Below are 55,649 nucleotides of genomic sequence, written 5' to 3' on the forward strand. Positions count from 1 at the left end.
CATTCACCAAATTCCCCAAAGGCCTCACGTAACGCTTTGGTGGTGATACCGGCTTGGCCAATGATGATCCGCTTACGACATGTGCGCGTCCAATAGCAGGGCTCACAGGCATCGCCTCGACCCGCTGGCATGGGATTACCACACAATGGACAGGCAATTTCCCCTTGCTCATTACAGGCTTTGCACAATGCGTCACCGCTGGATGTCATGACCAATAAGCGATGTCGACGACACGCAGAACAGGTACCGTGATCAGCCGTCGCACAGCGTGGACATAAGCGATGAGCATGCCCCATACGCGTCACTCGGGTAAGACGTTGAGAGGATTCCCCACACACCTCGCAGGGCTCAGGCTCTTTGAAATAGGGAGCGCAAGCGATACAGACAGGGCCGTAGGGAGTGACCTTGCCGATGTTGTAGTCTGATCTAGCTTTTCCACATCGCGCACACGGTTTGTCAACGTCACACTGGCGACAGACGGCGTCTGGGTCATTCGTTGGCAGACGGGCTAACTCACCACATCGTGGGCACATCTGCCGCTTAAACACACGAGCATAGCAAGTTGAGCAGTAACCATGCCCCTTATGGCGTCGCCACAATTTGGAGACTTCTCGACCACACTCATCGCAGTCGACCGTTTTGTGTTGCTTCAAGAGGTTGGCTCCGCTTTCATTCTCCGTTTTAAGCGCGCCCATGAGGCTCTCACTGCGCGTTCCGACATGGGGCGATGAGCCGGTAGAGCACGGCAGCGATGCGGCCCATGGGGGTGATGAGATAACCGTGATAGCAGCGGCAACAACACAACGGGGGGTGACTTTCGGGGATCGTGAAGCGCGCTCGTTTTGACATTGCACGTGACCAGAGCACTGAACGTTTCTTCAACGCCTATACTGAGCAAACGCTCCACCGCCGCTAATAAAGCACAACGCTCGTTGACAGGCAGCAGCTCAAACGCCAACCCAGACACAGGCATTTGGCTATCCGTCATCGAAATGCCCAATGTTAGAAGCGCATCTGCGAGGGGTGACGCAGGCCGCCGACTTGCACGCCGAACAACGCCAACAAAGAAGGTCACCATAGAAAACCAATCGGCGGGTGCGATAGGGGCCTCCCTAAACGTCACGTTGCTTCTTGTTAAAGCACGATCAGCCATCACTTGGAAACTGAACGCTTCTGGTAAAGGCGACGTGCATACCGCCTTTCTAAAATCGTTATAACACCGGCTGCACTGAGCTAAATGTTGATCTTCTGCTGACAGGCGATGAGGCTCTATAGGGGCCTTGCATACCGGGCACTCATCTATCAGTTGCACCCCATGAAAGCGGCACCCAGTGTGCCAAGCGAATCGCCAGTGTCGGCGCAAGTAGGGGGCTGAGTCCTCTGCCAAACACAATGCACAAATCTGTTGTCCTCCATGGCGAGTTCGATTTCGGCTGCCGAGTGCCAACAACCAGGGCCAAGTCCGCGTTTCCAGTAATGAGTAACCGGCCACTTTCTCACAATCGTCCCGCATCCCAGCTTTCTGAAACTCAGCGGACGATATCCCCGATGCATTGACTAATGGGCGCATTCTTACGAGGGGAATTTCCCTATCAATATCCCTTGTCCATATACGCCATGTTGGCCAGATAGCCCCAGTGAGCGACAAGGGATCACACCCCTGTCTCAACGCCGCCCGTACCAGCCATGAAGAAAGCGACTCTTCAGGCAACAGAGGCACACTCAGCGCCCAGGGCATTACAGCATCACTTCCCTAATGCCACGGGTAGGTCGCACCCATGATTTACTCTGAATAATTTTCTCATCGATGCGCTCAGCCCCGGACAAAATAGCGGCATTGGCACACTCAATCAGCAGCCGGTGCAGGTCGCCAAAATTGCCGCCAGAGATCGCGTGGAGCTGGGTCGCCAATTGGGGCTCATGCAGTTGGGAAGGATGTTTGAGCGGTAATATCTTCTCAAAGCCAGCGAGCAGCTTCTGAAACTCCTGATTGAGCTCCCACTTTGGTAACGCGACCACATCAAAGCGACTCGCATGCTGTGGGTCTGAATGCAGCACACGCACAGCGTCTTGCGTCCCCACACCAACGATGGGAATCATTAGCTCATTGCATAAAAGCTTAATGGCATTCATCGTTTCGCGCTGCTTAACAGCACCACCGGTTAACAGAGAGTGAAACTCATCGATGATCAACAAGCGGGTATGGCAAGCACGCAGTTGATGAATCACCTGGTAGCGCAGCTTGGGAACAGGATCTGTAGGCCGGTAGGGAGCCCAGAAACTCTCTAGCACTGCGATATACAGACTTTTCTCATCGGCACTCGGGGGAGCCTGAGTGACAACAACAGGCTTCACGGGCTCTACGTCTTCATTCACGTAGCCTTCACCGTACTGCTTACGAAACCGTTGAACGATGGTTGTCTTTCCGTTGTTGGAGTCACCCACGAGCAAGAGGTTAGGCATACGAGGACGACTGGGCTTCTCCATCAACCCACGCATGACCTCAATGACACGATTGGCCAATGGATAGCCCAACCAGCGCGGTTGATCCATAAACTCCATTCGCTCTTTAGCGGACAGCCCCAAGACGTGACGAAGATCAGGATGAAGGTGTGTGCTCATGCTATGTCCCAGTTCACATCGATATCACCCGTTAAAAGACCGTCCCCTTGAGCGGGTGTCTCTTTAGGGGCAGCAGTTGAGGGCGCATGTAAAAGGGGATCTGCAGGCGTCACCTTCTTCTCATGCTCTTTACGTCGTTGTGCCTGACGGCGACTTCGCTTAGTACGTGCTTGCGACTCCTCCACATGGGTTCGCAGCTCACTAATAGCGCGTAGAATTTCAGTCTCATTGACCGAGTTTCTTCCTTCCTGCCGAAGGCGCGCTTTAGCTTGGGCATACTCCCAAACACTCATCGAGGGGAGGGCAAGATTGGCAAAGGGCACGCGAAAATAGTGCCCGAGCTCCGGGTCTTTGAACCAAATGACACTAATGTCGCGAGGGTCGCGCCGGAAAACAAAGGTGCGTTTCTTGTCTGGCATGTCTGGATCTTTGGCATTGATCCAAGGTCTTAGCGCTTCATCGTAATAGTTTATGCCATCGATGGTCACACCAAAGGTCTGGATCGTACGCTGAAAGCTGGGCAAAAAATCGAGCAATACAGAGAGCCTGTCAGCAGGCCTCGGCGCTAATCCCACTCCCTGCACATCCGCATTGCCAAACACACCAATTTCCCACTTCTTCATCGGCGACATACCAATCCCAGAATGAAGGCGCTGGTGGTAAACCTTGCAGATCAACGTCACCAGCCACTCTTCAAACTCGCTTTTCGTCATGGCCGCGTGTTTCTCTGGATCGTACCCCTCTTTCTCTTTAATGGAGGAGAAAGTCGTCCCAGGCAGGTTATGAATTTCTTTGAGAAGAGACCCCAGCACCCGCTCAATGTGGCCACCGTAACGAGGCTGCTTAACAGGCCGAAACTCAAGGTTGATCCCATAGGCTAGGCATGAGCGCCTAAACGTCTCAGAGCGAAAATCTGGGCCGTTATCGACATGAATCGTGGCGGGTGTGCCCCATACCGGCCACTCAGCCTCCACATTATGCAGTAGCAACCACTCATCTTTAGGAAGCATGGAGTGCGCCACACACATGCCGACAGATGTTTCAGAGGGCGGGTCAAACGATAAGTAATACCCCGTGACCATGCGAGTACACACGTCCATGGCCAGCGTAATCCATGGACGGCCAATCGGTTTGCGATATACGTCATCGACCAAAATAATATCGGCAGGCGTGTGGTCAATCTGCATGACGGCTAACGGATAGTCCGCATTGGGAAATTTTCCGGCCGCCGGCTGAAACTTATTAATCGCTTTTTCTCTAAAGCCATGCCCACGCAATCGGTCGCGCTCTGGGATGTCGCGCAGACGAGAACGAACGGTACCAGGGCTCGGCGGGTCGATGCGCCGCTCATGGCAGCGCCGCATGACTTCCTGTACCGCTTTTTGTGCGGACGGACGCTGCAGCGTCAAATACACCTCTTTGATGACTTCCTGAATCACCGCCTCGGCATGCGCGGGGATACGCGACTTTCCTTTCTTCCACCCTGGCTTTTGAGGAATTAATGCAAGCACCGAGCCCGTCGCTTTATACCGCTTCAACCAACGGTAGATCGTAGCCGTATCAACCCCCGTTTGTTTAGCACGCTCCTCCGCTGCATCCCGCCCCACCGTATGGCGATCCACCAAGGGCTTAATGATGGAAAAGCGATGCTCGGCCTCCCGCCAATCGGCATCCCCAATCTCGGACATATCCTGCTCAGGGGATACGGACCCGCTATTGAGAGGCGCTAGTTCTTTGATGCGAAGCGGGCAACTACGCCCGGACTCAACGGCAATGCCAATGACCGTCTCAAAATCGAGCACCTGGGAAATTCGGTAAACGGTGCCATCTTTCTGAACCTGCTCACCCACCATAATCTGCAAGTGTTGGCGTGTTTGGGCGACGCCGTTATTGGGTTCAGTTGCGCTGCCACGATGATTATTCATGATCGGGTACCCATACCTCCGATAGAGGACTGAAGGATTGGGCCATATCGCAATCTAACTGCCGAGTCGCCAGTAGATGCCATAAATGCGCAATCCCCTCTGCCCGGTAAATATCGCCCATAAAGTGCCGAGAAAGCAGGTAATCCAAGGTCGCCACCCCCATTTCCCTCACCGTGTTGAGGACTGCCTGGCTTTCGACAGAGGGAAACACCATCCGCTTGTAGCGCGCTAGGAAGGTAATGTTGTCCAAGGTCTTATCACGAATGCGGCTTTCATCATGAATGCGAAACGCCCAGCCCTCATTGTTGGCATGCCGTATCGCCGCCTTCCATTTAGGCGACCATTCACGCCAATGTGCTTGCCACTTTTCCCGTGGTTTGACCTCCACCAGGAGAGGTTTTGGGTAATCCCTGTAATGACGGTTACCGAGACGGTAATAAACCAAATAGTCAGGTGTGTAGGTGTAGCGCCTACCGGTCACGGGATGATGAAACGGGATCTCGCACGGCTGGGAAATCACACCAAGGACGCTCACATCAAAGTCAGCCTTGATGAGGAAATCACGTTCGAGCGTCGACTCGAACGCAATAGACTCCTCCCCGCGAAAGGCATAGTAGCCAGACACACTTCGTCGGGTAGGGCCGATTTTACGAACGGATGTAGGCAGTGGCATGGGTAGTCGCACCAAATGTTGAATAAAACAAGGCCTGTCGCATCAATTGCTATTAATTCTGTCGCACTCAATCCTGTACAGACTACCATAATAGCCCGATATTACGCCCTGAGGGTCGCATCAATTGCTGAAAATGACAGCGGCTCAAAACCTAAGCCCGGTGAAATTTCGCTTGCGCATCATGGCGTGCTGTTTTTAGACGAGCTGCCCGAGTTTTCGCGCCATGTATTAGAGGTTTTGCGCCAGCCGCTAGAAACGGGAAGTATTCATTTAGCCCGCGCAAGCCATGAGCGCCGCTACCCCGCGCGCTTTCAGCTGGTAGCCGCCATGAATCCCTGCCCCTGCGGGCATTTAGGCGACCCAAGAAACCGCTGCCAATGCACGGCCAGCCAAATTCAGCGCTATCAAGCGCGGCTTTCCGGGCCGTTACTAGACCGCATTGACCTTCAAGTTGAAGTACCGGCACTGCCGCCGGAGCAGCTCACCGCCCAGACCCAGGGAGAGCCCTCATCAGCGGTTCGCGAACGCGTAATGGCGGCACGCGAACGCCAAATGCAACGCGGCGCGCTAAACAGCCAACTGAGCGGCAAAGCGCTGGAAGCCGCCTGCGCGCTCAGCGATGAAGAGCGCGCCTGGCTTGCGGGGGTGCTCGAAAAACTCAGGCTCTCCGCCCGTGCCTACCACCGCGTGCTGCGCGTCGCGTTAACGCTTGCCGACCTTCAAGGCGTCGAAAAGCCCACTCAGCCGCACCTTATTGAGGCTATTGGCTACCGGCAGCTGGATCGAATGCTAAGGGGGGCGTAGCCGCAGGCATGGCTTGCTGCTGGCTATCGTTTAGCCGATCTAAAAAACCATCCAATGCTTCAAACAATTCTTCACGGATGGCATCGGCCTCATTCACCAGGTGATGGCGAGCGTCTGGGTGGCGATGAATCTCGTTGTTGGGAAACTTCTCCGCCAAAATGGCTAAATTCCATTCCCAATCGACCGTTAAGTCTTGCTCGCCCTGAAGAATAAGGGTGGGCAGCGCCAGCGGCTCTAGCGCCAGCAAGCGAGGCATCCAACGACGCATCGCGCTGACCCAGGCAACGCTTAAGCGCTCTGGCTGCAGCGGGTCGCCATCGCGCAGAAACGCGGTGAACTGCTCATCCGTAGAGTTGGGACGGTATTTACGCGGCAGCTCCTTTAAAAACGGACTCGCGATTAAATGCACCCAGCTCGCTTGGCTCCAGCCCCAAGGCCGCACCAGCGGCGCCAGCAGTACCAAGCCTGCCCAGCCTGCCGCGTCTCGGCGAGTGAGCGCATCGGTCGCCAGAATCGCCCCGCCCGTGCTTTGCCCCACACCTAGCCAGGGCGCAGGCGCCATGCCTTGGGTTTTTAAAATTGTCTCCACGTAGGTCAAGCAGTGTTGATAATCCTCAAAATCATCTATTTCCGCCCGCGCGCCGCTGGAAAGTCCGTGGCCCGGTAGATCCCACAGCACCACCCGCCAGCCTTTAGCGAGCAGGCGTTTAAGCAAATGGCGATACAGCCCCATATGATCGAAATAGCCGTGAACCACAAACGCGGTGCCTATCGGCTGGGGAGGACTCCATACTTGGCACCACAGCGTAAAGCGGCCCGTATCGATAAAGCCTGCGTACACTTCGATGGCATCGGGTAGCAGCGCCGCTAGGCCGTAATGGTGAAAGTAGTCCTGCATCGCATCTGCCAGCATTTCCCCTGGCAGCAGGCGGCTAAGGGCTGTCTCGCCCGCAGCATGGCGAAACAAGCCTTCCAGGTGTTGGAAATCATGCATGGTTGTTTCTCCATAACGCCATTTTCCGTTGGCCTTAACGCAACTGATGAGCTGCGCGCCTAACGCCTAGTGCTCAGCACCTAGCACCTAGTCATTTGGTCGAGCATTTTACCACTTTAGGGTCTACGCTGTTTACATGCCCAACCAGATATGGAATTATTTTCCATAAATATATTTTACTCTGCTTGTGGCAAACACATTACCCACAAGCACTCTGACAGGAGAAACCCTATGAGCGAGCGTATCACGCGCCACGGTTTACAGGTGGCAGCCGATCTAGATCGTTTTATCAATGAACAGGCGCTACCGGGAACAGGCGTTGATGAAAAGGCCTTTTGGGCCGGTGTCGATGCTCTGTTTCACGATTTGACACCCAAAAACCGTCAATTGCTGGAAGAGCGCGACACGCTGCAGGAAAAACTGGATGTTTGGCATCGGGAAAACCCTGGCCGCGTTAACAATATGCCAGCGTATCGCCGCTTTTTGAAAGAGATCGGCTATTTAGCTAACACTCCAGCCAACGTGGCAGCCACCACGGCTAACGTTGATCGTGAAGTGGCCGTGCAAGCCGGCCCGCAGCTGGTCGTGCCGGTGAGCAATGCGCGCTATGCGCTGAACGCCGCTAACGCGCGCTGGGGCAGCCTTTATGACGCGCTATACGGCACCGACGCTATTTCAGAAGACGATGGCGCTGAAAAAGGCTCTAGCTTCAATCCAAAACGCGGTGCCAAAGTCATTGCCTACGCCCGCGGCGTGCTGGACCGCGCAGCGCCGCTCGCCACTGGCTCGCACCGTGATGCGATCAAATACGTCATTCGTGACGAACACTTGGTTGTCACTCTGGAAGGCGGTCGTGACACCGGCCTGAAAGACTCAGGCAAACTGATTGGTTTTACCGGTGACGCCGCTAAGCCTGACTCCATACTGCTCGCTAATAATGGCCTGCATCTGGAAATCCAGATTGATCCAACCGACTCAATCGGTAAAACCGACCCGGCTGGCGTGAAAGATGTGGTGGTTGAAGCGGCTCTCACCGCCATTATGGACTGCGAAGACTCCATCGCCGCGGTCGATTCAGAAGATAAGGTCGGTGTTTACAGCAACTGGCTGGGCCTGATGAAGGGCGATCTCGAAGAGAATATCGATAAAAGCGGCAAGACCTTTACGCGCAAGCTCAACGCTGACCGCACCTGGCAAACCACCGATGGCGGCAGCGTTACATTGCCTGGCCGTTCGCTGATGTTCGTGCGCAATGTGGGTCATCTGATGACCACTCCAGCGATTTTAGACGAGAGCGGCAACGAGCTACCGGAAGGTATTCTGGATGCCGTAGTCACATCGCTGCTTGCCCTGCACGACCTGAAAAAAGACGACAGCCAGCCGCGTAACTCGCGCACCGGCTCTGTGTATATCGTCAAGCCGAAAATGCACGGCCCGGCGGAAGTGGCCTTCGCTAACGAGCTGTTCGGTCGCGTTGAGGACATTTTGGGTATGGACCGCGATACCCTAAAAATGGGCATCATGGACGAAGAGCGCCGCACCACCGTTAACCTCAAGGCGTGTATTGCTGAAGCGGCTTCTCGCGTAGCGTTTATCAATACCGGCTTCTTGGATCGTACCGGTGATGAAATGCATACCGCGATGGAAGCAGGCCCCATGGTCCGCAAAGGCGACATGAAAAGCGCCAAATGGATCACCGCCTATGAGAAGAGCAACGTGCAAGTCGGCCTTGCCTGCGGCCTGCGTGGCCGCGCGCAAATTGGTAAAGGCATGTGGGCCATGCCTGACCTGATGCACAACATGCTAGAGCAGAAGATCGGCCACCCGAAAGCCGGTGCCAACACCGCCTGGGTTCCCTCGCCAACCGCGGCTGCGCTACACGCGCTGCACTATCATCAGGTCAACGTCACCGACGTCCAGCGCGAGCTGGAAGAGCTGGGCGAGCCCGATTACCTGGATGATCTGCTCACGGTGCCGGTGGCCGAAAACGCCAACTGGTCCGATGAAGAGAAGCAGCAGGAGCTGGACAACAACTGCCAGGGTATTCTGGGTTACGTGGTGCGTTGGGTAGAGCACGGAGTGGGCTGCTCGAAAGTGCCGGATATTCACAACGTGGGCCTGATGGAAGACCGCGCCACGCTGCGTATTTCCAGCCAGCACATTGCCAACTGGCTACACCACGACATTGTTGATGCGGCGCGTGTGGAAGAAACGCTCAAACGTATGGCGAAAGTCGTCGACGAGCAGAACGCAGACGACCCAACCTACACCGCCATGAGCGCTGATTTTGAGGGCTCCACCGCCTTTAAAGCCGCTTCAGACCTGGTCTTCAAAGGTCGCGAGCAGCCTTCTGGCTACACCGAACCGCTACTTCACGCGTGGCGCCAGGTGCATAAAGCCAAGTAAGCGAGCCTAAAAGCTCCTTACCATAGCCTCGAGGCTCGCACCTCGGGGCTTTTTTATTTATGCTTTTTAACGTTTACGTTAACAACAAAAAATACCGAGGAAGCACTAATGACCGTGATGAACGCCGAGCAGATTGAGCGCTTTCTGGATGAAGTCTTTCCCCAGCGAATGGGCAGAATTGAGAGCGTTGGCGAGATGCGTGCCACCATGCGCCTAACGATTGGCCACGAGCACCTGCGACCCGGCCCGCGCGTTTCCGGCCCCACCATGATGGGCTTTGCGGACGTCGCACTGTATGTCGCTATCCTGGCGCAGATTGGCCCGGAACCCATGGCCGTGACCAGCGATTTCAACTGCCACTTCCTGCGCGCGGCCTCGGGTGATCACGACATTATCGCTCATGCCAAATTGATTAAACTCGGCCGCCGCTTAGGCGTGGGTGAGGTGCAAATATACTCAGCCAGCGATGACATACGCCCTGTCGCGCATGTCACCGCCAGCTATGCGCTGCCCGCCGCCTGATTGCGCTAGCGTACCTCAGGGAGCCGGTCGATCATTCGGTCAAGCGTCATCGGATACTCACGTAGCCGAACGCCGGTCGCATTATAGATCGCGTTGGCAACGGCGGCCGCCACGCCGCAAATACCCAGTTCACCAACCCCCTTTGCTTTGAGAGGCGTTGAGGCCGCATCCGCCGTGTCCAGAAAAATAATCTCCTGCTGAGGAATGTCGGCATGCACCGCCACCTCGTAACTGGCGAGATCGTGATTGACGAAGAAGCCGCGCTCAAGGTCAGCGGTAAGCCCCTCCATCAAGGCAGCACCGACGCCCATTGTCATACCGCCAAGCACTTGGCTACGCGCCGTTATCGGGTTGAGAATACGCCCCGCATCGCACGCCGCCAGCATGCGCCGAACACGGGTTTCGCCGGTATGCGCATGCACGGCCACTTCAACAAAGTGCGCTGCAAAGGTGCCCATTTGCATGCTGTCTTTAAAATCACCAAAGTGCATCGTATCTTCGGCGACCAGCTCTTCGCCGTCGAGAATATCGGCAAGTGCGAGATCGGTTGCCCCGGCCACCACGCGGTGGTTTTCAAAGCGCGGCGTGTCGATATTTAACCGCTTGGCAATCAGCGCTTGAAGCGCTAAACAAGCGGCATATACGCCGGCGGTGGCGCTAGCGGCACCGAACTGGCCGCCCGAACCGGAGGAGACAGGATAGGCGCTGTTGCCCAGCCTGACCTCGACGTCGGCTAGCTCAAGCCCCATTGTTTCGGCGGCGGTCTGGGCAATAATGGTGTAAGAGCCGGTACCGATATCGGTCATATCCGTCTCAACGATCAACCGCCCGCCCTGCAGGCGAACGCGCGCGCCGGAGTTCAGCGTAAGCGATCCGCGATAAGCGCCGGCCATGCCATGGCCGATCAACCACTGCCCTTCTCGCATTGCCCCCGGCGTGCGGTTACGCGCCTCCCAGCCGAAGGCGTCGGCGCCTTGGCGTAAGCATTCAACAAAGTGGCGTTCGCTAAACGGCTTGGAGGCATCCTCGGGGTCCACCTGCGTATCATTGAGAATCCTAAACTCAACGGGATCCATACCCAGCTTTTCCGCCATTTCATCCATGGCTATTTCTAACGCGGCAAGCCCCGACGCCTCGCCTGGCGCACGCATATCCGCTGACTCGGGAAGATTCATGTCGATGGCCTGGTGGGACACGCGACGATTCTCTGCGGCATAAAGTGTACGGGTCTGATTGACCGGATTTTCACCGCTGCCGCCGGGCAGCGTATGCGACACCGCCGAATGATCGAAGGCGGTTATCTTGCCCTCAGCATTGGCGGCAATGCGCAGGCGCTGAATAGTACCGGAACGGTGGGTCGTATTGTTAAACACCATGGGGCGCGGCAAAGCCAGCTTAACCGGATGCCCGCAAGCACGTGAGCCAAGCGCTGCCAGCACCGCATCGGCACGCAGCCAAAGCTTGCCGCCAAAGCCGCCGCCAACGTAGGGGCTTTCTAAACGGATAGTGTCTGGCTCGATATTAAACGTGGTGGCCAGGGCCTTATGCGTCCAGGCAATCATTTGATTCGAGGTCCACACCGTCATCTGCTGGCCATCTGACCAGTCGACGATTGAAGCGTGCGGCTCCATCATGGCGTGGCTTTGGGAAGCGGTGCGATAAATCTCATCAATGGTGACAGAGGCGGCCTCAAACGCGGCGTCCACGTCGCCCACATCGGCTAGCGGCTCGCCGGTGCCCTGCAGGCGCTCCCAAGCTGCCTCAAGGTCGAAGACCCCCGACGCCTCCTCATAACTCACGTCGATTAGCGCCGCTGCGCTGCGCGCCTGCTCAAGGGTGTCGGCCACCACCACCGCAATCGCCTGATGGTAATGCTCGATAACGTCGCCCCCAAACAGCCGTGCGTCGTTACTCTTTGCCCGGCCCAACGGCTCAATCTCTAGCGTTGTCACCACGCTGACGACGCCCGGCGCGCCACGCGCAGCCGACGCATCCATGTGGGTAACTCGCCCATTGGCAATGGTGGCGCACAATGGGTAGCCGACCTTTTGATTCGCCACCACGTCATGACGCTCGTAGGCGTAAGGTGCACGGCCCGTGACTTTTAGGATGCCGTCAATCCGCGCATGAGGCTTGCCGATAATACGGGCGTGATCAAACAGGTTGTCTTCGGTGGGTTGATTGAAATCCATGGGGTCACTCCTGAGCCAGCAGCGCGGCAAGCGTTCGCTCTGCCAGGGTAAGCTTGAAGGCGTTCTCTTGCGTGGGGCGGGCGCCGCTGAGCAAGCGGTCCATTAGCGCAGTTGCCCCCTTCGGCAACGCCGCATCAGCTTCCTCGCGCCGCCACGGCTTGGGGGCAACGCCGCCCAGCGCCACACGCCCGCTGCCGTCAGAGGTCTTAATCAGCGCAACGGATACCAGTGCAAAAGCGTAAGAGGCGCGGTCGCGCACTTTATAATAGGCGTGACGCCCTTCGACAGGCGCAGGCAGAACCACGGCGGTAATCATTTCGCCTGGTTCCAGCGCATTTTCCACCTCGGGTGTGTCGCCAGGCAGGCGGTAAAACTCATCAAGCGTGAGGCGCCGACTTTCGCCGCTGGGCATGATGGTCTCTATGTCAGCGTCCAATACCCTGAGCGCAACGGCCATGTCCGAAGGGTGGGTGGCGATGCACCGATCAGACGTGCCGATAATTCCCAGTTGGCGCGACGTCGCGCCATCACCCAGTGCCGCACAGCCCGCGCCAGGCGCACGCTTATTGCAAGGCATCGCCGTGTCATAAAAGTAGGGGCAGCGGGTGCGCTGTAAAAGGTTGCCGCCCGTAGTGGCTTTATTACGCAGCTGGCCCGAGGCCCCCGACACCAGCGCCCGGCTTAATACGCCATAATCTCGGCGAATGCGTGGGTCGGCCGCAAGCCCGCTATTGCGTACCATTGCCCCCACGCGCAAACCGCCGCCGCTGGTGGGCGTAATATCACTGAGCCCGGTTCCCGTCACATCGATCAAGTGCTGCGGGATTTCAATCTCGTGCTTCATCAAATCAAGTAGATTGGTGCCTCCGGCGATGAATTTAGCGCCGGGCACCTCGGCAGCCCGCGCAGCCGCTTGGGCCGGGTCGCTCACTCGTTCATAAGAGAAGGCTCTCATGCGCGCTCCTTAGCTACCTGAGTAATCGCTTTTAAAATATTGGAGTAAGCACCGCAGCGGCACAGATTGCCCGACATGCGCTCACGAATTTCGGCATCGGTGATGTCGATCGGTGCGGTTAAATCGTCGGTTACATGGCTGGGAAAGCCTGCCTGCATTTCTTCCAGCACTGCGCTGGCCGAACAGATTTGTCCCGGGGTGCAGTAACCGCACTGAAACGCATCATGATCGATAAACGCTTGCTGCATGGGGTCGAGCTGGTCGGCTGCTGCTCGCCCCTCGATGGTCAAAATATCATCACCGTCGTGCATAACGGCCAGCGTCAGGCAGGCGTTAATCCGCTCGCCATTAACCGACACCGTGCAGGCGCCGCACTGCCCATGGTCGCAGCCCTTTTTTGTGCCCGTCAGCTTTAAACGCTCACGCAATGCATCTAGCAATGTCGTGCGGTTATCCAGCTCAACGTCGTGTCTTGCTCCATTGACCACGAAAGAGACGCTTGAGCTCTCAGCGCCACTGCGTAAGGTGTCGTCACGCCTTTGAACGCTACTAGGTGGGTTCATAAATGATGCCTTCCTTGCTCACTGCGGTCGTTTAATGAATGACATAACCGCTTTAGCATAGCCATAATTGTTGTAAGCAACCTGTCTCCTGAGCCTAAATTGCTTAAAAAAACATGTCGTGAGATGACGGCCCACGCCAACACGGGCAATGGAAGCCGTTTGCTAACAAGGGGATGCGTTTGAAATGCAACATTTAGATCGACAGGTGATCGAGCAAGCCATCGCGTGGGCACAGCAAAGTGAAACGCTTTGGCTGTGCACCGTACTGGCAACGTTTGGCTCATCGCCACGCGCCCCCGGGTCATGGATGGTGGTCAGCCAAACGGGACAGTTTATCGGCTCACTATCAGGGGGCTGCGTAGAAGAGGACTTTATACAGCGCCTGGGCGCGGGTGAGTTTGATCAGCCGATCACCGTCATGCGCTATGGCGACCCTAACGACGCGCAAGGCGCTCACCTCTCGCTGCCCTGCGGGGGCATTCTAGACGTGTTGATCGAACGTCTACCCGCCGAACCCGAGACACTTGAACACCTAACGACCTTGCTGGCCGCCCTGCAAGGCCACCGCCGCGTGCTACGTAACGTGCATTTATCCAGCGGGGAGCGTTACTTTACCGATGAGCCCGGCCTAGGCCCGCGGGTAATACACGATGCTGAATCAGGCATTGTTCAGATGCGCCTCGCCCCCGCCAGAAGGCTCATTATTGCCGGCATTTCACCGATTTCAGCCCCGTGCGCCGCCTTCGCTGTCACCCTGGGGTTTGAGGTCATTGTCTGTGACCCCGATGAGGCAGCCTGCGAGGACTTTTCAGTACCCGGCGTAGCGGTTAAAGCGTTACTGCCTTCCGTTTATATCGCTGCCGGTGCTTGCCATAGCGCCACCGCAGTTGTAGCGCTCACCCACGACCCGCGCATTGATGATTTGGCCATGATAGAAGCGGTGCGCACGCCGGCTTTTTATATTGGTGTGATGGGCTCAAGACGCACGTCGGCTGCCCGCGCCGAGCGGCTGCTGCGCTCCGGCGGGCTAAGCGAAAAAGAAGTCAACCGACTGCATATGCCGATTGGCTTAGCCCTAGGCAGCAAAACTCCGGCGGAAATCGCTCTCGCCGTCATGGCAGACATTGTGCGAGTGCAGCACGGGCGCGCCATTAATGAGCTCTAACCACGTTGTCGCCTTAGTGATGGCCGCCGGCTACTCCCGGCGCTTTGGCCAGCACGACAAGCGCAGCGCAATGCTAGCCAGTGGGCAGTCGCTGCTAGCAACGTCTGTCACCCATGCTGAGCATGCGTTTGCGCTGCTACGCGTGGCAATTCGTGCAAACGACACGCCAAGCTTACTCGGCCTGGCCGACACCATGGCGCTAATTCAGCTCCATACAGCGCACTTGGGGCTGGGATCAAGCCTCGCCGAAGCGGTGACAGCGCTGAGTCATGACCCGCGTCTGGATCACGTTCAGGCGGTCGCAATTTTATTGGGCGACATGCCCTGCATTGAACGCAAGACGCTGCTGGCGCTTCAGCGGTTAGCCACCCGCGACACCATCCTGCGACCCTGCTATGAAGGGCGGCCAGGCCATCCGGTGATTTTTGGACGAGAATTCTGGCCAGCGCTTGAAACGTTAAGTGGCAATAGTGGCGCCCAGCCGGTTATTCGTCGCCATTTATCCCAGTATCGAGAATATGACGTGCAGGACGACGGCACGCTTATCGATATCGACGCGCCAGCAGACATCGCGCGTGTCGATAGCAGGCGCACAGAACAAGCCCCATAAAAAAGCGCTACGGGCGGCTTACGAGGCTTTCACGACCGTAATTGCCAGCATTACCCAGCCTAACATCAGCAGCAGGCCACCTATCGGCGTGACAATGCCGACGCTAAGCCCCGCCAGCGCCATTACGTAGAGTGACCCCGAAAAGCCAACAACACCCAGCGCCCAGCAGGCTAACACCCAGCGCTGCACACTTAACGGCTGTACCCGCTTCCATATCAGCACTATCATCATGGCAAGCGTGTGCCATGCTTGATAACGTACGCCGGTTTCAACAGCGCTGACCATTGCTTCGGTCGTCCGTGCCTGCATGCCATGCGCTGCATAGGCACCCAGCATCACCATTAATACGCCCGAGAGCGCCACGACACACCACCACACTTTATCTGTTCGCTGCACGTTGCTCTATTGCCTCCCGTTTGATTGCGCCCTACGCGCTGATTGCACTCATGGCGTACCTTGAACGGCTCGAAACCGCTACAATAGGCAACGCATTGCCACGACGAATGAGACACTCCTATTCATGTCTACACAAGCTATGCCCATACAAATAGAGCTAAACGGTGAGCCACATACGCTGGCGGCTGGCCTTACCGCCGCCGACCTAGTTGAACAGCTAGGCCTTAGCGGTCGTCGTATCGCCGTTGAAATTAACCAAGAGATTGTCCCCCGCAGCCAGCACGCCAATACCTGCCTGGCCGATGGTGACCACGTGGAAGTCGTGCATGCCATTGGCGGCGGCTAAAGGAAATACTATGACGCAACCTACCTCTGCACCGCTAGCCGATGCCCCGCTAACCATTGCCGGGCGCGATTTTCACTCGCGCCTGCTGGTTGGCACCGGCAAGTACAAAAATTTTACAGAAACCGGCGCCGCCATTGCCCAGAGCGGCGCTGAAATCGTCACGTTTGCCGTCCGCCGTACTAACTTAGGCCAGGATGCCGGTGCGCCCAATCTGTTGGACGTTATCTCGCCCCAGCGCTACACCCTGCTACCTAACACCGCTGGCTGCTATACCGCTAAAGACGCGGTGCGCACTTGCCGCTTAGCCCGCGAGCTGCTTGATGGCCATAACCTGGTCAAGCTGGAAGTACTCGGTGACGAAACCACGCTTTATCCCAACGTGGTAGAAACGCTAAAAGCAGCCGAAACACTGCTTGCCGACGGTTTTGATGTGATGGTGTACACCAGCGACGACCCTATTGTGGCTCTCGAATTAGAAGCGATGGGTTGCTGCGCCATCATGCCGCTGGGCTCGCTGATTGGCTCTGGCCACGGCATTCAGAACCCGCACAACGTACGCCTCATTGTTGAGCGCAGCAGCGTGCCGGTGCTGGTGGATGCAGGTATTGGCACTGCGTCAGACGCGGCCATGGCCATGGAGCTAGGCTGCGACGGCGTGTTGCTGAATACGGCCATTGCTCACGCCCGCGAGCCGCTACGCATGGCCAACGCCATGAAGCTGGCCGTTGAGGCCGGACGCGATGCATTTTTATCCGGCCGCATGCCACGTCGGCAATCCGCCGACCCTTCCTCACCTTTCGCAGGCCGTATTAACGGTTAATTGATTCGAGACCCCATGACTGAATCTAGCTCTGAAAACAGCTCTGAACACAGCCCTGAAAATAGCGATTCTCAAGACAGCTCCCTTGAGAACAACACCGGCCCAGAAAGCCAAGATGCTCCGTTGCACCGCCGCGGCATTAAAAGCTATGTGATTCGCGCGGGCCGAATGACCCCGGCACAGAACCGCGGATTAGACGATGTATGGCCGCGCTTTGGCTTGACCATCGCGCAAGGCCGTCAAGACCTAGACGCACTCTTTGGACGCCAGGCGCCACGCGTAGTGGAAATCGGCTTTGGCATGGGTAACTCGCTTATCGAACAGGCCCAGACTCACCCAGAGACGGACTTTATTGGCATAGAAGTCCATGCCCCCGGCGTTGGCAAACTGCTCGATGAAGTCGACAAACGCGGGCTTACTAACCTGCGCGTTTATCGGGAAGACGCTCTAGCAGTGCTTGAGCAGTGCCTTCCCGAAGGTTCGCTGACCACGCTGCAGCTGTTCTTCCCCGACCCATGGCCGAAGAAAAAACACCATAAGCGACGCATCGTGCAACCAGCGTTCGTCGAGCTAATTCGTACGCGCCTGATGCCCGGCGGCACCTTTCACTTAGCAACTGACTGGGAAGCCTACGCCGAGTGGATGGCCGAGGTGATGGAAGTAGCCCCCGGCTATGCCAACACGGCCACCCAGGAAACGGCCCCCTATGTACCCCGCCCCACGTTTCGTCCGCTGACTAAGTTTGAAGCACGCGGCGAAAAGCTCGGCCACGGCGTATGGGATTTGATTTACCAGCGTCAAGATTAAGCTATTTTTAGTGCTGCCTATTCAAACGCAGTGCGCGCGCCGTCAGCATCTTGGGGGGCGCATTTAGCGTTCAACACCTGATGCATCGCCCCTTCACCACTTTCAAAGGCGTCGATATTGGCTAGGGTGGTCTCAGCAATATTCGTTAAGGCCTCTGTGGTGAAGAAGGCCTGATGGCCGGTGATCAGCACATTGTGAAAGGTTGTCAGACGCATAAACTGATCATCGCTAATCACTTGTTCGGATAAGTCTTCAAAGAATAGCTGCTCCTCCTCTTCATAGACATCCAAGCCAAGGCGGCCGATTTTGCCGCTTTTCAGGCCGGCGATGACGGCCTGGGTATCAACCACGCGACCGCGACCCGTGTTTAGAATCATGACCCCAGCTTTCATTTGCGCGATGGCATCGCTATTAATCAAATGATGAGTGTCAGGCGTTAGAGGGCAGTGCAGGGAAATAATATCGGCTTTAGAGAACAGTGTTGGTAGCGGCACGTACTTTATAAATGGTTTTGCATCCGAGTTGGGAAAAGGGTCATAAGCCAACATCTGGCAGCCAAAGCCATGCATGATATCGGCAAAAATCAGCCCGATTTGTCCCGTGCCAACAACGCCGACCGTTTTGCCATTGAGATCAAAACCCAGCAGGCCATCCAGAGAAAAATTTCCCTCACGCACGCGGTTATAGGCGCGATAGGTCATTCGATTCAGGCTGAGCAGAAGCGCCACAGCATGCTCAGCGACCGCATGCGGCGAATAGGCGGGAACGCGTACAATCGTCATGCCTAATCTAGCAGCTGCCGCTAGATCCACATGATTAAAACCAGCTGAGCGCAACGCTACCAGCCTTGAACCGCTTTTATAGAGCATTTCTAATACCGCGGCATCAAGGCAATCGTTGACGAAGGCGCATACTCCGTCAAAACCCTTAGCCATAAACGCCGTGTCAGCCGTGAGGCGCGTATCGAAAAAGCTCAATGTATGCTTGCCAGCCGTATTGGCGCGGGTCAGAAATATCCGGTCATAGGGTTTAGAACTAAAAACGGCAATGCGCATGACCCAGTGCTCCCACAAAAAATCTATTCACAAATGCATTAAGAAATAAGCGGTGATAACGACAGCATAGGCGACGAGCACAAAACGAGTAACGCTAATTTGCGCAGAGCATTAGCAAGGAGAGGTTATTAGCGAGAGGTAGAAAAAAGAAAGCCACTCCAAAGGAGTGGCAAAAGACCGTGACTAGCAATGAGAGGGAGAAACCATGACAGTCAACTGACGCTGATCTTTGCGAAGTATCTGTCTTGGTCGTGGCGTCTCATCAAACGCCACAAACACACTGTAATCATTCTCATTCAAGCCGTCAATACAAATACGAATATTTTTTATTTAGTTTCTTAATTAGCTTACCAGCTTCAGCCATAGCGGCAGTGTGAGCATTGCTAATAATGTTTGCCCCGTGATGATGGCCGCCATCAGCTCGGCATCGCCTCCCAGCTGACGCGCTAGAATATATGCGGACGTGGCGGTCGGCAGCGCTGCAAACAGTAGCGCCACGTCCCGGCTGACAGGGTCTAGCTGTAATATCCAGGTTAATATCAGCACGAATGCCGGCATTAATAACAGCTTAACGCTGTTAGTGGCCAGCACGCCACGGTCAATACGTAGCAGCGCCGCTGGGCGTAGTGCAACGCCTACGGCTACCAGCCCAAGCGGCAAAGCCGCGCGGCCTAGCAAGCCAACTGTCGCATGACTCCAGCCGGGTAAACCGATGTCCGAGACATTCAGACCAATACCCACGAGACAAGCCAAAATCAACGGGTTTTTAACCAGCGCCATAACGCTTTTACCCAGGCTTGCACTGCCCAAGGTTCCTGCGCCGACAAAGCTTGCGACACACATGACGTTGACCACCGGCACCATCAGGGCAACAGCGACCGCAGCGGTGGTCGCTCCTAAGCTGCCGTGTAGCGCGGCGGCACCGGCAACGCCAACATAGGTATTAAACCGTACGGCGCCTTGGAACACAGAGGTAAACGCAGCGGGTGCGAGCCGTAACCAGCCACGCAAGCGCCATAGCAGCAGCCCAAAAAAAGCCATCGCGCCCAGTAACACTAGCGCTAAACGGCCGACCGGCACCTGGGTCACATCGGCGGTGGCCAAGGTACCTACCAGCATCGCAGGGAAAAGTACAAAGTAAATCAGCCGCTCCATTTGCGGCCAAAAAGTATCGCTTGGCCACCGCCAGTAACCAAGCACAGTCCCCAGTAAAATCAATAAAAAAAGTGGACCTAAAGCGCCGGTGATGCTCTCCATTTGTGTTCCTTATGCCTGCGACATTCAAGCACAGCGATATCGACTTGATGACTGTTACCATGGCCATCATTCCCGCCTGACGCCTTGCGTAGCGATTATTCTGCCATGAAGATGATGTCCAAAGCTGCAACTTGCACGCTGCGCATTGAAGCGAGCGGGCGCATTGATGCATTAGCGATATTAACACTGGAAGTGGCAGTAGAGGGTGTCGAAGCCACGCAGGTGGACGTTGACGTTTTTGGCCGAGACATGGATGTGGGCTTACATCGTTTTGGCCTTACCGCCACTTCGCCGGGCCACTTTCAAGGCCCAGGCCAGGTAGGCATATGCACTCAGGCAGTTATGCCTTGGCGAGCGCGAGTCATACTAAAAACGGCCGACGGCAATGTCGGCAGCTGGTTTGATTTTGATGTCATTCGGAGTTAATGAAAATGGCCAGTAAACCGCTATGGCTTGAAGTAGGTGTTGCCGCATTAGAAACTGAGCTAGAGGATTAATCGATTGGCTCTGGCGCTGTCTGAAGGCGATCGAGCATTGCCATCAATGCGCTAATTTGAACCCCTTCGCGGGTATCGTATTGAGGGCTTACCTGCCAGGTGCTTTCAGCAAATCCCCACCAGTCCCAGCAACCCTGGGGATTGGTCATGCTGCTTTCTGCCTGAGGATAAAGCACGATTTGTTGATGCGCTGCAGCCCAGTCATTTAACCCAGAATAGCGGATGAACGTATCACCAATCGCCGCTTCATTCATTTGGCAGCCGTGAATTGCCAGCGTTACCGGGCAGCCGCCCGCCTCGCAGTCTTGCGGTATAAACACGTAGCCCGTGTCAGCCAACCCTTTTGCCGCAAATTCCGCTTGATCAAAGGCGATTAGCGCCCCGCTCTCTTCTCCACTGGAGCTAGCGTCATCTGAGACGTCGCGCTCGGGATAGAGCCAATCCAGCATTTCGCCAGCAATGTCTTCATCGCAGGATAATACATAGCTACCGCCGCCTTGATGGCAGTCGCCCCACTCATGCGGATCAGAAGCGGCGTTACTGGGCAAACGCACCGGCCAACCATGCCCAATATTTTCGCTACGCACAACGCGCAGCTGGTCGGGCGAAGCAAGCCAGCCCTGCCATTGCTCGGCTAATAAATCACCGAGTTCAGGCTCAACCACTTCATCATCTTCACCGTGCCACAGATAAGCCCGGAGCTGACTAAGGGCATCTGTTTTACCCACAAGATCACGTGCTAGGTAACGCTGATGGCGGGTTTGTAAGTCGTCCAATGACGGCGCGCCGTTGCGAGTCGTCAGGCACTGATTCAACGCCAGCCTGAGCGAGCCTTGGGCACAGCTCCAAGGGCCTGCCGCCAGTACACCCAAGCCGCTAAAACGCTCGGGCCATGCCACTGCCAGCTGGGTAGCCATGTAGCCGCCCGACGATAGGCCCACTACGCTTGCGTCATCAGAAGCGGCGCCCAACGCAGGCAGCGCATTGTGCTCGCTGGCGGCCTCGACTTGAGCAATCAGCGGCACACACATGCTTACGCAAAGCAGCGTGAAAGCAAGAGGATGCACCGCTAAAGCCGAGGCTGGCAGCATCGCTTATTCGACGCCTAGCAGTTCAACGCGGAAGGTAAGCATCTCATTGGGTCCAATCGGGCCCTGGCCGTTTTCGCCGTAGGCAAGCTCAGCCGGGATATACAGCATCCAGCTATCGCCCACGCTCATCAGCTGCAGCGCTTCCTGCCAACCTTCAATCACTTGATTGGTCTGAAAGCTTACCGCCTCGCCACGTTCAAATGAGCTATCAAAGACCGTGCCATCCAACAGCATACCTTCGTAGTTCACTTCAACAGTGTCTTCAGCACCTGGGGTCGCGCCGTCACCAGATTCAAGCACTTCATACTGAAGGCCAGAATCTGTCACCGTGACTTCTTCACGCTCAGCGTTCTCGGCTAGAAAGGCTTCGCCTTCATCGAGATTCATCTGCGCCATTTCTTCGGCTTCAGCTTCACGTGCCTGCATCGACTGCTCTTGGAAAGCCATTAACGCTTCGGTCATCTCTTCTTCCGTCAGCGCGAGCTCAGCATCTTCAAAAACATCGCGCATGCCGTCGTTAAAGGCATCCAAATCAAGGTCTTCAATATCCGCCTGCATGCTTTCACCCAGGGTAACACCCAGGCTATAAGCCAAACGCTGTTCGTCGGTTTCTGGCGCTGCTGCTGCAAAAGGGGCGACCAAAAGCAGCCCCGTAAGAGCCGTTGTAGAAAGCAGTAGTTTCATGAAAGATCCTTTTAAAGCGGCGCCGAACGCCTATCAGTGTCACCCAAAGACTAACACCCACCGCTCGTCAAATGCATCTGCCGAGCGGTGGGTGTTTAATAAGACCACAAAATACTAAAGAGGTTTAGCGATTAAACCACCAGCGTTGGACAATCCGCCGCGCCCGCTACACGCTGGGAGACGCTGCCAAGTAACGGATTTTTTTCGCCATTGGTGCCCTGTGCACCAATGACAATAAGGTCACATTCACGCTTATGGGCAAAACGCACGATGATCCGCGAAGGGCGACCGCCCTTTACAAAAGCCCGCACGCGGGAAGCATCAGCGCCAAGCTCAACAGCATGGGATTTCGCATGGACGGCAATTTCCGTGGCGTACTCTTTTAACGCATCGTCGGGAAGATCCAGCTGGCTGGGCCGCACCATAGAAAGTGAGGCTTCCAACAGGCTGTGGTGCTTAAAAACGCACAGTAAATAAAGCTCAGCACCGGTCAGCAAATGCAGCCCCACCGCTTTTTCCAACGCTTTGATAGCACCTTTTGAGCCATCCACCGGGACTAAAATGCGATTAAACATTCGTGTACTCCTCGTGGCCGCTTACCGAAAGGCAACATCACGCAGAAACAGCGCAATCTGCGGGAACATGATCAGCAGCGCGGCGGCCAAGATCAGCATGAAGATGAACGGCGGCGTGCCTTTAATGACATCCCAATAAGGGCGTTTAAAAATCGCAATGGCGGTAAATATATCGCACCCAAAGGGCGGTGTTGCCGACCCTATCGCCACCTGCAGGGTAATCAATATACCCACCAACACCGGGTCTAAGCCCGTTGCAGCAATGGCCGGCGCAAAAATCGGCGTTAACACCAAAATGACCACAATCGGGTCGACAAACATACACGCCACAAAGAACGAGACACAGATGGCAATCAAAACGCCCGTTGGCCCAGCGTCATTGACACCCACCGTTTCCAAGATCATCTGCGGAATTTGCGCGAAAGAGATAATCCACGAAAAGCCATTACCGACAGCGACCAAGATAAACACCACGGCGGTAATCAGGCCCGTCGATTTGGCGATAGCATAAATGTCGTGCATCTTAAGCGAACGAAACACCACAAACTCTAGCAAGATGGCGTACAACACGCAGGCAGCAGCGGCCTCAGTTGGACTAAACACACCACCGTAAATACCGCCTACGATAATGACCGGAAAGCCTAGCGGCCAAAGCGCTTGTTTTACCGCCACTGCGCGCTCTTTCCAGCTCGCCTTTGGCTCGGTAGGCACGTCTTTAACGATGGCATACACAATGCTATAGGCGGAAAACATCACCAGAATCATTAACCCTGGCCCAATCCCCGCAATGAACAGTTCACCAATGGATGTACCTGAGATTACCCCATATATGATCATGCCAATGCTGGGGGGAATCAAAAAGGCGATGTCACTGGCGTTAATGATTAGCGCTAACGTAAATGAATCGGAATAGCCTGCCTTAAGCATCTTGGGCCGCAGCGGTGAGCCCACGGCCACCACCGTTGCCTGAGTTGAGCCTGAAACAGCGCCGAACAATGTACATGAGGCAGCGGTACTGACGGCTAGGCCACCTTTGATATGGCCGATAAACGACATGACCATTTCGATCAAACGGTTAGCCGACTGCCCACGGGTCATAATGTCTGCGGCAAGGATAAACATCGGAACGGCAATTAATGAGGCGGGGCGTATGCCTGCCATCATCTGCTGGATCAGCGTATCCATCTGCCCAAAGCCGTTAAACATCATATAAAAACCAATTACCGCGGCGGTAATTAGCGGAATCATCATAGGAAAGCCCAGCAGCAGCAGGGCAATCATAGCGGTGACCATTATCGTCGTCATATCTGTTCCCCTAGAGTGCAATGCCCTGAATCAGACTTCAGTTTCGGTATCTTTGTAACCATCCACGACGCCCGTCGAGAGATACACATCGTCAGAGGTGACGTTTTTAACCGCCGTCAGCAAATACTGAATACCGGTAATCAAAAACCCCATTGGCACCCACAGGTAAATAATCCATACAGGCAGCCCCAGCGATGGCAGAACGCGACCTTTGCTGTATAGATCAAGAATATAAACCATTGAATAGTAAAGCAAAAAGAACATCACCAGGGATGTAAACAGGGCGATAAAGATCATCAATACTTTGCGCCCACCGACCGGCAACGCATCGTAGATAGCCGACATGCGGATATGACGACCATGGCGGGCGGCATAGCCGATGCCTGCAAAGGTAATCATGATGATCAAAATCCGGTTTAGCTCACCGGAGAACATAATACTGTTACTAAAGACAAAGCGCGCAATGACATTGGTGACCGTATTCAATGCCATTAGCAAAACGCCTACCGCAAGAATAACGGCTTCAATTTTGCTAATTGCAGTGTCGATCACTCCCAATATCCCCGGCAAACCGGAGTGGTAGCTATTTTCCATCTCTTCATCGGTCATGGCCTGACTCCTCTCTAATGGCTCTAACGGCAGCTCGATGCCCTCAGCACAATCAATACAGCGTTTTCCAGACCCGTCTCGCGCTATTGAGCAAGAGATTATCGCTAGCGTAACGGCATGCTGATGCAGGTGTTTCAACGCTAGATGTACGTAACCCACCCGTAGCGCTTACAAGCCCTAAAGTGAATATCCAACTCCACGTCGGCGCAACAAAAAAGGGGCAGCCTTTGCTGCCCCTTGGGTACATCACCCATTTTGCCCGTATGGCTTATAAGGGATGATTACTCGTTGGTAACGGTCTCAAGGTCTGCTTTAAACTGATCAAGCAGCGCTTGACCACCTTCACCGGTCATTTCAAGGAAGGCTTCTTCAACCTGCGGAGCACGCTCACGGAAGGCCTGAATCTGCTCTTCGTTCAGACGCGTCACCGTTACTTCATCAGACGCCGCCTGAATTTTTTCTAGCGCTTCATCGGCTAAGCCTTTGATATGCTCAATCGTCTGATCATAAGCGGCTTGTGAAGCTTCTTGCACCAGCGCTTGGTCTTCTTCAGACAGGTCTGCATAGAAATCCTGGTTGGCCATCATCGCGGTGGTAAACCAGCCGTGGCCGGTAAACGTCAGATGAGGCGATACTTCATACAAACCGCCTGATTCTATCCAAAAAATCGGATTTTCTTGACCATCAAGAATACCGGTCTGCAGACCACCGTACACTTCACCCCACGGCAGCGGCGTAGGCGTTGCGCCGAAGGCATCGTACGTTTCCGACAGCAGCGGGTTGGTCATGGTACGGATTTTCTTATTATCCATATCCTCCGGTGAGCTAATCGGCTCATTGGTAGTAATGACCATTTCGCCTTCTGGATACATTTTCAGCAGCTCTAGGCCTTGCTCGGCATAAAGCTCCGGAAACATTTCGTTGATGGCTTTGCTTTCGTCAAAGAACGTCAGCACGGTTTCTTCATCGGTCGGCAGCAGGTAAGGAATAAAGAAGATTTGCGCTTCAGGAATCAGCGCACCGGTAAAGCCAGGCGACTGGTTCACAAACTGCAGGATGCCGTTCTGCGTCTGCTCCATGATGTCATCAGACTCGCCCAGCTCGCCAAAGCGATACACCTGCACCGTGTTGTCAGAATTTTCTTCAATATATTCTTTAAAGGCATAGGCAAAGACATCTTGAACATCGCCTTCGTACTCTTCGTGAGCGTAACGCCAGTTGTCTGCTTGTGCCACAGACGCCATGCCTAACAGCAATGCGCCAACGCTGGCAGTAGTGATTAACTTCGTGGTAACAGAACGAGTAGAAACGGTTTTGCTTGCCTTCATGCGATGTTCCCCTTGCAGTGGTAAGCGCGCGATACACATGCGCAACATTATTTTTAAAGCGAACTGCTTAGCATCTAACGTTTAAAACCAACCCATCGGCGCGTTTCTCAACGCGGCATTATTGTTCGCTAATAGGCATAAATGCGTCGTTAACTGCGTGCTAGCGGGCAAATAACGCTAGGTAATTCAAAACTAGCTTAAATTCAGGCTAGCGCGCTCCTTGATGAGGGTCAAGTTGACGAACGAGCGTTTGCAGCGCCTGAAGCGACGCCGAAGGCGTGTTTGAAGGACCAGTAAACTGGAAGGCTTTTTCACCATGATTCAGCTTTTTTTCAAGCCATTCAGCTACATTCGAAGGCTTTTCAACGATGTTAGTGACGCATTTTTCATCGATTGTTACTTCCAAAGCCCATGTTTGCCAACGTTGAAGGTTCTCACGTTCGGCCATCAGTTCCGCCTGCTTAATGGTCTTGCGCAGCGCTGCCACAGCTTCGTTCGAGGCAGCCGACGACGTTAAGTCGCGGCGCAGTGCGCGCAAAACACCCGTTACTCGAGCCTGCCAGTGAAGACGCTCCTTGCGCACGGCAGACACGGCTGTCGACACGGTTTCTAAGCCGCATGAATATAGCCAGCAATGAAACAACATTTCGCAAACATCTAATCCCGCCTCGTCCTGTAACGTTAAGCACGCCGCCTCAACGCCTGGCTTGGCGTAAAACGCGAGCGCAAAATCCCATAACGGTATCTGCTGCAAGCGCTGCAATCGGGTAGAATCAAGCGCAATAGAATCTGGCATCGTATGACCCACATTTTTTTCGGGAGAAGGCATGATCGCACTGCGCCAAGTCGCCCTGCAACGCGGCACGCAAACGCTACTCGACAACGCGGACGTTACTCTTAATAACGGGGTAAAGGCCGGCATTATCGGGGCAAACGGCGCCGGTAAATCGAGCCTGTTCAAACTCTTGCTGGGCGAGCTTGCGCCCGACCAGGGTGATGTCGAGATGAGCGGAGGCCAGCGCATTGCGCATATGGCCCAGGAAGTTGACGCGCTTGACCGGCCTATTATCGAGTATGTGCTCGACGGCGACCTGGCATTACGACAGGCCGAGGCCGACTTACTTGCCGCTCGTGAAGCCGACGACGCCCATCGCGAAGCCGAACTGCATGGCTTAATTGAAACGCTGGACGGCTACCGTGCTGCGTCCCGCGCGGCACAGCTGCTGGTCGGGCTTGGGTTCTTACAAGCTGACCTGACCCGCCCGCTGTCGGCGTTTTCCGGCGGGTGGCGAATGCGCGTCAATCTCGCCCGCACCCTTTTCATGCCTTCTGACTTGCTACTGCTGGACGAGCCCACCAACCATTTAGACCTAGATGCTTTACTGTGGCTGGAGCAGTGGCTGACCCGCTACCCCGGCACGCTGCTGCTGATTTCTCACGACCGCGACTTTTTAGATGCGGTGTGCGACCACATCGTGCATATGCACCACCAAACGCTGGAGCTTTACCGCGGCAACTACTCCCAGTTTGAGCGCACCCGCGCCGAAAAGCTCGCTCTTCAGCAAGCCGAAGCCGTCAAACAGCAGGCGCGTCGGGAAGAGATCGAGCGCTTTATCGCCCGCTTTAAAGCACAAGCGACCAAGGCGAAGCAGGCACAAAGTCGGGTCAAAATGCTTGAGCGCATGGAAGATATCGCCGTTGCCCACGTGGACTCCCCGTTCCACTTCACGCTGCCCGCTGCCGATAAAACGTCACGTCCGCTGCTGGTGCTGGATCAGGCCCAGCTAGGCTATCGCGGTAAAACGGACGACGGAAGTGACGATAACATCCAGCTGGACAAGGTCAACGTTACCCTGCTGCCCGGCAGTCGCATTGGCCTGCTAGGTCCTAACGGCGCTGGCAAATCGACGCTGATTAAATCACTGACTGGCGAGCTTGAGCTACTTAATGGCAAACGCGTGCCCGGCGAGCATTTAGCGATTGGCTACTTTGCTCAGCATCAGCTTGAAAGCCTGGACGTTTCATCGACGCCCTTTGTGCATGTGCAGCGCCTCTCGCCCACCGCCAGTGATCAGGATATTCGCAATTTCCTGGGCGGCTTTGGCTTTAAGGGTGACGACGCCTTCGGCACAGTCGCCAACTACTCGGGCGGCGAGAAAGCCCGCTTGGCGCTGGCATTGGTCGCCTGGCAAAAGCCTAACCTGCTCTTGCTCGATGAGCCGACCAACCATCTAGATTTGGAGATGCGCGAAGCATTAACCCAGGCGCTAGCAAGCTTTGAAGGCACGGTTATTTTGGTGTCTCACGACCGCCACCTGCTGCGGGCGACCGTAGATGAGTTCTGGCGAGTAGCCGATAATCGCGTCGAACCGTTTGACGGCGATCTGGAGGATTATCGGGTTTGGCTTAAAGCGCGCCTGGAAGAGAGCCGCCGCGACTCACGCGGTGAAAAGGCCGAACGTCAAAGTCAGCAGCCCAGCGGCGACAGCCGTGAAGCGCGCAAAGCATCCCGTAAAGCGGCCGCCGAACTGCGCGAAAAATTACGTCCGCTGAAAAAACAGCGCGACCAGGCCGAACAGACCATGGAAAAGGCCCAGCAGGCATTGGAAGAGGTAGAGCTCGTGCTGGCTGACCCTGAGCTCTACACAGACAGTGCGCGTAAAGCGGAGTTGACCAAGACGCTTAGCCAGCAGGCGGAGATCAAGGCGCGCCAAGATGAAGCAGAACGGCAGTGGCTCAGCGCCGAAGAAGCGCTAGAGACCATGGAAGCCGAGCTGCTGGCCAGCGAAGAAGCGGTTAGCTAGGTCTCGCCAGAGCTCACTAGCTTTCCAGTAAAAACGTGACCGGGCCATCGTTGACCAGCGCTACCTGCATATCGGCGCCAAACTCACCGGTGGCCACGTTCGGCCAAGCAGCGCTGGCCTGGTCGACAAGGAAGTCAAATAGCCGCTCGCCTTCGTCCGGCGGCGCGGCGCTGGAAAAGCTGGGGCGCAGCCCCTTACGAGTATCCGCTGCTAAGGTGAATTGAGAAACAAGCAGCAGCCCACCGTTCACCTGCTGAAGGTTTTGATTCATTTTATCGTCGGCATCGCTGAACACACGGTAGTGAAGAAGCTTGTGCAGAAGCTTGCTAGCAGCCGCCTGGTCGTCGCCCTTTTCGACGCCCACCAGCGCTAGCAACCCATGCTCGATTGCTCCCACGGTCTGGCCCTTCACCTCTACGCTTGCGCGCGTTACCCGCTGAATCAGCGCTTTCATCGTGCGTCTCCTTGGCTGCTAACAACAGCGCCGTCCGCGACCGCTCGCTAGCCTCTTCCTAACAGCGCATCGCGAAAATCTTCACCTAGTGGGCGCTCGCCTAGCCAGATACTAAACATGGCGCTGGCTAACTCGGCGTTATCCTCTGCAAACAGAACCTCACCATTGAGCGCCAAGCGTAGCTGCGTGCCGTCCCAGCTAAGTAGATAGCGGTCGCCGGGCACGACGTCGCTATAGCGCTGATTAAGTCGCTCTAAAGGCTCTTCAATCTGAGTGAATTCATACAGCGTCAGCGTGTTCCGCAGCGTTTCTTCCGTGGCCTCGGCAAAGTCTGACGCTTTAATAGCATGGAAATAGGCCAGCTCTAGCCGCCTCGGCTGGTTGCCCATTGGCTGAGGCTGCGTCTCACCTTCAAGCTGATAGTACGCTCCCGCATAGGCGTTCCAGACCATATAGCGAAAAACGCCGCTGCCAATCAGCGTATAGCGCTGCCCGTTCTCGTCAACGACGCGTTCAAAACGCTCACCCCGTTCAGAAACGCTGCTGGCAAAGACACCGGACGTTATCAACAGCATACATATCGTCAGTAATGCGCCCAGCGCGGGGTGATGGTTCAGCCTTAATCGCATGGTGATACCCTCCTGTTGACCGCGTTTTCTCGCAAACTCTCAGCGCAATACCTAACACCCAATACATCTTGCCAAACGTCGCGAGCGTTACCACCACGCATGAAAGTGATGCACCGGACCACGCCCTTTGCCCACGTTTAGGCGGGCACTTGCTTCTAACGCGGCATGCAGCCACTGCTTGGCCTCGCTAATCGCCACCACGGCTGCATTAGCGGATGCTGAAGCCGGCTGCTTGGCTAAACAAGCGGCGATCGCCGAAGAGAGCGCGCAGCCGGTACCGTGTAAGTTATCCGTATCAATACGCGAAGCGGGCAGCCACTCATGGCCGCTGGGCGTTGCCAGCAAGTCAGGGCACGTCGCCCCGCGCAGATGGCCGCCTTTGAGCACCACATACGGCGCGCCTAACTGCATCAGCCCCGGCAACATTGCCTCCATTGCTTCTAAGCTAGTCGGCGAGGGCGAATCGAGCAGCACGGCTGCTTCTGGAAGGTTGGGAGTGATGACGTCGGCTAACGGCACCAAAATATCTCGCACGGCGCGAATACCGGCGTCATCCACCAAGATATCACCACTTTTGGCCACCATGACGGGGTCCAGTACGATCCAGCGCGGGCGTTTCTGACGCAATACGTCGGCGATCACTTCGGCGACTTCACGGCTAGCCACCATGCCAATTTTGACCGCGTCTAGCGTGACATCTTTGAGCAAATGCTCTAACTGTTCACGAATCACCTGCGGCGACACCGGATAAACCGACGCCACGCCGCAGGTATTCTGGGCAATCACCGCCGTGATCACGTTGGTGCCATAGACCCCTAATGCTGAAAAGGTTTTCAGGTCTCCCTGCAGGCCTGCGCCCCCGGAAGGGTCAGAGCCTGCAATCGTCAGTACATTGGCAATAGGATGCATGCTTTCCCCTTACATCAACGAAGGCAGCCATGTGGCCAGTCCCGGGAATAGCGCCAGCGCCAACAGCATGCCGAGCTGCATGATGATAAACGGCACGACGCCGCGATAAATTGCCGATGTCGGCACGCTTTGCGGCGTCACACCGCGCAAATAGAATAGCGCAAAGCCAAAGGGCGGCGTCAAAAACGAGGTCTGGAGGTTGACCGCAATCATGATGCCCAGCCAGATGGGGTCAACCCCCATCGCTAATAGCACCGGACCAACAATGGGCACCACCACAAAGGTGATCTCGATAAAGTCGAGTATGAACCCGAGCAGGAAGATGACCAGCATGACCACAATAGTAGCGCCCACCACCCCACCGGGCATCGAATCAAACATATGGTTGACCAGCTCTTCGCCACCAAACGCTCGGAATACCAGTGAAAACAGCGTCGCGCCAATCAGGATCAAAAACACCATGCTGGTTACCTGGGCGGTGGAGCGAACCACCTCACCCAGCATCGAAAAGCTTAACCGCCGATTGGCCGCTGCCAGCAGCAGCGCACCGAAGGCACCCACCGCCGAGGCTTCCGTGGGCGTGGCAAAGCCGCCCAAGATCGAGCCCAGCACGGCCACAATTAGCAGTACGGGCGGTAAAAGCCCTTTCAGTAGCAGCGGCCAGATACTGCCGGTGTGCCCCAACTCCTGCATCAATCCTTCACGATCCGCCGCCGGGGCCGTACTAGGCTTTAGCCACGCCACTGTAAGCAGATAGATAATATAGGCCAGCACCAGTAGCAGACCCGGCACCAACGCACCGACAAACAGATCGCCCACAGAAAGCGTCTTGGGGCTCCAAGCGCCCATAGATAGCTGTGCCTGCTGATAGGCATTGTTGAGAACATCGCCTAACAGCACCAAGGCGATGGAAGGCGGAATGATTTGGCCCAGAGTGCCCGTGGCACAAATGGTCCCGGTCGCCAGTGCCGGTGAGTAGCCGCGTTTGAGCATGGTGGGTAGCGAGAGCAGGCCCATGGTAACCACCGTTGCTCCCACAATACCGGTAGACGCGGCCAGCAGCATACCCACCAATACCACCGCAATGCCCAACCCGCCGCGCAGGGCGCCAAATGCCATGGTCATCGCATCCAGCAGCGTTTCCGCCACCCGTGACTTCTCAAGCAGGACACCCATCAGCACGAATAAAGGCACCGCCAGCAGGGTGTTGTTCGTCATGATGCCGTAGATCCGGCTAGGCATTGAGCCCATCCAGCGTGCCTCGAAATGCACCGGAACGCCCAGCGATTGCAGCAACCAGCCTAATCCGGCAAAGGCCAGCGCCGTACCCGCAAGCGACAGAGCCACCGGATAACCCAACATCAAGACGCCGCATACCGCAGCAAACAGTAACAGCGGCATGCCTTCCAATAGAGTCGCCAGCACTAGATCATCTCCTCATGCACAGGGGCAGAACTGGATAGCTTGCCGCGGATAATCAGCACCTGACGTATCAGTTGCGCCACCGCCTGTAAAAGTAGCAGTGCCACCATTCCCAGAATCAGCGTTTTAAGCAGGAACACGGCCGGAATGCCGCCGTCCCCCGACCGCTCCATAATGACCCAGCTGGTAATCACATAGTGGAAGCTTGAAATGGCGATAAATGACATGACGGGAATCAGCAGAAATAGCGTGCCGAGCAGGTCGACCCACGCGCGGCCACGCTCAGACATCTTGCGGTAAAAGATATCGACCCGCACATGGCCATCGTGACGTAGCGTCCATCCGGCGCCGAGCATGAACACGGCGGCGTGCATGTACATCACCGACTCTTGCATCACGATGCTATTGATACCGAAAATATAGCGCAGCACGACGATGGCAAATTGCACCAGCATCATTATCACAACCAGCCAGGCAATGGCCCGGCCCACTCCCTCAGTCACGCAGTCGAGCCAGCGTAGCAAGCGCGGCTCATGGGCATTGGCGAGCATGTTAAATGTCCTGGAAAAGAAACGGCCCAGAATCATCGCTGATTCTGGGCCGAACGTCATCCCTAAAAAGGTCTGGGTGGGCCATAAAACGGCCTAAATTGCTCTTAGCAGCTTATTGAGTTGCGTTGGGTGCGGGTGTCGCCTTTTTAATAGCCAATAGGCAGGCGGCCGGCAAAGGTAAATCAACCGCAATCGGCAAGTGATCCGAAAACAGGTGATCCATTACCCGCACCTCAGCGGCCTCCAGAGTTTGCGATAGCAAAATGTGGTCCAACGCTTGCCTGGGCTGCCACGATGGGTAGCTCAATAAAGGTGTAACGGGATGCAGCGGCAACGAGGTGCTGAATCGCTCATGGGCGTGCAGCTGAGCCGGAGTGCAGTTCAGATCGCCCATCACCACCACATGCCGCAGTGGCTGGATGATCTCGCTTAAGTAGTTAAGCTGGCGCACCCGGCCACGATGGCTAAGCGCCAAATGTGCGACAAAAATATGTAGCGCATCCGGCCCGTTACCAAACCGCACGTGAATGGCACCACGCCCAGGCAAGGTCCCGGGCAGGCGGTGCTCTTCGATTTTGGTGGGCACGAGACGCGAAAGCAGCCCGTTGCTGTGCTGGGCAAGGTGCCCAAGATTTCGGTTCAATTGCTTGAAGTGATGAGGAAATCCGGCCTTAGCCGCCAGATATTCCACCTGGTTGATGCGGCTGGAGCGAAAGCTGCCGCCGTCGGCTTCCTGCAGACCGACGACATCAAACTGGCCCAGCACGTCGCTCATAACATCCAGGCGCTTGACCCGCTTCCGATTAGGCAGAAAGTGCTGCCAACTACGAGTGAGATAGTGATGATAAGCAGACGTCTGAATGCCCACCTGCAGATTGAATGTCAGCAGGCGCAAATGACCACCTTCTAACAGCGGCTTATGGGTGCTCGTAACGCTCGCTGTCTTATCAGCCTTCACTTCATTTGACACCGTTATTCTGCGCGCTCAGCACGCACTTGCTTAATTAGCGCATCCGCCACCTGCGGCATATTTTCAAGGCTGCCAGCAGAACTAGGCGTCACTACATAGCGACCGTCAACGACCAGGGCCGGAACGCCCATTAGGCGCATTTCGCGCATACGGCTGTTGGCCTTGTTCACTTCACTACGCACGCTAAAAGCCGTTAGCGCTTGTTTCGCTTCTTCTTCACTCACGCCATAGTTGGCAAAGAACTCAGCGATATCATCAGGATCGGTTAGTGACTGCTTTTCCTGATGAATGGCATTAAAGAAATCGGCGTGCAGCTCATCTTCGATACCCAGCGATTCAGCCGCATAGAAAGCGGTCGCGTGGGTATTCCAATCGCCGCCCATGGTGGCAGGCATATGCACTACGCTGACGTCATCGCCGAGTGTTTCGTACCACTCATTAACCGGCGTTTGCAGGCGGTAGCAGTGCGGGCAACCAAACCAGAACACTTCGGTCACTTCGATTTGGCCGTCTTCAACGTTCGTTTCTACCGGCGTCTCAAGAAGCTCATACTGCTGGCCTGCTACTAGTTCCTGGGCACTCACCGCCGCAGAAAGTCCGAGGCCGGCCATTGCGACCATTAGCGTTTTAAACATTGCGTGTATTCTCCATGGGTAAGCGAAGGATGTGACAGTCACTATAGTAGCGAGTTCCCTCCTCTACGACACATTACTAGCGCCCGACAAGGTTTCGCAATCCTGACAAAAAAACGTTTAGGCTTCCAAAGGCTAGTTCAGGCCTAACAAATAGTTAGCGACGGCTTGCATATCGTTATCGCTCATCTTGGCCGCGATATCTTGCATCATATGATTAGGGTCATTGTCACGCTCACCGTTAGCGAACGCCTGCAGCATCGCGATCGTGTACTGCGCATACTGGCCAGAAAGCCCGGGGTAAACGGCACTGCCGATACCGACGCCAGTGGGCGAGTGGCAGGCTGAACAGGCGGGTATGCCCATAGCCATATCGCCCGCGCGGTACAGTTCTTCGCCACGCGCCAGCAGGTCCGCATCCGCATCGCTCGCTTGCCCCAGGTGGGCATCTAATCCGGCGAAAAACGCCGCGACATCCCACGCATCCTGATCTGAATAGCTGTCCACTTGACCGGCCATTTGCGGCACTAAGCGATCGCCATCACGAATATCGATGATCTGCTTGGCCAGATAAGACATTTGTTGACCTGCCAAGTGAGGGAAGGCGCTCGCCGGGCTAATGCCGGTTTGACCATGGCAAGCAGCGCACGTCTGCGCACGCTCGCGACCCGCCGGTGCATCCGCATCGGCCTGGAAGTCCGCTTGGGCGTGCGCGATGCCAACGGCCATAGCAATGGCCAAGCTTGCCAGTAACTGTCTCATTACCCTTCCACATAGCGGTTTATATTTGACGAATGTGCTGGTCGCTGCCGACTAGAGCGCGATGGTACACTAGCGCCTCAGCTCGCAGAGATATACCGCTGGCATTATAACGAATCACCCCTGGCGGCGGGAATCAAAACCCTGGGCTGCTTTAGGGGTCACTCGTCGCGGCACTGCTCTATGCTCTTTCTTTCGTATCATGTGCGCCGAGCAGGCCGCTTTTATGTTCGTTTTTCAGGATCACATCCATGTCTACCCCTCATGATAGCCTTGTCGCTCGGCTGAACTACCCCACGGCAAGTTTTGTTATCAGCGCGCCTACCCTAGCGCTATGCCCTGACGATACCGGTGCAGAAGTTGCTTTTGCCGGGCGTTCGAATGCCGGTAAATCAAGTGCTATCAACGCATTAACGCAACAGAATGCCCTGGCGAGAACCTCTCGCACGCCGGGTCGTACCCAGTTAATCAACTTTTTCCGCGTCATGAACGACGACGCTAGAAGGCTGGTCGATCTCCCGGGCTACGGCTACGCCAAGGTACCTGAATCGGTCAAACTGGAGTGGCAAAAGCACCTAGCAGAGTATCTGCGTAACCGCTTTAGCCTGCGTGGCCTAGTGCTGTTGATGGATGTGCGTCATCCGCTGACCGAGTTCGATCAAATGATGCTCAGCTATGCTGACCAGCGAGAAATGCCGGTGCATATTCTGCTGACCAAGTCGGACAAGCTAAAGAAAGGCCCTGCCAACGCGGCATTGCAAAAAGTACGCTCGAGCCTCAAAGAGTGGGAAGACCTGGTGTCGGTACAGCTATTCTCATCGCTCAAGCGCGACGGCGTGGACACGCTTTCAAAGAAGTTGGATCAATGGCTGCACACGCCGCCTGAATAGTTCGGCGCTTATACTTCGTTTTCTAGCAGCTTAAGTACGCTGGGCAGCTCTTTAATATGGGCGATGCGATGCACTCGCGGCGGCAGCACCTCGTCACCCGCTGCGGCAATCCATACGGCGTGCATCCCCAGCCGCTGAGCAGGCAGAATGTCTTCCTCCCACGAATCACCTACGTGCATCGCGCATTCCGGCGCGACGTTGAGACGTGCAAGCGCGGTAAGAAACGGCGTGGGGTCAGGTTTGGGCGCCAGCAACTCCCCCGCGGCAATGGCCACAGGGAAGTGAGCGGCCAGCGGCTGACGCGCCAAATGGATATTGCCATTGGTAATGGCGGCAAGCTGATAGCGCTCCGCCAATGCGGTCAATAGCCCCGTCGCTTCAGGATGAGGCGTTACCTGAATGCGCAGGCGATGAAACTCGTTCATCGCCGCAGCTGCCCACAGCAACGCGCCGCTGCGCGTCAAACCCTGAGCTTCTAACTGAGCTTCCAGGGCGCGTAAGCGCAGCCATGTGAAGTCGCCACGCCGTTCGGGCACATCTTTAGCCAGCTGTAAGCGACGCTGCAGATAATCTTGTCCGCCGTTGACCGGGTCCAGCGCGAGTGCTGGCTCTTGACGCGCAGCACGCCATGCGCTGAGCGCGTCCAGCAACCAGCGGTAATGCCCTTCCTCAGTGCGTAACATCACGCCATGGTTGTCCCACAACGTATCGTCTAGATCGAAGGTAATGGCCTTCAGCACCGTCATGACTTACTCCTAGGGCTGCGTTTGGCGCGCGGATGAGCGGCATCGTAGCTCGTTGCCAGATGCTGCCAGTCGAGCCGCGTATAGATTTGGGTCGTCGAAAGATTAGCGTGTCCTAATAATTCTTGTACCGCGCGCAGGTCTTGACTTGATTCCAGCAGGTGGCTGGCAAAAGAATGGCGCAAACGGTGAGGATGCAAATGCTCGGGCAAGCCTCGAGCCAGTGACAGCTGTGCTAAGCGCTTTTGAATGGCGCGATGCCCTAGCCGCGCGCCGCGCTGGCCAACAAATAAAGCCAGCTCTCCCGCAGGCGCCAGCGCAGAACGACAGCCAAGCCAGTCGATCAGTGCCTGCTGGGCTCGGCGCCCAACCGGTACCTGGCGCGGCTTGCCTCCTTTACCGATGACCCTCACTCGGCTGCTTTGCAAATCACCCAGATCCAGCGCAGCAAGCTCAGCTAACCGCAGGCCACTGGAATAAAACAGTTCCAGAATGGCTTGATCGCGCACGCCCAGGGGTGAACCGTCATGGGGGGTATCCAGAAAACGCGCCAACGCATCGACATCGACCGGACGCGGCAGGTGGCTTGGCTGCTTCGGTGTGCGTAATAGCCCCACCGGGTTATCCACCAGCACGTCCTGTTTAACCAGGTAGTCCGCAAAGCGTGACAGCGCTGCCCGACGCCGCGTCAAGCTTCGGGGCGCCAAGCCCCGGCTACGCTCTGCGCCCAAAAAGGCGCGTAGCAGGGCAGTGTCTAGCGCCGCAGGGTCAGTGACATCGCGACGATTTGTGAAGGTACACAGCGCCGCCAGGTCATGCTGATAGGCCGCCACGGTCGCCGGGCTGGCATGGGCCGTCAGCGCCGCTAAAAATGCCTCAATGCGATCTGCAATAGATAATGGCTTAGCCATGATCGCCTAGACGTACCAGCAGGCGCGCGACGATATCGCCTAGATACTCGGTGAACAGCGTGTCCATGCTGGCTCGATAGGCATCGGGGCTGGGGCTTGCCAGCACCAGGTAGCCAAGCGGGTCGCCAGCAGAGAGGCGCGAGATAGCGCACGAGCCGGCTTTGCGCGGTGCTTTAACATGGGGCAGCAAACACTTCCAATCGCTAACGCTGAGCTTAACGCAGCGGCTAGTGCGGCCATCCAACATAGCGGCTAGGCGCGCACTAGCATGCTGGTCTAACACGTGGCGCGGCGGCTGGGGCGGCTGCGGCTCGGCATCGCTTAAGGTGGCCGGGCACCACAGCGCCATGGCCGGGGTTTCAAAGCGCTCACTCAGCTGAGTCGCCAGCGCCTGTGCCAATGCATCGCGGTCTTGAGCCTCAACCAATGCAATCAGCGTTTCGCGTAGCCGACGATACTGAGACTCGTTATGGCGAGCGGTTTCTAACAAGTGCTCTAAACGACCCTCTGCGGTTTCAGCACGCTTACGCAGATCAAATACCAGCCGCTCCAGCAGCGACACAGCCCCCTCAATATTGGGATGGGGCACTTGCAGCTGCTGCAATAACCCTTCACGGCCTACGAAAAAATCGGGATGACGCGCCAGCCAGAACGCCACTTGATCAGGATCGAGCGTTTTGCGGGGTTCAGGGGCTTGTGACATCGCCGTTCTCCTCGAATTAATTGATTGCTACGCGGCCATCAAAAACGCGCGTAGCGGGCCCCACCATCGTTAGCGCCCCTTCAGGGTCAGGCCACTCAATGCTGAGTTCTCCACCGGGTAAATGCACTTTCACAGGGCTTTTCAGCAGCCCCTGACGAATGCCGCTGGCCACTGCCGCGCAGGCACCCGTACCGCAAGCTAACGTTTCGCCACTGCCGCGTTCATAGACGCGCAGGCGTATTTCGCTAGGTGAGAGTACCTGCATAAAGCCTACGTTAACACGCTTAGCAAAACGAGGATGCGCCTCAATCAACGGCCCAAGCCGCTCGACCGGCGCGCTATCAACGCTTTCGACCTGCAGCACCGCATGAGGATTGCCCATTGAGACGACGCCAATCTGCAGCGTGTCATCGCCCACATCTAGCCGGTGCAGCGGCTGGTCGCCCGGCGCATCAAACGGCAAAGCCAAAGGGCTAAACCGCGGGCGCCCCATATCAACACGCACCATTCCATCAAGCTGCACGGTTAATACCAGCGGCCCGCCCGCTGTTTCCACATGAATTTCATGTTTATGCGTCAACCGCTGATCGCGTACAAAGCGAGCAAAGCAGCGCGCTCCATTGCCGCAGTTTTCCACTTCACTGCCATCTGCATTGTAAATACGGTAGCGAAAATCCATGTCCGGGTCACGGGGCGGCTCGACCACTAACAGCTGGTCAAAGCCAATGCCGAAACGGCGGTCTGCCAGCGCGCGGATTTGCGCCTCGTCCAGCCGGGCGCGCTGCGTGACGAGATCCACCATGACAAAGTCGTTACCCAACCCATGCATTTTGGTGAAGTGCAGAAGCATCAGCGTTCCCCTTCGGGCAGCAACGCTTCGCCGGCCCACAGGCTCGCCACGGTTTCACGCGCCCGGACGACATGGCAGCTGTCGCCATCGACCATAAGCTCCGCGGCGCGAGGACGGCTATTGTAGTTTGAAGCCATCACAAAGCCGTAGGCGCCCGCCGAGCGCACCGCCAGCAGGTCGCCTTCCGCGATCGAAAGCTCGCGCTCTTTACCCAGGAAATCGCCAGTCTCGCATACCGGGCCAACCACGTCGTAAAGCGCAGTCGCGCGCGCCTCGCGGGTGTCGACCGGCACAATTGCTTGCCATGCTTGATACAGCGCAGGGCGAATCAAATCGTTCATCGCCGCATCCACAATGGCGAAGTTTTTGGTCTCACCGGGCTTGAGAAACTCAACACGCGTCAGCATTACGCCAGCATTGGCAGCAATCGAGCGCCCTGGCTCAAACAGTAGCGTCAGTGCTTCACCACCTTCCCAGCGCGATAGCCGTGCCAGCAACTGGCTAGCGTAATCAAATGGCTGGGGTGGCTTTTCATCGCGATAGGTGACGCCCAAACCGCCGCCTAAGTCGAGGTGATCAATTTCGATGCCTCGCTCACGCAGGCGCTCCATCAGTACCAGCAGCCGCTCCAGTGCATCCAAGAACGGAGCCGTTTCGGTTAGCTGCGAGCCGATATGGCAGTCCAACCCTTTGACCTGAAGATTAGGCAAACTGGCGGCTAGCTCATAGGCCGCCAACGCTTCGTCTATCGAGATGCCAAACTTATTGTCTTTCAAACCCGTCGAGATATACGGGTGCGTACCCGCGTCAACGTCTGGGTTGACCCGCAGCGACACCGGCGCCACCTTGCCCTGCTCGCCCGCAACGCGATTTAAACGCTCAAGCTCCGGGCGCGACTCAACGTTAAAGCACTTAATGCCCACGTCTAGCGCACGGGCCATTTCGTGGGGCTGCTTGGCTACGCCGGAAAACACCACCTTAGCCGGATCACCGCCGGCTTTAAGCACGCGCTCAAGCTCGCCGATCGAGACAATGTCAAACCCTGCGCCAAGCTTGGCGAGCAGGCCCAGCACCGCCAAGTTAGAGTTGGCTTTTACTGCGTAACAAATCAGATGCGGATGACTGCCCAGCGCTTCGGTATAGGCCCGAAAGTGACGTTCAAAGGTCGCTTTTGAATAGACGTAGCAAGGCGTGCCGTATTCGTTAGCGATCCGTGACAGCGGCACATCTTCGGCGTACAGCACGCCATCGCGGTAGTTAAAATAATCCATGTGGCTCTCCCCTTTTCCTAGGCCAGTGGCGCTCTATTCAGCCGCTCGGCTAGGCTGCTCGTCAGACTGTTCGATGGCGGGCGCATCGTCCGGCAGATAAAGCGGCCCTTTTTGCCCGCAGCCAGCTAAACCGGCCAGGCTTGCCACCAGCAGTACCATCAGTGCTAACGTTTTCATGCCGCACCTGCCTTGAGTGCGCTTAGCGCATCGCGCGCGCGCTGGGCAGCAGCACGCACTTGATTCGGCGCGGTGCCGCCAATGTGATTACGCGCGGCCACCGAACCTTCAAGGGTCAACACCTCAAAAACATCCTGCTCAATGATGTCGGAGAATTGCTTGAGCTCTTCAAGACTCATTTCAGAGAGGTCTTTTTCCGTTTTCAGACCGTAGGCCACCGAGTGACCGACAATTTCATGGGCATCGCGGAAAGCAACGCCCTTGCGAACCAGATAATCGGCGAGATCCGTCGCGGTCGAAAACCCACGCCGCGCCGCTTCAACCATGCTGGCTTTTTTCGGTTCAATGGCAGGCACCATATCGGCGAAGGCTTTCAAGCAGTCGCGCACGGTATCTACGGCATCAAACAGCGGCTCTTTATCTTCTTGGTTGTCTTTGTTGTAAGCCAACGGCTGGGATTTCATCAGCGTCAGCAGCGCCATTAAATGGCCATACACGCGGCCGGTTTTACCGCGCACCAGCTCGGGCACGTCCGGGTTTTTCTTCTGCGGCATAATGGATGAGCCGGTGCAGAAGCGGTCGGGCAGGTCGATAAAGTTGAACTGAGCGCTGGTCCACAGCACCAGCTCTTCGCTCATGCGCGATAGATGCATCAACAAAATGCTGGCAAAGCTTGTGAATTCGATCGCGAAGTCACGATCTGACACGGCGTCTAGCGAATTTTCCGCCGGACGGTCAAAGCCTAGAAGCTCTGCGGTGACGTGGCGATCAATCGGATAGGTCGTTCCCGCTAGGGCAGCGGCGCCCAGCGGCATCACGTTGACGCGTTTGCGACAATCCAACAGGCGCTCATGATCCCGCGACAGCATTTCTTGCCACGCTAAAATGTGGTGGCCGAAGGTTACCGGCTGAGCCGTTTGTAGGTGGGTAAAGCCCGGCATGATGGTGTCGGCTTCACGGTCAGCCAGCTCAATCATGCCTTCGCGCAGGCGCTTAAGCTCTACTTCAATGACATCGATTTCATCGCGCATGAACAGACGAATATCGGTGGCTACCTGGTCGTTTCGCGAACGTCCGGTATGCAGCTTCTTGCCGGTAATACCAATTTTATCGGTCAGCCGCGCCTCGATGTTCATGTGCACGTCTTCAAGCGGCACCGACCAGTTGAATTCGCCGCGCTCGATCTCGCCCTGAATCTCGTTCAGGCCGTTGATAATGGCGTCGCGCTCGTCATCGGTCAGTACGCCTACGCGGGCCAGCATGGTGGCATGGGCAATGGAGCCCTGAATGTCCTGCCGGGCTAGGCGCTGATCAAAGGTGACAGACGCGGTAAAACGGGCAACAAAGGCATCGGTGGGCTCGCTAAAGCGACCGCCCCAAGACTGATTAGTAGCTTGGCTCATCGGAGATATATCCTGCTGACAAAACAATGGAGTCGTTGACGGAAAGTGTACCAGAGTCGTCCCGCTCAGCGGCATGCCGTTTTTACTGTGGCGCCCGGTGCTTTATGATAGGGGCATCATAGTGTGAGTCGCCGTGTCTGCGGTACAGGGGAGAATAACGTGCTATCAATTACCAAATTGCGCATTGCCACGCGTAAAAGCCAACTGGCCATGTGGCAGGCTGAGTACGTTCGTGACCGCTTAATGGCAGAGCACAGCGGTCTTGAGGTCGAACTTGTCCCCCTTTCTACCAAGGGCGATAAAATAATCGATACGCCGCTTTCTAAGATTGGCGGGAAAGGACTGTTCGTCAAAGAACTTGAAGATGCGATGCTTGATGGCCGTGCCGATATTGCCGTCCACTCCATGAAAGACGTGCCGATGCACTTCCCAGAAGGATTGGGCCTCTCGATCATTTTGGAAGGAGCCGACCCTACCGATGCGTTTGTGTCTAACCACTACGCAAGCCTCGATGAGCTGCCTGAAGGCGCGCGCATTGGCACCGCCAGCCTGCGCCGTGGACTGCAAATGCGCGAAGTCCGTCCTGACCTACAAATTCTTAATCTGCGCGGCAATGTGCAAACACGACTCGCAAAATTAGACGCTGGCGATTTTGATGCCATTATTCTCGCCTCTTCAGGGCTTAAACGTTTGGGCTTAGACGCTCGCATTGCTCAGGCGCTGCCACCTGAAGTGTGCCTACCTGCCTGTGGTCAAGGGGCGTTAGGCATTGAGTGCCGCCTGCATGATCCTGAGCTTATCAGCCTGCTCGCGCCACTGGATGACCCTGACACTGCCACTCGGGTACGCGCAGAAAGAGCGATGAATACGCGACTCGATGGCGGCTGTCAGGTGCCTATCGCAGGCCATGCCATACTAGATCTTGCCAACGAAACGCTGTGGCTACGCGGCTTAGTGGGCAACCCAGAGGGTACAGAAGTGCTTCGCGCCGAAGGCAGTGGCTCAATGCATGAGCCTGAAGCGCTGGGCATTCGCGTTGCAGAAGACCTGCTCGACCAAGGCGCAGGTGATATTTTGGAAGAGGTTTACGGTCGAGAAATATGAGCCAACCGGTTCTCATCTGCCGCCCTGGCGAGCGCGGAGAAGCGCTCGCCGCGGCGCTACGCGGCCAGGGCGCAAGCGTTGAATCACTTAATGTGATGCAGCTGGAAACGCTGCCAGAAGACGCTGCCATGCGAAGCACGTGGCTGGATATTGATCAGTACCATAAGATAGTCGTTATCAGCCCCTTCGCCGCCGTTTGCTTGGCCGAGGCATTAGACCGCTACTGGCCACAGCTTCCCGTTGGGATTGACTACTACAGCGTGGGTAGCGCTACCGCGAGCACGCTTTATGATCAGCTAGGCGTGCGCGTACACCTGCCCCCAGCCGATGCGGGGGAAGACACCAGCGAAGCGCTGCTGGCACTTGCGTCGCTGCAGCAGCTGGCGCATCAGCGTATTCTATTAGTGGCCGGTGAAGGCGGGCGGGCACTGCTGGCGGAAACGCTGGCCGCACGGGGAGCAAAGGTAAGCCGCATCGCCGTTTACCGGCGTACGCTTCAACCCCTTGCGCCCGCCCTGCAGGCGTATCTTTTTTCAGGTAATTATCGGGCGTTGATCGTCACCAGCAGCGAACTGCTGGAACATCTGGCAAAATGGTGTCATCAGGCGGCCTTCAACCAACCGCTAATCGTTTCCAGTCGCCGTTTGGCTACACTGGCTGGCATACTAGGTTTTTGTAACCTCAAGGTGGCGTCTGGAGCAACGTCGGCTGCGTTGATAGCGGCGTTGGAGACTTGCGACCCACAGGGTGCCGATGTCGATCAAGGAACTTACTAAGGGCTAGCGACAGATGAGCAAACAAGTAAACGATCAAGGCGATGTTCAACCGACATCCGCCGATGCCTCTCAAGGCGTCCCTAAAACGACCGACACGGCCGCTGCCACTAGCAGCACGTCTGAGCCCAGCACGCCAACTACGCCGCCGAGTTCACCGCCGTCCTCTCAAAGCGGTGCTAATAATCAAAGTGGTGCTAATAACCATCGTTCGCGGCGCCGTGGCAAGGGCGGCGCAAGCAGCGCAGTCTCGCCGGCAGCCAGCGCAACGGTCGCGCCCACGTCGCCAGGCGCTTCCGCGCCCAGTTCATCGACCCCAGCAACAAGCTCACCTTCGCCAGCACCCAGCACAGCATCATCACCCAGTGCGGCATCAGCCAAGCCTGCACCATCAAAACCAACACCACCGAAATCGCCTACCGGCAGTGCGACCGGCGGCACGCCGCCACCCAGCAATACGAGCAAAGGCGGCGGCGGTAAGGGCGGCCTCTTGGCTATTGTGCTAGTGATTATCGTGGCAGTCGTCTTGGCGCTCGTCGCCTGGCAGGGCTGGCAGCGCCTTGATAGCCAGCAGCAGCGCATTGATGAACTGACCCAGAAAGCCGAAAGTAACGCATCGCAGCAGTCGGTGAGCGAGCTGGCATCGCGCCTAGACGGCGGCGAGGCGGAGCGCGAAGAGGCACTGCAAGGTACCCTCAGCGAGCTGCGCGACGAATTTGGCAGCTACCGCAGCGAAGTCGATGAGACCTTGGGCCAAGTGCTGGATCAACTCTCCCAAGAGCAGGACACCGACGAGCGCGATTGGCTGCACGCCGAAGCCGCATATCTGCTGCGCCTGGCTAATCAACGCCTGCAGTTAGAGGGCGATGTTAACGGCGCGGCTGCGCTGCTGCGCACCGCTGACGCGCGCCTTGTCGATGCCGAAAATCCAGCATTAACGCCGGTACGCCGCGAAATTGCCAATGAGCTAGCCGCCCTTGATGGCGTGCCTCAGGTTGACCGTACCGGCCTCTACTTAGCGCTAAATGCACAGCAGGAACAGGTTGCCAATCTGCGGCTTTCGCAAGAAATTGAAGAGCGCGCGGTAACGTCCGGCATCGAACAGCCGCCTACCGGTACGTTCCAGCGCCAGTTAGCACGCTTCGGCCAAGAGCTGAAAGATCTGGTGGTGGTTCGCCATCACGATGAAGCGCTGGAAGCGCTTGTGACGCCCGAGCAAGAGTCGTACCTGCGCCAGAGCCTGCGCTTAATCTTAGAGCAGTCCCAACTCGCTCTGCTAAAAGAAGAGCAAGATCTGTATCAGGCCAGCCTTGATAAAGCGTTGGGGCTTCTTAACGACTATTACGATACCGACCGCGAAGAAACGCAAAACGTTATCGCGCGCCTTCAAGAGCTTCAGCAGGCCGAGATAAAACCGGAGCTGCCGGACATCAGCGCTTCTCAGCAGGAACTCACGCGGTTTATTGAGAACCGCCATGAGACGCGTGGCCAAAGCGGAGGTGATGCATGAGAAAACTTGTTCTGCTGATTGTCGCTGGCCTCGCCGTCGGTGCCCTCTTTGGGCAAATGATGATGGCGGTGCCCGGCTACTGGCTTATCCGCGTTGGTGACACTTCCATACAAACCTCGTTTTGGTTTGGTCTGGTATTGCTGTTTGCCGCGTTTGTTGTCCTACATTTCGTTTTGCGCTTGCTAAGCGGCATTATTCGCCCGATGGGCCGTTTTCGCAGCTGGAACAGTCGCGCTCGCAACCGCCGCGCTATGCAGCGCACCGTGCGTGGCCTCGTCGCGCTAACCGAAGGTCGTTGGAAAAAAGCCGAGAAAACCTTGGCTAACGCTGCCGATGACTCCAGTACACCGCTGGTTAATTACCTATCGGCAGCGCTGGCCGCCCACTACCAAGGCAACCACGCTAAGTCTCAAGAGCACCTCAACCAGGCCCAGCTCTCAACGCAAGGCGCCGATACAGCCGTTGGCCTGATGCAGGCGCAAATGATGATTGAGCGCCAGCAGCCCGAAGAAGCCCTGGCGATTCTCAATCGACTGGACAAAAAGCTTTCTAATCACCCGCAGGTGCTCAAGCTCCTGAAGCAGGTGCATGTAAGCGTCAACGACTGGGAAGGCCTGCGGCGTTTGATTCCAAGGCTGGCGGCGCAAAAGCTGATTTCTCAATCAGAGCGTGAGCAGTTAGAGTTTAAAGCCTACCGTGAGCTGATTGTCTTTGAGGCCAAAAACCCAACCAACGTTGAGCGTGTGCGTGGACTGTGGGCGGATATGCCTGACTATATGCGCGGCAATACAGAGCTTATCGCTATTTATTGCGAAGCCCTGATTCAAGCCAATGAAGAGTTTATTGCCGAGCGCCTGCTTAACCATTCGCTTGACCATCATTGGGATGCGCGCTTAGTCAAACGCTACGGCCTGCTGAAGGTTGACCCAGCAAGACAGCTGGCAAAAGCAGAGAAATGGCTGCAAGAGCGACCTAATGATCCGGAGCTGTTACTGACCTGCGGCCGTCTCTCTCTGCGCACCGGCAAATGGGAAAAGGCGCTGGAATACTTTGAAGCCAGCCAGCGCCAGCGCCCCAACGGCGAAGTATGCGCAGAGCTTGCGCGCCTTTACGCCAGTATGGGTGAGCACAACAAAAGCCAGCTGTACTATCGTCACAGCGTTGAAATGCTGGCTAAATCGCTGCCCTCGCTGCCTCAGCCAAGCGATGCAGGTGATAGCCAAACCCCTGATACAAAAGCGGCTAAAAAACACGCTTAACGTATCCACATAAAAACGGGTGCCCTTTTGGCACCCGTTTTTTTATACATCACTATTAAGATTGCAATGGCGTCGACGCTGCATTAACAGACTGCTGTTCTGCCTCTGTGGGCACCGGCAGCTCGGAGGTGCAGTGGCCGCACCGGGTAGCTTTGATGGGCACGGTCATGAGGCATTGCGGGCAGGACTTCTCGACAGGGCTTTTGGGCGCTTGCACTTCTTCACGCTTTAAGCGGTTAATCGTTCTTACCAGCATAAAGACAACGAAGGCCACAATTGTGAAGCCGACCACCGCATTGATAAACAGCCCAACGTTTAGGGTAACTGCACCAGCAACCTGAGCGGCCGCCAACGTGGGGTAAGGTCCTGCAACGGTGCCTTGACTGAGCACGATAAATAAGTTGGAGAAGTCGACCCCACCCACCAGTAGGCCGATAATCGGGTTCATGACATCCTTGACAAGGCTCTGCACGATTAGCGTAAAAGCACCGCCGATAATGATACCCACCGCCATATCAATGACGTTGCCTTTCACCGCAAATTCACGGAATTCTTGTAATATTTTTGCCATTTTGCGTTCCTCTTCGTGCCCCAAAGCAAATAATGAAATACGGCAATCCCGTATTGTTCAAGCGTAGATACGCAATGATACATCCACTGTAAGAGTGTATCGCGCAATTGCGTTTTTGCTCGATACTTTAAAAAAACATGCAGAAACTAGGTAACAGAAGGTTGGCATTTTAGCTATAGCTATTAAGCTCTACTCAAGCGACTCGTAAGGCAGACCCACGTAGTTTTCCGCAATGGTGGTCATCCCCGCTTGAGAGCCAGTGACGTAGTCCAATTCAGCTAGCTGCATGCGGCTGTTAAAATCTTCCTCATCGGAAAAATTATGCAGCATAGAGGTCATCCACCAGGAGAAGCGCTCCGCCTTCCAGATGCGTTTCAGGCAGGTTTGAGAGTAGCGCTCGATCAAGTCCGTGCGCCCTTCCTGGTAGACCTTCATCATCAGACGGTAAAGCGTATTCACATCGCTCGCGGCCAGATTAAGCCCCTTCGCACCGGTGGGCGGCACAATATGCGCCGCATCGCCGACCAGGAACAGCCGACCGTACTGCATCGGTTCAACCACATAGCTACGCAGCGGCGCGATGCTTTTCTCGATCGAAGGACCCGTGACAAGCTTTGCGGCCACCTCGTCAGGTAGGCGACGCTTAAGCTCCTCCCAAAAACGCCCGTCAGACCAGTCTTCTACCTTTTCCTCTAACGGCACTTGGAGGTAGTAACGGCTGCGGGTCGCAGAGCGCATGCTGCACAGGCTAAAGCCGCGCTCATGGCGCGCATAGATCAGCTCATCGGACACCGGCGGGGTCTCCGAAAGCATACCCAGCCAGCCGAACGGGTAGACTTTTTCGAACTCTTTGATGCGGTCTTGAGGAATTGCCTGGCGGGAGACGCCATGATAGCCATCGCAACCGGCGATGTAGTCGCAGTCAAGCCTGACCGTTTCACCGTTGTGCTCAAAGGTGAGATAGGGGTTGTCACTCTCCAGGTCGTGGGGCTGGACGTTTTCTGCTTCATAAAGCGTGGTTGCACCAGCGGCTTCGCGCGCCTCCATTAGATCCCGGGTGACCTCCGTTTGGCCGTAAACCATCACTTTACTACCACCGGTCAGCTCATCCAGTGCGACCCGCACGCGGCGATTATCGAAAACAAGCTCAAAACCATCGTGGGGTAAGCCCTCTTCATCCATGCGCTGGTCAACACCCGCTTCGCGCAGTAAGTCCACCATGCCCTGCTCAAGCACACCGGCGCGGATACGGCTCAACACATACTCACCGTTACGCCGCTCAACAATTACGTTATCAATGCCTTGGCGCTGCAGTAGCTGGCCCAGCAATAGACCAGAAGGGCCTGCGCCAATAATCGCGACCTGCGTTTTCATAGGGGGCCTCATCGTTGTCATTATATAAACGCTGATGACTTGTATTTTTCAATGAAACGGTGTGCATAATAAGGCATGAATGAAAAGATTAGTTGGACTTTTACAGCGTTATCGCACGACATTAGTCGCATGAGGAGCAGCGCGTGAAAATATCAACGACAACACATGTTCCCGTGTTCAAGCTATACGGTGAAACCCAGCACTGGCCGACGCCGGACTTACTGCACTGTGAGTCAATTCCCGAGCGCAGCCGCCTGCATGATTGGCGCATTCGCCCTCACCGACATGTTGATTTAGTGCATATTCTATTTATCAGTCACGGCAGTCTGGCGCTAGAACTGGAAGGGGCTAGGCACAACCTTGAAGGTGCGGTGACCATTATTGTGCCCGCGATGGCTATCCATGGCTTTCATTTTTCTACCGATATCGGCGGCCACATTATTACCCTGGCAAAGCCATTGGCCGACCACCTCAACGAGTTAATGGGAGAAAGCAGCGCGCTACGCAAAGCTGATTTTCTACGCCTTAATCAGCCCGCCAACACCCAGCGCATTGCAACGCTGACTCAGCAAATTGACCAGGAGTACCGCCAGCCGGCACCTGGCAGAAACCGATTGCTTGAAGCGCTGGTACAGGCCTTAGTCGTCGAGTTATCGCGCCTTACCGCTTACCCTGACAGGCCTTCAAAGCGCCATGGCCCTCGCCAGCACGATAAGGGTCGTCAGCACCTTGAAAACCTTCAAGCATTGGTCGAAGCTCACTACCGCGAGCAGCCAGGTATTGAACAGTTAGCCGAGCAGGTAGGTGTCAGTAGCGCACACCTGAATATGCTCTGCCGCCAGCTCGCCGGCCGCAGCGCCCTGCAGTTGCTGCATGAGCGCCTTATGCTTGAGGCCAAGCGCCAGCTCACCTATACCAATATGACCATCGGGCAAGTCTCCGACAGCTTAGGCTTCTCTGAACCGGCCTACTTCACGCGCTTTTTTAAGCGCAATACCGCCCTTTCGCCGCGCGACTTCCGGATTCGTCAGTCGCAAGAGTATTAACACCGTTTAGAGCAAGAAGTAGGTGGATAGCACGGGAAAAAGGATTAGGAGAGTTAAACGAAGTAAATCAGACACCACAAAGGGCGCGACCCCTTTAAAAATCTCCCCCAGCCCGACATGCGGCGCCATCGCTTTAATCACAAACACGTTCATCCCCACCGGCGGGGTCATTAGTCCCAGCTCTACGGTCAGTACGGTAAGAATACCGAACCATACAGGATCGATCCCCATCGCCTGAATGATCGGGTACACCACCGGCACGGTGATCACCAACATCGCGATGGAGTCCATAAACATGCCCAGCACAAAGTAGAGCGCCAGGATGCACAGCACCACCACAATGGGGGTGAGATCCATGCCATAGAGCATGTCAGTAATGGAAAATGAAATACGCGACACCGAGATAAAGTAACCCAGCGTTTCAGCACCTACTAGCATAAAAAACACCACCGCAGAGAGCGCCAGCGTTTCCTGTACGCTGCGCCACAGCTGGGCGCTGCGCATGCCTTTTACGAGGGCATAAATTAAGGTAGCAAATGCGCCGACACTGGCACCTTCGGTGGGGGTAAAGGCTCCAAAATAGATCCCTAAAATCATCACCAGGAAAACGCCAAAAAATGGCACTAAACCGGTTAGCGAGAGCAGCTTCTCTTTCCACGCTGTGGGCTCGCCCGCTACTGCCAGGGATGGGCGTAGATACATCACCACCGTAATAGTCAGTGAATACATCACCAGACCCAGCAGGCCAGGAATCAACCCGGCCATGAACATATCGCCAACGGACTGCTCAGTAAGGATGGCGTAGATCAGCAGCGCGATGCTGGGCGGAATCATGATGCCCAATGTGCCGCCTGCGGCAAGCGCCCCGGTCGCTAAACCACGGTGATAGCCGTAGCGCTCCATCTCCGGCAGCGCCACCCGGGTCATGGTACTCGCCGTCGCCAGCGATGAGCCGGAAATGGCAGAGAAGATGCCGCAAGATCCGACGGCAGCGATGGCAAGGCCACCCTTCCAGCCCCCACAAATGATGCGAGTCGAATCAAATAGCTTGCCAGCCATCCCCGAATGGGCCGCCAGCACGCCCATTAAAATAAACATGGGCACCGCGCTGAAACTGTAATTGGAAAGTACCTCTACCGGCACGGTTTTTAACTGGGCGACCGCCGCCTCCCAACTAATGATCTGGGCAAAGCCCACCACACCAACAATCAGCATCGTGAGAGCAACCGGTACGCGCAGAATCATCAGTACCAATAAAAACCCTAGCCCTATGGCCCCAATTGCTTCACTCCCCATGCGCTGGCTCCTCACCCGCAGCGTAAATAACGCCTAGCAGGGCATGAATCAAGCTACGTATTCCCAATAGCAAACTGAGCACCGCTGCCAACTGGTAAATCGGCCCCATGGGCAATCGCAGGTCTTGGGTTATTTCCCCGTATCGAGTCGCCGCGGCTGCCGAATCCAACAGCCCAACAAAAAGAATTAGCCCCAGCGCCGTGAACCCAAGTAAAAAAACGCCTTGCAGGCGATTTTTTATCGCTTGTGGCAAGCGATGAGAGAACGCTTCCACAACGACTTGGCTTTTTTCGACATTCGCGGCCATGGCTGCCAGTAGCGCAAACAGCATGAAATAGCTCACCAACTCCACGCTGCCGGAGACGCGCAGCGCGATAGCGCCCTCCGTTAGCCGAGCAAGATAGCGCGTGCTGACATCGGCAATAGTCACCGACAGCAGGCCAATCAATGCGGCCCCGGCCACCAGGCGACAAACAAGGGCCAGCCAATGGCTGGCCCGGTAGAGAGTAGACTGCATGACACATTACCCCTATTGGGCGCTACAAGACTCGCTGGCCGTTAACGCTGCCTGATAGACGTCACGTGCCTGATCCAGACCGCGCTCTTCAAGCTGCGTCAGGTAGTTTTCAATCCCGGTTTCGAGCGGTTCTTTCCAGTCAGGATGCTCAAGCGGATTTTCAATTTCACGAATGGTATGGCCTGCATCGACAGCTTGTTGCTTGCCTTCTACGTCAAGACGGTCAAACACTTCACCCGCTTTTTCAGCCCATTTCATGCCTGAGTTATTGTCGATGATCGCTTGCTGCTCGGGCGATAAGCCGTCATAAGCACGCTGATTCATGGTGGCGACAAAGATCAGCGTATAGAAAGGAACTTCGGTGTGATAGCTGACTAGCTCATTAACACGAAAACCTTTTAAGCCTTCCCAGGGGAAACTCAGGCCATCAATCACGCCGCGTTGCATGGAGGTATAGATATCTGGCGCTGGCATGCCCACCGGGCTTGCACCCATATTTTCCAGCATTTCGCCCGCCACCGCAGTGGGACGGCGGATGCGCAGTCCTTCGAGATCAGCAGGCGTTTGCACATCGGTATCGATGGTGTGGATGCCACCAGGACCAGTGGTGAACATGAATAACGGGCGAGTATCTGCGTATTCGCTATCTAGATGGCCATCATCAAAAAGCGTCTGCAGCACGCAAGCACCTTGCGTTGCCGTACTCGCCACCCCAGGTAATTCAACGATCTGAGAGAGAGGGAATCGGCCGGCAGTATAGCCCTGGGCAGTGGCGCCAATATCGGCAATACCGTTGGCGGCTGCCTCATAAATGGAATCGGGTTTGGCTAAGGTGCCGGCAGGAAACATTTGAATCGTTAGATCGCCACTGGACTCTTCGGCAATGGTATCAGCCCATGCCTGTAAAACATCTTCATTAACGCCTGAAGGGCCAGGCCAAAAGTGCGCCATACGTAGCGTGGTTTCTGCTTGTGCTGAACTAACGGTAAGGCCAGCAATAGTCGCTGCCAACACACACCGGGATAGGGACAGTTTCATTGGAGTCTCCGGATTTTCTTGGATTATTGTAAGTTCGTATGGCGAATACTAGTTCGCTTTAAGCAACCACATTAGTTCACTATCTGACGTAGGGCTAATCGACATTCGTCTATGTTCAGACTCATCAGTACGGTCTTTTTACCTTCCAGCCTTATACCATCAGAGTTGATGCCATAGTGCCTTTACTTAAAAGCATAATGACAGGATACAGTTGGACTTTTACAAGATTTACGCTCGACCAAGGTCGCAGCCAAGCAAAAAAACGCTGCCCACTCATGAGCAACGCTTTTTCTTTTATCGACGATAGTGGCCATTGATACGACTAGAAATCAAAAAACACCGTCTCGCCTTTGCCCTGCAGGCAGATATCCAAACGATAACGTACCTTGCCATCAACCTCTTCATGCTTGGCGATCAGCGTTTGCCGGCGCACTGGAGATTCGATACGTGAAAGCACCGGGCACTTATTATTAGCTTCGGTCTCATCTTCAAAATAGAGGCGTGTCTGGAGGTGGACATTGACGCCCCGGGCAAAGATCGTCAGGTTAATATGCGGCGCCATCCATTGGCCGTTGGGGTGCTTCACCGCACCGGGTTTGATCGTGGTGAGTGACCACTCGCTGCCATGGTCAAAGGTGGTCGCGGTGCGCCCAAAGCTATTGAACGGCTTGCTGAGATCATAATCGGCCTGGTAGGTGCCGTTAGCATCGGCTTGCCATGCTTCTATAAATGCATCGCGCACTAAATCGCCATTGCCGTCAATCACGGTACCGACGAGCTCAATATGCTCGCCCTCGGCGTCGGGCTTGACCATCTCGTTCCAGATCTCTTCATCCCGCACGGGGTTGCCCGCTGAGGCGAGGGCCAGGCCAATATGCACGTAGGGGCCAGCGGTTTGTGAGGCGGTTTCACGTAGCATCAGATCGCTGGTCGGCTGGCTGTTAGGCTGATTCATGATGTATGCCCTGCCCTTATTGGTTTTCAACTATTGGTTTTCAACTATTGATTTTCGAAGAAGGTCTGCAGCTCACCGCGCACGACCACGTCAAAACGATAGGCGAGGAAGTCCATCGGCTTGCTATGGGCCATATCAAGCCGTCCAATCATCGTCTCAACCGCAAGAGGGTCTTTCAGCGTATGTACGATGGGGCAAAAAGGAATAAGCGGGTCGCCCTCAAAATACATCTGCGTGATTAATCGAGTAGAGATCGAGGGGCCGGTCACCGATACGTGGATATGGGCAGGCCGCCAGCTGTTCATATCGTTGGGCCACGGGTAGGGGCCAGGCTTGACGGTACGGAAGCGATAAAAACCCTTATCATCGGTCAGGCAGCGCCCTACACCGCCGAAATTAGGATCCAGCGGTGCTAAATACTTATCGTTTTTATGCCGATAACGCCCGCCCGCATTGGCTTGCCACATTTCCACCAGGGTGTGCGGTACGGGCTTGCCAAACTGATCCACCACTCGGCCAAACATCATAACTCGTTCGCCCTGGGGGAGCCCGCCCAGGCTCGCATCCTGGCGAAAGTTCAGCAGCAGGTCGTTATCGTGTGGCCCCATGCGCAGGTGACTAAAATCCGGGCCGGTCAGCTCCGATGCCGTTGGCTGCTGCATACTCACCAGCGCCTGCTGGGGCGAGCGCGCCACCGAGGTTTTATAGCCCGGTGCATAGGCGGGCGGATGCCAACTGCGGTCGCGCGCTACAAAGCGCTTATTATTGTCATGGGTCATTGCCCTTCCCTCTCGTCCGTTATTTTGACTCTTTACTCGCCCCAGCCCAGCTCTTTAGCGAGCGCAAAGGCGTGGTTAGCCGCAGGTACACCGCCGTAAATCGCAACATGCATCAATACCTGGCGCAGCTCGGCTTCGGTTAGCCCAATTCGTTTAGCTGTTTTTAAGTGCAGCGTGAGCTCTTCACGGCCAAGCGCAGCCAAAATGCCGGTGGTAATCATGCTGCGCTCACGGCGTGTTAAGTCGTCGTTGCTCCACAGCTCGCCCCAGGCCAAGCGGGTAATCATCTGCTGAAAAGAGGCATCTAAACTGTTAGCGTTAGCGGTGGAGCGCGCCACGTGCTCCTCGCCTAACACCTGCTTGCGCGTCTGCAGGCCAGTGGCGTAAGCCACGCCTTGGTTCGCCACGTCGCCTAAATCAACGGCTAAAATCGCGAGCAGTTTCTCGGCAAAGAGCGCCGGTGCTTCTACTGAGGGCACGTGCCCCACGCCGTCAAAAATGTCCAGCGGTGCACCATCGAGTTCAGCAGCAAGTGCTTCCAGCGTCGCGGGCGGCGTGGCAAGGTCTTCACTGCCACCCAACAGCTGTACTTTGACTTTATTAGGGACGACCTTATGAGGGAGGTGCTTACCTGAAAGCTTTCCAGTGAACGTATCGCGGCCCAGCATTTCGCACAGCTGGGCGTAGGACTCATCATCACCACGGCCCATCTGAACACACCAGCCCGCTTTCAGCGCGGGAGCAGCCTCAAACGCCGCCGGAGCAAACCAGCGCGGCACAATCTCTTGAGACATCGCCGCCAAGCTTTCCTGACGCACACGACCTGCACGCGTGTTCCAGAGATCCGGGTTACCGATCACCGCGCCGGTGTTGGTCAGCGTAGCGGAAAGTAGGCGATCGCTATGCTCTGCAATCAACTGCTGGCCGACGACGCCGCCAATGGAGGTGCCTGCGAAGTGAAAGCGTACAGCACCTGCAAGCTCCACCAGCGCAAGCGCCTCTGCGGCGAGGTCAGCGGGCGTGATCTGCTCACCGCTTACGGCTTGGCTGGCGCCATGGCCGGGTAGATCCCAGGTGAGCACTCGATAGCTAGGCAGTAGCGCAGGAATAACGTCATCCCATACCGCCTGGCTCATGCCCAGCGGATG

58 protein-coding genes and 1 pseudogene (2 of these 59 cut by a window edge) are annotated in these 55,649 nt (G+C 55.9%); 16 read left to right on the plus strand and 43 right to left on the minus strand.

The genetic code is table 11. The features are described from left to right. The 5 genes from KUO20_RS15780 to KUO20_RS15795 all read right to left on the minus strand — a co-directional run. On the minus strand, positions 1-131 hold the beginning of the coding sequence (locus KUO20_RS15780; RefSeq protein ID WP_027957958.1) for a hypothetical protein. It extends 775 nt beyond the left edge of the window; 131 of the gene's 906 nt are visible here — the first part of the coding sequence; its start codon is at positions 129-131; the stop codon falls past the left edge of the window. Positions 132-649: 518 nt separating this feature from the next. Then, the gene (locus KUO20_RS16850; protein WP_422823087.1) at positions 650-1,738 is read right to left on the minus strand and encodes a TniQ family protein; all 1,089 of its coding nucleotides are present in this window, start codon (positions 1,736-1,738) and stop codon (positions 650-652) included. Next, on the minus strand, positions 1,738-2,622 hold the full coding sequence (locus tag KUO20_RS15785) for a TniB family NTP-binding protein (RefSeq protein WP_027957960.1): 885 nt from the start codon (positions 2,620-2,622) through the stop codon (positions 1,738-1,740). The genes KUO20_RS16850 and KUO20_RS15785 overlap by 1 nt, the downstream gene beginning before the upstream one ends. Next, on the minus strand, positions 2,619-4,547 hold the full coding sequence (locus KUO20_RS15790; RefSeq protein ID WP_027957961.1) for a Mu transposase C-terminal domain-containing protein: 1,929 nt from the start codon (positions 4,545-4,547) through the stop codon (positions 2,619-2,621). The genes KUO20_RS15785 and KUO20_RS15790 overlap by 4 nt, the downstream gene beginning before the upstream one ends. Continuing rightward, entirely contained in the window at positions 4,540-5,220 is a 681-nt protein-coding gene (locus KUO20_RS15795; RefSeq protein WP_027957962.1) for a heteromeric transposase endonuclease subunit TnsA, read from the minus strand. Before KUO20_RS15795 ends, KUO20_RS15790 begins: the two co-directional genes overlap by 8 nt. Before the next feature lie 141 nt (positions 5,221-5,361). Between KUO20_RS15795 and KUO20_RS15800 the strand changes: the two are divergent. Further along, positions 5,362-6,024: pseudogene (locus KUO20_RS15800) on the plus strand (ATP-binding protein); the annotation flags it as partial. Here KUO20_RS15800 and KUO20_RS15805 read toward each other — a convergent pair. Continuing rightward, positions 5,981-7,018, minus strand: coding sequence for an alpha/beta hydrolase (locus KUO20_RS15805; protein ID WP_235040754.1), 1,038 nt, complete (start codon positions 7,016-7,018; stop codon positions 5,981-5,983). The pseudogene KUO20_RS15800 and the gene KUO20_RS15805 overlap by 44 nt on opposite strands. A 231-nt stretch (positions 7,019-7,249) precedes the next feature. On the opposite strand from KUO20_RS15805, the gene KUO20_RS15810 reads away from it, so the two are divergent. Together KUO20_RS15810 and KUO20_RS15815 are read left to right on the plus strand one after the other, a co-directional pair. Further along, positions 7,250-9,424, plus strand: coding sequence for a malate synthase G (locus tag KUO20_RS15810; protein ID WP_235040755.1), 2,175 nt, complete (start codon positions 7,250-7,252; stop codon positions 9,422-9,424). A 108-nt stretch (positions 9,425-9,532) separates the two neighbouring features. Then, the gene (locus tag KUO20_RS15815) at positions 9,533-9,946 is read left to right on the plus strand and encodes a PaaI family thioesterase (RefSeq protein WP_235040756.1); all 414 of its coding nucleotides are present in this window, start codon (positions 9,533-9,535) and stop codon (positions 9,944-9,946) included. 5 nt (positions 9,947-9,951) lie between these two features. Here KUO20_RS15815 and paoC read toward each other — a convergent pair whose 3' ends face one another. From paoC to KUO20_RS15830, 3 genes are read right to left on the minus strand one after another with little or no spacing between them, the layout of a single operon-like run. Next, complete coding sequence (paoC, locus tag KUO20_RS15820; RefSeq protein ID WP_235040757.1) at positions 9,952-12,138, minus strand: aldehyde oxidoreductase molybdenum-binding subunit PaoC; 2,187 nt, start codon at positions 12,136-12,138, stop codon at positions 9,952-9,954. A gap of 4 nt (positions 12,139-12,142) precedes the next feature. Then, complete coding sequence (locus tag KUO20_RS15825; protein WP_235040758.1) at positions 12,143-13,093, minus strand: FAD binding domain-containing protein; 951 nt, start codon at positions 13,091-13,093, stop codon at positions 12,143-12,145. Then, on the minus strand, positions 13,090-13,656 hold the full coding sequence (locus tag KUO20_RS15830) for a 2Fe-2S iron-sulfur cluster-binding protein (RefSeq protein ID WP_235040759.1): 567 nt from the start codon (positions 13,654-13,656) through the stop codon (positions 13,090-13,092). Before KUO20_RS15830 ends, KUO20_RS15825 begins: the two co-directional genes overlap by 4 nt. Before the next feature lie 184 nt (positions 13,657-13,840). Here KUO20_RS15830 and KUO20_RS15835 point away from each other — a divergent pair, with 184 nt between their 5' ends. Together KUO20_RS15835 and KUO20_RS15840 are read left to right on the plus strand one after the other, a co-directional pair. Further along, the gene (locus KUO20_RS15835; RefSeq protein WP_235040760.1) at positions 13,841-14,821 is read left to right on the plus strand and encodes an XdhC family protein; all 981 of its coding nucleotides are present in this window, start codon (positions 13,841-13,843) and stop codon (positions 14,819-14,821) included. Next, entirely contained in the window at positions 14,811-15,431 is a 621-nt protein-coding gene (locus KUO20_RS15840) for a nucleotidyltransferase family protein (protein WP_235040761.1), read from the plus strand. The genes KUO20_RS15835 and KUO20_RS15840 overlap by 11 nt, the downstream gene beginning before the upstream one ends. A gap of 18 nt (positions 15,432-15,449) precedes the next feature. Here KUO20_RS15840 and KUO20_RS15845 read toward each other — a convergent pair whose 3' ends face one another. After that, positions 15,450-15,827: a DUF423 domain-containing protein gene (locus tag KUO20_RS15845; protein ID WP_235040762.1), complete on the minus strand. Its 378-nt coding sequence runs from the start codon at positions 15,825-15,827 to the stop codon at positions 15,450-15,452. Between the two features lie 124 nt (positions 15,828-15,951). On the opposite strand from KUO20_RS15845, the gene thiS reads away from it, so the two are divergent. The 3 genes from thiS to trmB are packed head-to-tail and all read left to right on the plus strand — an operon-like array spanning position 15,952 to position 17,800. Then, positions 15,952-16,173, plus strand: coding sequence for a sulfur carrier protein ThiS (gene thiS, locus KUO20_RS15850; RefSeq protein ID WP_422823088.1), 222 nt, complete (start codon positions 15,952-15,954; stop codon positions 16,171-16,173). Positions 16,174-16,183: 10 nt separating this feature from the next. Beyond that, entirely contained in the window at positions 16,184-16,993 is an 810-nt protein-coding gene (locus tag KUO20_RS15855; protein ID WP_235040763.1) for a thiazole synthase, read from the plus strand. 15 nt (positions 16,994-17,008) lie between these two features. After that, complete coding sequence (trmB, locus tag KUO20_RS15860; RefSeq protein ID WP_235040764.1) at positions 17,009-17,800, plus strand: tRNA (guanosine(46)-N7)-methyltransferase TrmB; 792 nt, start codon at positions 17,009-17,011, stop codon at positions 17,798-17,800. 17 nt (positions 17,801-17,817) lie between these two features. Here the strand turns inward: trmB and KUO20_RS15865 are convergent, their stop codons facing one another. Further along, positions 17,818-18,855, minus strand: coding sequence for a 2-hydroxyacid dehydrogenase (locus tag KUO20_RS15865; RefSeq protein ID WP_192536003.1), 1,038 nt, complete (start codon positions 18,853-18,855; stop codon positions 17,818-17,820). A 342-nt stretch (positions 18,856-19,197) separates the two neighbouring features. Then, positions 19,198-20,112: an AEC family transporter gene (locus KUO20_RS15870; protein ID WP_235040765.1), complete on the minus strand. Its 915-nt coding sequence runs from the start codon at positions 20,110-20,112 to the stop codon at positions 19,198-19,200. Positions 20,113-20,226: 114 nt separating this feature from the next. Between KUO20_RS15870 and KUO20_RS15875 the strand changes: the two genes are divergently transcribed. Then, complete coding sequence (locus tag KUO20_RS15875) at positions 20,227-20,538, plus strand: hypothetical protein (RefSeq protein ID WP_235040766.1); 312 nt, start codon at positions 20,227-20,229, stop codon at positions 20,536-20,538. A 67-nt stretch (positions 20,539-20,605) separates the two neighbouring features. On the opposite strand, the gene KUO20_RS15880 is transcribed toward KUO20_RS15875, so the two are convergent. The 7 genes from KUO20_RS15880 to KUO20_RS15910 form a co-directional block, all read right to left on the minus strand. Further along, positions 20,606-21,640: a poly(3-hydroxybutyrate) depolymerase gene (locus KUO20_RS15880; RefSeq protein WP_422823154.1), complete on the minus strand. Its 1,035-nt coding sequence runs from the start codon at positions 21,638-21,640 to the stop codon at positions 20,606-20,608. Between the two features lie 63 nt (positions 21,641-21,703). Then, entirely contained in the window at positions 21,704-22,384 is a 681-nt protein-coding gene (locus tag KUO20_RS15885) for a BamJ family beta-barrel-assembly machinery protein (RefSeq protein ID WP_192536006.1), read from the minus strand. A gap of 131 nt (positions 22,385-22,515) precedes the next feature. Next, positions 22,516-22,959 (minus strand): universal stress protein, encoded by a 444-nt coding sequence (locus KUO20_RS15890; RefSeq protein ID WP_192536007.1) that lies wholly within the window; start codon positions 22,957-22,959, stop codon positions 22,516-22,518. A gap of 21 nt (positions 22,960-22,980) precedes the next feature. Next, the gene (locus KUO20_RS15895; protein WP_235040768.1) at positions 22,981-24,264 is read right to left on the minus strand and encodes a TRAP transporter large permease; all 1,284 of its coding nucleotides are present in this window, start codon (positions 24,262-24,264) and stop codon (positions 22,981-22,983) included. A 30-nt stretch (positions 24,265-24,294) separates the two neighbouring features. Further along, complete coding sequence (locus KUO20_RS15900; protein ID WP_235040769.1) at positions 24,295-24,873, minus strand: TRAP transporter small permease; 579 nt, start codon at positions 24,871-24,873, stop codon at positions 24,295-24,297. A 281-nt stretch (positions 24,874-25,154) separates the two neighbouring features. After that, on the minus strand, positions 25,155-26,201 hold the full coding sequence (locus tag KUO20_RS15905) for a TRAP transporter substrate-binding protein (protein ID WP_235040770.1): 1,047 nt from the start codon (positions 26,199-26,201) through the stop codon (positions 25,155-25,157). 208 nt (positions 26,202-26,409) lie between these two features. Continuing rightward, positions 26,410-26,997, minus strand: coding sequence for a TIGR02444 family protein (locus tag KUO20_RS15910; protein WP_235040771.1), 588 nt, complete (start codon positions 26,995-26,997; stop codon positions 26,410-26,412). A 31-nt stretch (positions 26,998-27,028) separates the two neighbouring features. Between KUO20_RS15910 and KUO20_RS15915 the strand changes: the two genes are divergently transcribed. Beyond that, the gene (locus KUO20_RS15915) at positions 27,029-29,005 is read left to right on the plus strand and encodes an ATP-binding cassette domain-containing protein (protein WP_235040772.1); all 1,977 of its coding nucleotides are present in this window, start codon (positions 27,029-27,031) and stop codon (positions 29,003-29,005) included. Positions 29,006-29,021: 16 nt separating this feature from the next. Here the strand turns inward: KUO20_RS15915 and dtd are convergent, their stop codons facing one another. From dtd to KUO20_RS15955, 8 genes are all read right to left on the minus strand, one after another. Further along, entirely contained in the window at positions 29,022-29,459 is a 438-nt protein-coding gene (gene dtd / locus KUO20_RS15920) for a D-aminoacyl-tRNA deacylase (protein ID WP_235040773.1), read from the minus strand. Between the two features lie 47 nt (positions 29,460-29,506). Continuing rightward, positions 29,507-30,088 carry a chalcone isomerase family protein gene (locus tag KUO20_RS15925; protein WP_235040774.1) on the minus strand — a complete coding sequence of 194 codons (582 nt, stop codon included), beginning with the start codon at positions 30,086-30,088 and terminating at the stop codon, positions 29,507-29,509. Between the two features lie 87 nt (positions 30,089-30,175). Beyond that, positions 30,176-30,997, minus strand: coding sequence for a bifunctional hydroxymethylpyrimidine kinase/phosphomethylpyrimidine kinase (gene thiD, locus KUO20_RS15930; RefSeq protein WP_235040775.1), 822 nt, complete (start codon positions 30,995-30,997; stop codon positions 30,176-30,178). A 9-nt stretch (positions 30,998-31,006) separates the two neighbouring features. Next, positions 31,007-32,422, minus strand: coding sequence for a TRAP transporter large permease (locus KUO20_RS15935; RefSeq protein ID WP_235040776.1), 1,416 nt, complete (start codon positions 32,420-32,422; stop codon positions 31,007-31,009). Further along, positions 32,422-32,970 (minus strand): TRAP transporter small permease subunit, encoded by a 549-nt coding sequence (locus KUO20_RS15940; RefSeq protein ID WP_235040777.1) that lies wholly within the window; start codon positions 32,968-32,970, stop codon positions 32,422-32,424. The genes KUO20_RS15935 and KUO20_RS15940 overlap by 1 nt, the downstream gene beginning before the upstream one ends. Positions 32,971-33,082: 112 nt before the next feature. Next, positions 33,083-33,865, minus strand: a complete 783-nt coding sequence (locus KUO20_RS15945; protein ID WP_422823089.1) for an endonuclease/exonuclease/phosphatase family protein — start codon at positions 33,863-33,865, stop codon at positions 33,083-33,085. A 77-nt stretch (positions 33,866-33,942) separates the two neighbouring features. Then, positions 33,943-34,575, minus strand: a complete 633-nt coding sequence (locus KUO20_RS15950) for a thiol:disulfide interchange protein DsbA/DsbL (RefSeq protein WP_235040778.1) — start codon at positions 34,573-34,575, stop codon at positions 33,943-33,945. A gap of 132 nt (positions 34,576-34,707) precedes the next feature. Continuing rightward, positions 34,708-35,334, minus strand: coding sequence for a c-type cytochrome (locus KUO20_RS15955; protein ID WP_235040779.1), 627 nt, complete (start codon positions 35,332-35,334; stop codon positions 34,708-34,710). A gap of 248 nt (positions 35,335-35,582) precedes the next feature. Between KUO20_RS15955 and yihA the strand changes: the two genes are divergently transcribed. Continuing rightward, the gene (gene yihA / locus KUO20_RS15960; protein ID WP_096277023.1) at positions 35,583-36,221 is read left to right on the plus strand and encodes a ribosome biogenesis GTP-binding protein YihA/YsxC; all 639 of its coding nucleotides are present in this window, start codon (positions 35,583-35,585) and stop codon (positions 36,219-36,221) included. A gap of 8 nt (positions 36,222-36,229) precedes the next feature. On the opposite strand, the gene KUO20_RS15965 is transcribed toward yihA, so the two are convergent. From KUO20_RS15965 to argH, 7 genes are read right to left on the minus strand one after another with little or no spacing between them, the layout of a single operon-like run. Beyond that, complete coding sequence (locus KUO20_RS15965) at positions 36,230-36,967, minus strand: HAD family hydrolase (protein ID WP_235040780.1); 738 nt, start codon at positions 36,965-36,967, stop codon at positions 36,230-36,232. Continuing rightward, positions 36,964-37,875: a tyrosine recombinase XerC gene (locus tag KUO20_RS15970; RefSeq protein ID WP_235040781.1), complete on the minus strand. Its 912-nt coding sequence runs from the start codon at positions 37,873-37,875 to the stop codon at positions 36,964-36,966. Before KUO20_RS15970 ends, KUO20_RS15965 begins: the two co-directional genes overlap by 4 nt. Further along, positions 37,868-38,578, minus strand: a complete 711-nt coding sequence (locus tag KUO20_RS15975; protein ID WP_235040782.1) for a DUF484 family protein — start codon at positions 38,576-38,578, stop codon at positions 37,868-37,870. Before KUO20_RS15975 ends, KUO20_RS15970 begins: the two co-directional genes overlap by 8 nt. A gap of 16 nt (positions 38,579-38,594) precedes the next feature. Next, positions 38,595-39,428, minus strand: coding sequence for a diaminopimelate epimerase (gene dapF / locus KUO20_RS15980; protein WP_235040783.1), 834 nt, complete (start codon positions 39,426-39,428; stop codon positions 38,595-38,597). After that, on the minus strand, positions 39,428-40,699 hold the full coding sequence (gene lysA, locus KUO20_RS15985; protein ID WP_235040784.1) for a diaminopimelate decarboxylase: 1,272 nt from the start codon (positions 40,697-40,699) through the stop codon (positions 39,428-39,430). Before lysA ends, dapF begins: the two co-directional genes overlap by 1 nt. A gap of 33 nt (positions 40,700-40,732) precedes the next feature. Next, positions 40,733-40,876, minus strand: a complete 144-nt coding sequence (lptM, locus tag KUO20_RS15990; RefSeq protein ID WP_096277011.1) for an LPS translocon maturation chaperone LptM — start codon at positions 40,874-40,876, stop codon at positions 40,733-40,735. After that, positions 40,873-42,279 (minus strand): argininosuccinate lyase, encoded by a 1,407-nt coding sequence (gene argH, locus KUO20_RS15995; RefSeq protein ID WP_235040785.1) that lies wholly within the window; start codon positions 42,277-42,279, stop codon positions 40,873-40,875. Before argH ends, lptM begins: the two co-directional genes overlap by 4 nt. A 159-nt stretch (positions 42,280-42,438) precedes the next feature. Here argH and hemC point away from each other — a divergent pair, with 159 nt between their 5' ends. Together hemC and KUO20_RS16005 are read left to right on the plus strand one after the other, a co-directional pair. Then, positions 42,439-43,383 carry a hydroxymethylbilane synthase gene (gene hemC, locus KUO20_RS16000; RefSeq protein ID WP_235040786.1) on the plus strand — a complete coding sequence of 315 codons (945 nt, stop codon included), beginning with the start codon at positions 42,439-42,441 and terminating at the stop codon, positions 43,381-43,383. Then, positions 43,380-44,159, plus strand: a complete 780-nt coding sequence (locus tag KUO20_RS16005; RefSeq protein ID WP_235040787.1) for a uroporphyrinogen-III synthase — start codon at positions 43,380-43,382, stop codon at positions 44,157-44,159. The genes hemC and KUO20_RS16005 overlap by 4 nt, the downstream gene beginning before the upstream one ends. A 183-nt stretch (positions 44,160-44,342) precedes the next feature. Here KUO20_RS16005 and KUO20_RS16010 read toward each other — a convergent pair whose 3' ends face one another. After that, positions 44,343-44,621, minus strand: a complete 279-nt coding sequence (locus KUO20_RS16010; protein WP_235040788.1) for a hypothetical protein — start codon at positions 44,619-44,621, stop codon at positions 44,343-44,345. Positions 44,622-44,655: 34 nt separating this feature from the next. On the opposite strand from KUO20_RS16010, the gene KUO20_RS16015 reads away from it, so the two are divergent. Continuing rightward, positions 44,656-45,666: a uroporphyrinogen-III C-methyltransferase gene (locus KUO20_RS16015; RefSeq protein ID WP_235042507.1), complete on the plus strand. Its 1,011-nt coding sequence runs from the start codon at positions 44,656-44,658 to the stop codon at positions 45,664-45,666. Then, a complete protein-coding gene (locus KUO20_RS16020; RefSeq protein WP_235040789.1) occupies positions 45,663-46,925 on the plus strand; it encodes a heme biosynthesis HemY N-terminal domain-containing protein in 1,263 nt (420 codons plus the stop codon). Before KUO20_RS16015 ends, KUO20_RS16020 begins: the two co-directional genes overlap by 4 nt. Positions 46,926-46,980: 55 nt before the next feature. Here the strand turns inward: KUO20_RS16020 and mscL are convergent, their stop codons facing one another. Together mscL and pobA are read right to left on the minus strand one after the other, a co-directional pair. Then, entirely contained in the window at positions 46,981-47,496 is a 516-nt protein-coding gene (mscL, locus tag KUO20_RS16025; RefSeq protein ID WP_235040790.1) for a large-conductance mechanosensitive channel protein MscL, read from the minus strand. 189 nt (positions 47,497-47,685) lie between these two features. Beyond that, positions 47,686-48,870: a 4-hydroxybenzoate 3-monooxygenase gene (gene pobA, locus KUO20_RS16030; RefSeq protein ID WP_235040791.1), complete on the minus strand. Its 1,185-nt coding sequence runs from the start codon at positions 48,868-48,870 to the stop codon at positions 47,686-47,688. Positions 48,871-49,013: 143 nt separating this feature from the next. On the opposite strand from pobA, the gene KUO20_RS16035 reads away from it, so the two are divergent. Next, entirely contained in the window at positions 49,014-49,916 is a 903-nt protein-coding gene (locus tag KUO20_RS16035; RefSeq protein ID WP_235040792.1) for a helix-turn-helix domain-containing protein, read from the plus strand. Positions 49,917-49,922: 6 nt separating this feature from the next. Here the strand turns inward: KUO20_RS16035 and KUO20_RS16040 are convergent, their stop codons facing one another. The 6 genes from KUO20_RS16040 to KUO20_RS16065 form a co-directional block, all read right to left on the minus strand. Further along, a complete protein-coding gene (locus KUO20_RS16040; RefSeq protein WP_235040793.1) occupies positions 49,923-51,212 on the minus strand; it encodes a TRAP transporter large permease in 1,290 nt (429 codons plus the stop codon). Further along, positions 51,202-51,729 (minus strand): TRAP transporter small permease, encoded by a 528-nt coding sequence (locus KUO20_RS16045; RefSeq protein WP_235040794.1) that lies wholly within the window; start codon positions 51,727-51,729, stop codon positions 51,202-51,204. The genes KUO20_RS16040 and KUO20_RS16045 overlap by 11 nt, the downstream gene beginning before the upstream one ends. Before the next feature lie 12 nt (positions 51,730-51,741). After that, on the minus strand, positions 51,742-52,767 hold the full coding sequence (locus KUO20_RS16050; protein WP_235040795.1) for a TRAP transporter substrate-binding protein: 1,026 nt from the start codon (positions 52,765-52,767) through the stop codon (positions 51,742-51,744). A 322-nt stretch (positions 52,768-53,089) separates the two neighbouring features. Then, on the minus strand, positions 53,090-53,722 hold the full coding sequence (gene pcaG / locus KUO20_RS16055) for a protocatechuate 3,4-dioxygenase subunit alpha (RefSeq protein ID WP_235040796.1): 633 nt from the start codon (positions 53,720-53,722) through the stop codon (positions 53,090-53,092). A gap of 44 nt (positions 53,723-53,766) precedes the next feature. After that, positions 53,767-54,501 carry a protocatechuate 3,4-dioxygenase subunit beta gene (gene pcaH, locus KUO20_RS16060; RefSeq protein WP_235040797.1) on the minus strand — a complete coding sequence of 245 codons (735 nt, stop codon included), beginning with the start codon at positions 54,499-54,501 and terminating at the stop codon, positions 53,767-53,769. A gap of 32 nt (positions 54,502-54,533) precedes the next feature. After that, positions 54,534-55,649 carry the 3' portion of an alpha/beta fold hydrolase gene (locus KUO20_RS16065; RefSeq protein ID WP_235040798.1) on the minus strand. The gene runs 81 nt beyond the window's last position, so 1,116 of the gene's 1,197 nt are visible here — the last part of the coding sequence; its start codon lies off the right edge, out of view — the gene reads right to left on this strand; it ends in the stop codon at positions 54,534-54,536.

It is taken from the genome of Vreelandella profundi (assembly GCF_019722725.1).
GTDB classification, from domain to species: Bacteria; Pseudomonadota; Gammaproteobacteria; order Pseudomonadales; family Halomonadaceae; genus Vreelandella; species Vreelandella profundi.

What these genes read in the sequence shown, in the direction of transcription:
- KUO20_RS16850 (WP_422823087.1), bottom strand. Translation starts at nt 1,738, where the DNA reads ATGCCCTGGGCGCTGAGTGTGCCTCTGTTGCCTGAAGAGTCGCTTTCT.
- KUO20_RS15785 (WP_027957960.1), bottom strand. Translation starts at nt 2,622, where the DNA reads ATGAGCACACACCTTCATCCTGATCTTCGTCACGTCTTGGGGCTGTCC.
- KUO20_RS15790 (WP_027957961.1), bottom strand. Translation starts at nt 4,547, where the DNA reads ATGAATAATCATCGTGGCAGCGCAACTGAACCCAATAACGGCGTCGCC.
- KUO20_RS15795 (WP_027957962.1), bottom strand. Translation starts at nt 5,220, where the DNA reads ATGCCACTGCCTACATCCGTTCGTAAAATCGGCCCTACCCGACGAAGT.
- KUO20_RS15805 (WP_235040754.1), bottom strand. Translation starts at nt 7,018, where the DNA reads ATGCATGATTTCCAACACCTGGAAGGCTTGTTTCGCCATGCTGCGGGC.
- KUO20_RS15810 (WP_235040755.1), top strand. Translation starts at nt 7,250, where the DNA reads ATGAGCGAGCGTATCACGCGCCACGGTTTACAGGTGGCAGCCGATCTA.
- KUO20_RS15815 (WP_235040756.1), top strand. Translation starts at nt 9,533, where the DNA reads ATGACCGTGATGAACGCCGAGCAGATTGAGCGCTTTCTGGATGAAGTC.
- paoC (WP_235040757.1), bottom strand. Translation starts at nt 12,138, where the DNA reads ATGGATTTCAATCAACCCACCGAAGACAACCTGTTTGATCACGCCCGT.
- KUO20_RS15825 (WP_235040758.1), bottom strand. Translation starts at nt 13,093, where the DNA reads ATGAGAGCCTTCTCTTATGAACGAGTGAGCGACCCGGCCCAAGCGGCT.
- KUO20_RS15830 (WP_235040759.1), bottom strand. Translation starts at nt 13,656, where the DNA reads ATGAACCCACCTAGTAGCGTTCAAAGGCGTGACGACACCTTACGCAGT.
- KUO20_RS15835 (WP_235040760.1), top strand. Translation starts at nt 13,841, where the DNA reads ATGCAACATTTAGATCGACAGGTGATCGAGCAAGCCATCGCGTGGGCA.
- KUO20_RS15840 (WP_235040761.1), top strand. Translation starts at nt 14,811, where the DNA reads ATGAGCTCTAACCACGTTGTCGCCTTAGTGATGGCCGCCGGCTACTCC.
- thiS (WP_422823088.1), top strand. Translation starts at nt 15,952, where the DNA reads ATGTCTACACAAGCTATGCCCATACAAATAGAGCTAAACGGTGAGCCA.
- KUO20_RS15855 (WP_235040763.1), top strand. Translation starts at nt 16,184, where the DNA reads ATGACGCAACCTACCTCTGCACCGCTAGCCGATGCCCCGCTAACCATT.
- trmB (WP_235040764.1), top strand. Translation starts at nt 17,009, where the DNA reads ATGACTGAATCTAGCTCTGAAAACAGCTCTGAACACAGCCCTGAAAAT.
- KUO20_RS15865 (WP_192536003.1), bottom strand. Translation starts at nt 18,855, where the DNA reads ATGCGCATTGCCGTTTTTAGTTCTAAACCCTATGACCGGATATTTCTG.
- KUO20_RS15870 (WP_235040765.1), bottom strand. Translation starts at nt 20,112, where the DNA reads ATGGAGAGCATCACCGGCGCTTTAGGTCCACTTTTTTTATTGATTTTA.
- KUO20_RS15875 (WP_235040766.1), top strand. Translation starts at nt 20,227, where the DNA reads ATGTCCAAAGCTGCAACTTGCACGCTGCGCATTGAAGCGAGCGGGCGC.
- KUO20_RS15880 (WP_422823154.1), bottom strand. Translation starts at nt 21,640, where the DNA reads ATGTGTGTGCCGCTGATTGCTCAAGTCGAGGCCGCCAGCGAGCACAAT.
- KUO20_RS15885 (WP_192536006.1), bottom strand. Translation starts at nt 22,384, where the DNA reads ATGAAACTACTGCTTTCTACAACGGCTCTTACGGGGCTGCTTTTGGTC.
- KUO20_RS15890 (WP_192536007.1), bottom strand. Translation starts at nt 22,959, where the DNA reads ATGTTTAATCGCATTTTAGTCCCGGTGGATGGCTCAAAAGGTGCTATC.
- KUO20_RS15895 (WP_235040768.1), bottom strand. Translation starts at nt 24,264, where the DNA reads ATGACGACGATAATGGTCACCGCTATGATTGCCCTGCTGCTGCTGGGC.
- KUO20_RS15900 (WP_235040769.1), bottom strand. Translation starts at nt 24,873, where the DNA reads ATGACCGATGAAGAGATGGAAAATAGCTACCACTCCGGTTTGCCGGGG.
- KUO20_RS15905 (WP_235040770.1), bottom strand. Translation starts at nt 26,201, where the DNA reads ATGAAGGCAAGCAAAACCGTTTCTACTCGTTCTGTTACCACGAAGTTA.
- KUO20_RS15910 (WP_235040771.1), bottom strand. Translation starts at nt 26,997, where the DNA reads ATGCCAGATTCTATTGCGCTTGATTCTACCCGATTGCAGCGCTTGCAG.
- KUO20_RS15915 (WP_235040772.1), top strand. Translation starts at nt 27,029, where the DNA reads ATGATCGCACTGCGCCAAGTCGCCCTGCAACGCGGCACGCAAACGCTA.
- dtd (WP_235040773.1), bottom strand. Translation starts at nt 29,459, where the DNA reads ATGAAAGCGCTGATTCAGCGGGTAACGCGCGCAAGCGTAGAGGTGAAG.
- KUO20_RS15925 (WP_235040774.1), bottom strand. Translation starts at nt 30,088, where the DNA reads ATGCGATTAAGGCTGAACCATCACCCCGCGCTGGGCGCATTACTGACG.
- thiD (WP_235040775.1), bottom strand. Translation starts at nt 30,997, where the DNA reads ATGCATCCTATTGCCAATGTACTGACGATTGCAGGCTCTGACCCTTCC.
- KUO20_RS15940 (WP_235040777.1), bottom strand. Translation starts at nt 32,970, where the DNA reads ATGCTCGCCAATGCCCATGAGCCGCGCTTGCTACGCTGGCTCGACTGC.
- KUO20_RS15950 (WP_235040778.1), bottom strand. Translation starts at nt 34,575, where the DNA reads ATGTTTAAAACGCTAATGGTCGCAATGGCCGGCCTCGGACTTTCTGCG.
- KUO20_RS15955 (WP_235040779.1), bottom strand. Translation starts at nt 35,334, where the DNA reads ATGAGACAGTTACTGGCAAGCTTGGCCATTGCTATGGCCGTTGGCATC.
- yihA (WP_096277023.1), top strand. Translation starts at nt 35,583, where the DNA reads ATGTCTACCCCTCATGATAGCCTTGTCGCTCGGCTGAACTACCCCACG.
- KUO20_RS15965 (WP_235040780.1), bottom strand. Translation starts at nt 36,967, where the DNA reads ATGACGGTGCTGAAGGCCATTACCTTCGATCTAGACGATACGTTGTGG.
- KUO20_RS15970 (WP_235040781.1), bottom strand. Translation starts at nt 37,875, where the DNA reads ATGGCTAAGCCATTATCTATTGCAGATCGCATTGAGGCATTTTTAGCG.
- KUO20_RS15975 (WP_235040782.1), bottom strand. Translation starts at nt 38,578, where the DNA reads ATGTCACAAGCCCCTGAACCCCGCAAAACGCTCGATCCTGATCAAGTG.
- dapF (WP_235040783.1), bottom strand. Translation starts at nt 39,428, where the DNA reads ATGCTTCTGCACTTCACCAAAATGCATGGGTTGGGTAACGACTTTGTC.
- lysA (WP_235040784.1), bottom strand. Translation starts at nt 40,699, where the DNA reads ATGGATTATTTTAACTACCGCGATGGCGTGCTGTACGCCGAAGATGTG.
- lptM (WP_096277011.1), bottom strand. Translation starts at nt 40,876, where the DNA reads ATGAAAACGTTAGCACTGATGGTACTGCTGGTGGCAAGCCTGGCCGGT.
- argH (WP_235040785.1), bottom strand. Translation starts at nt 42,279, where the DNA reads ATGAGCCAAGCTACTAATCAGTCTTGGGGCGGTCGCTTTAGCGAGCCC.
- KUO20_RS16005 (WP_235040787.1), top strand. Translation starts at nt 43,380, where the DNA reads ATGAGCCAACCGGTTCTCATCTGCCGCCCTGGCGAGCGCGGAGAAGCG.
- KUO20_RS16020 (WP_235040789.1), top strand. Translation starts at nt 45,663, where the DNA reads ATGAGAAAACTTGTTCTGCTGATTGTCGCTGGCCTCGCCGTCGGTGCC.
- mscL (WP_235040790.1), bottom strand. Translation starts at nt 47,496, where the DNA reads ATGGCAAAAATATTACAAGAATTCCGTGAATTTGCGGTGAAAGGCAAC.
- pobA (WP_235040791.1), bottom strand. Translation starts at nt 48,870, where the DNA reads ATGAAAACGCAGGTCGCGATTATTGGCGCAGGCCCTTCTGGTCTATTG.
- KUO20_RS16040 (WP_235040793.1), bottom strand. Translation starts at nt 51,212, where the DNA reads ATGGGGAGTGAAGCAATTGGGGCCATAGGGCTAGGGTTTTTATTGGTA.
- KUO20_RS16045 (WP_235040794.1), bottom strand. Translation starts at nt 51,729, where the DNA reads ATGCAGTCTACTCTCTACCGGGCCAGCCATTGGCTGGCCCTTGTTTGT.
- KUO20_RS16050 (WP_235040795.1), bottom strand. Translation starts at nt 52,767, where the DNA reads ATGAAACTGTCCCTATCCCGGTGTGTGTTGGCAGCGACTATTGCTGGC.
- pcaG (WP_235040796.1), bottom strand. Translation starts at nt 53,722, where the DNA reads ATGAATCAGCCTAACAGCCAGCCGACCAGCGATCTGATGCTACGTGAA.
- pcaH (WP_235040797.1), bottom strand. Translation starts at nt 54,501, where the DNA reads ATGACCCATGACAATAATAAGCGCTTTGTAGCGCGCGACCGCAGTTGG.